The sequence below is a fragment of the Nocardia sp. NPDC005978 genome (assembly GCF_040614455.1).
Taxonomy (GTDB): Bacteria; Actinomycetota; Actinomycetes; order Mycobacteriales; family Mycobacteriaceae; genus Nocardia.
Window position 1 is genome coordinate 57,672 of record NZ_JBEXUS010000015.1, and the last position, 54,801, is coordinate 112,472.

General features: G+C 71.0%; 35 protein-coding genes (1 of these 35 cut by a window edge). 14 read left to right on the top strand and 21 right to left on the bottom strand.

Annotated features, from left to right (window positions below; all coding sequences use genetic code 11):
• Positions 1 to 16,158: the 3' end of a non-ribosomal peptide synthase/polyketide synthase gene (locus ABZ319_RS09685; protein WP_354985927.1), read on the top strand. It extends 28,104 nt beyond the left edge of the window; 16,158 of the gene's 44,262 nt are visible here — the last part of the coding sequence; its start codon lies off the left edge, out of view; its stop codon occupies positions 16,156 to 16,158.
• Between the two features lie 41 nt (positions 16,159 to 16,199).
• On the opposite strand, the gene ABZ319_RS09690 is transcribed toward ABZ319_RS09685, so the two are convergent.
• Positions 16,200 to 17,342: a GDSL-type esterase/lipase family protein gene (locus tag ABZ319_RS09690; RefSeq protein ID WP_354985928.1), complete on the bottom strand. Its 1,143-nt coding sequence runs from the start codon at positions 17,340 to 17,342 to the stop codon at positions 16,200 to 16,202.
• Positions 17,343 to 17,451: 109 nt separating this feature from the next.
• On the opposite strand from ABZ319_RS09690, the gene ABZ319_RS09695 reads away from it, so the two are divergent.
• Positions 17,452 to 17,925, top strand: a complete 474-nt coding sequence (locus ABZ319_RS09695) for a MarR family transcriptional regulator (protein WP_354985929.1) — start codon at positions 17,452 to 17,454, stop codon at positions 17,923 to 17,925.
• On the opposite strand, the gene ABZ319_RS09700 is transcribed toward ABZ319_RS09695, so the two are convergent.
• The 4 genes from ABZ319_RS09700 to ABZ319_RS09715 form a co-directional block, all read right to left on the bottom strand.
• Positions 17,915 to 19,975 carry a 5-oxoprolinase/urea amidolyase family protein gene (locus tag ABZ319_RS09700; RefSeq protein WP_354985930.1) on the bottom strand — a complete coding sequence of 687 codons (2,061 nt, stop codon included), beginning with the start codon at positions 19,973 to 19,975 and terminating at the stop codon, positions 17,915 to 17,917. The genes ABZ319_RS09695 and ABZ319_RS09700 overlap by 11 nt on opposite strands.
• Positions 19,972 to 20,589, bottom strand: a complete 618-nt coding sequence (locus tag ABZ319_RS09705) for an urea amidolyase associated protein UAAP2 (protein WP_354985931.1) — start codon at positions 20,587 to 20,589, stop codon at positions 19,972 to 19,974. Before ABZ319_RS09705 ends, ABZ319_RS09700 begins: the two co-directional genes overlap by 4 nt.
• Positions 20,586 to 21,338 carry a DUF1989 domain-containing protein gene (locus ABZ319_RS09710; RefSeq protein ID WP_354985932.1) on the bottom strand — a complete coding sequence of 251 codons (753 nt, stop codon included), beginning with the start codon at positions 21,336 to 21,338 and terminating at the stop codon, positions 20,586 to 20,588. The genes ABZ319_RS09705 and ABZ319_RS09710 overlap by 4 nt, the downstream gene beginning before the upstream one ends.
• A gap of 82 nt (positions 21,339 to 21,420) precedes the next feature.
• Positions 21,421 to 22,989, bottom strand: a complete 1,569-nt coding sequence (locus ABZ319_RS09715; protein WP_354985933.1) for an amino acid permease — start codon at positions 22,987 to 22,989, stop codon at positions 21,421 to 21,423.
• 218 nt (positions 22,990 to 23,207) lie between these two features.
• Here ABZ319_RS09715 and ABZ319_RS09720 point away from each other — a divergent pair, with 218 nt between their 5' ends.
• Positions 23,208 to 23,861: a TetR/AcrR family transcriptional regulator gene (locus tag ABZ319_RS09720; protein WP_354985934.1), complete on the top strand. Its 654-nt coding sequence runs from the start codon at positions 23,208 to 23,210 to the stop codon at positions 23,859 to 23,861.
• Between the two features lie 13 nt (positions 23,862 to 23,874).
• On the opposite strand, the gene ABZ319_RS09725 is transcribed toward ABZ319_RS09720, so the two are convergent.
• Complete coding sequence (locus ABZ319_RS09725; RefSeq protein WP_354985960.1) at positions 23,875 to 25,134, bottom strand: TerD family protein; 1,260 nt, start codon at positions 25,132 to 25,134, stop codon at positions 23,875 to 23,877.
• Positions 25,135 to 25,483: 349 nt separating this feature from the next.
• Here ABZ319_RS09725 and ABZ319_RS09730 point away from each other — a divergent pair, with 349 nt between their 5' ends.
• Positions 25,484 to 27,160, top strand: a complete 1,677-nt coding sequence (locus ABZ319_RS09730; RefSeq protein ID WP_354985935.1) for an MFS transporter — start codon at positions 25,484 to 25,486, stop codon at positions 27,158 to 27,160.
• A 20-nt stretch (positions 27,161 to 27,180) separates the two neighbouring features.
• Here ABZ319_RS09730 and ABZ319_RS09735 read toward each other — a convergent pair whose 3' ends face one another.
• The 8 genes from ABZ319_RS09735 to ABZ319_RS09770 all read right to left on the bottom strand — a co-directional run bounded on the left by ABZ319_RS09735 (position 27,181) and on the right by ABZ319_RS09770 (position 32,973).
• Complete coding sequence (locus tag ABZ319_RS09735; RefSeq protein ID WP_354985936.1) at positions 27,181 to 27,597, bottom strand: NUDIX domain-containing protein; 417 nt, start codon at positions 27,595 to 27,597, stop codon at positions 27,181 to 27,183.
• 13 nt (positions 27,598 to 27,610) lie between these two features.
• Positions 27,611 to 28,141, bottom strand: coding sequence for a hypothetical protein (locus tag ABZ319_RS09740; RefSeq protein WP_354985937.1), 531 nt, complete (start codon positions 28,139 to 28,141; stop codon positions 27,611 to 27,613).
• Between the two features lie 98 nt (positions 28,142 to 28,239).
• The gene (locus tag ABZ319_RS09745; protein WP_354985938.1) at positions 28,240 to 29,115 is read right to left on the bottom strand and encodes an N-acetylmuramoyl-L-alanine amidase; all 876 of its coding nucleotides are present in this window, start codon (positions 29,113 to 29,115) and stop codon (positions 28,240 to 28,242) included.
• Positions 29,116 to 29,306: 191 nt separating this feature from the next.
• Positions 29,307 to 30,104: a family 1 encapsulin nanocompartment shell protein gene (locus ABZ319_RS09750; RefSeq protein ID WP_354985939.1), complete on the bottom strand. Its 798-nt coding sequence runs from the start codon at positions 30,102 to 30,104 to the stop codon at positions 29,307 to 29,309.
• Between the two features lie 3 nt (positions 30,105 to 30,107).
• Complete coding sequence (locus ABZ319_RS09755; protein WP_354985940.1) at positions 30,108 to 31,148, bottom strand: Dyp-type peroxidase; 1,041 nt, start codon at positions 31,146 to 31,148, stop codon at positions 30,108 to 30,110.
• Between the two features lie 57 nt (positions 31,149 to 31,205).
• On the bottom strand, positions 31,206 to 31,532 hold the full coding sequence (locus ABZ319_RS09760; RefSeq protein ID WP_354985941.1) for a cupin domain-containing protein: 327 nt from the start codon (positions 31,530 to 31,532) through the stop codon (positions 31,206 to 31,208).
• Positions 31,533 to 31,636: 104 nt separating this feature from the next.
• Entirely contained in the window at positions 31,637 to 32,134 is a 498-nt protein-coding gene (locus ABZ319_RS09765; protein ID WP_354985961.1) for a dihydrofolate reductase, read from the bottom strand.
• A 5-nt stretch (positions 32,135 to 32,139) separates the two neighbouring features.
• Entirely contained in the window at positions 32,140 to 32,973 is an 834-nt protein-coding gene (locus ABZ319_RS09770) for a thymidylate synthase (RefSeq protein WP_354985942.1), read from the bottom strand.
• A gap of 20 nt (positions 32,974 to 32,993) precedes the next feature.
• On the opposite strand from ABZ319_RS09770, the gene cobF reads away from it, so the two are divergent.
• From cobF to ABZ319_RS09790, 4 genes are all read left to right on the top strand, one after another.
• Positions 32,994 to 33,755, top strand: a complete 762-nt coding sequence (gene cobF, locus ABZ319_RS09775; RefSeq protein WP_354985943.1) for a precorrin-6A synthase (deacetylating) — start codon at positions 32,994 to 32,996, stop codon at positions 33,753 to 33,755.
• Between the two features lie 226 nt (positions 33,756 to 33,981).
• Positions 33,982 to 35,421, top strand: coding sequence for a PLP-dependent aminotransferase family protein (locus ABZ319_RS09780; RefSeq protein WP_354985944.1), 1,440 nt, complete (start codon positions 33,982 to 33,984; stop codon positions 35,419 to 35,421).
• Between the two features lie 43 nt (positions 35,422 to 35,464).
• Positions 35,465 to 35,710, top strand: coding sequence for a DUF2630 family protein (locus ABZ319_RS09785; RefSeq protein WP_354985945.1), 246 nt, complete (start codon positions 35,465 to 35,467; stop codon positions 35,708 to 35,710).
• Positions 35,711 to 35,846: 136 nt separating this feature from the next.
• Positions 35,847 to 37,358, top strand: coding sequence for a carboxylesterase/lipase family protein (locus tag ABZ319_RS09790; protein ID WP_354985946.1), 1,512 nt, complete (start codon positions 35,847 to 35,849; stop codon positions 37,356 to 37,358).
• A 90-nt stretch (positions 37,359 to 37,448) separates the two neighbouring features.
• Here the strand turns inward: ABZ319_RS09790 and ABZ319_RS09795 are convergent, their stop codons facing one another.
• Positions 37,449 to 38,315: a DNA-formamidopyrimidine glycosylase family protein gene (locus ABZ319_RS09795; RefSeq protein WP_354985947.1), complete on the bottom strand. Its 867-nt coding sequence runs from the start codon at positions 38,313 to 38,315 to the stop codon at positions 37,449 to 37,451.
• A 921-nt stretch (positions 38,316 to 39,236) separates the two neighbouring features.
• On the opposite strand from ABZ319_RS09795, the gene ABZ319_RS09800 reads away from it, so the two are divergent.
• Positions 39,237 to 40,484 carry a helix-turn-helix domain-containing protein gene (locus tag ABZ319_RS09800; RefSeq protein ID WP_354985948.1) on the top strand — a complete coding sequence of 416 codons (1,248 nt, stop codon included), beginning with the start codon at positions 39,237 to 39,239 and terminating at the stop codon, positions 40,482 to 40,484.
• 304 nt (positions 40,485 to 40,788) lie between these two features.
• Here the strand turns inward: ABZ319_RS09800 and ABZ319_RS09805 are convergent, their stop codons facing one another.
• Positions 40,789 to 41,502, bottom strand: coding sequence for a DUF4184 family protein (locus ABZ319_RS09805; protein WP_354985949.1), 714 nt, complete (start codon positions 41,500 to 41,502; stop codon positions 40,789 to 40,791).
• An 81-nt stretch (positions 41,503 to 41,583) separates the two neighbouring features.
• On the opposite strand from ABZ319_RS09805, the gene ABZ319_RS09810 reads away from it, so the two are divergent.
• Positions 41,584 to 42,270, top strand: a complete 687-nt coding sequence (locus ABZ319_RS09810) for a pyridoxamine 5'-phosphate oxidase family protein (RefSeq protein WP_354985950.1) — start codon at positions 41,584 to 41,586, stop codon at positions 42,268 to 42,270.
• A gap of 12 nt (positions 42,271 to 42,282) precedes the next feature.
• Here ABZ319_RS09810 and ABZ319_RS09815 read toward each other — a convergent pair whose 3' ends face one another.
• Positions 42,283 to 43,521 (bottom strand): hypothetical protein, encoded by a 1,239-nt coding sequence (locus ABZ319_RS09815; protein ID WP_354985951.1) that lies wholly within the window; start codon positions 43,519 to 43,521, stop codon positions 42,283 to 42,285.
• Between the two features lie 66 nt (positions 43,522 to 43,587).
• Entirely contained in the window at positions 43,588 to 44,361 is a 774-nt protein-coding gene (locus ABZ319_RS09820) for a crotonase/enoyl-CoA hydratase family protein (protein WP_354985952.1), read from the bottom strand.
• 53 nt (positions 44,362 to 44,414) lie between these two features.
• Here ABZ319_RS09820 and ABZ319_RS09825 point away from each other — a divergent pair, with 53 nt between their 5' ends.
• Positions 44,415 to 45,041 carry a TetR/AcrR family transcriptional regulator gene (locus ABZ319_RS09825; RefSeq protein ID WP_354985962.1) on the top strand — a complete coding sequence of 209 codons (627 nt, stop codon included), beginning with the start codon at positions 44,415 to 44,417 and terminating at the stop codon, positions 45,039 to 45,041.
• 29 nt (positions 45,042 to 45,070) lie between these two features.
• Entirely contained in the window at positions 45,071 to 46,693 is a 1,623-nt protein-coding gene (locus tag ABZ319_RS09830; RefSeq protein ID WP_354985953.1) for an acyl-CoA dehydrogenase family protein, read from the top strand.
• Positions 46,694 to 46,713: 20 nt separating this feature from the next.
• On the opposite strand, the gene ABZ319_RS09835 is transcribed toward ABZ319_RS09830, so the two are convergent.
• Complete coding sequence (locus tag ABZ319_RS09835; protein WP_354985954.1) at positions 46,714 to 46,908, bottom strand: hypothetical protein; 195 nt, start codon at positions 46,906 to 46,908, stop codon at positions 46,714 to 46,716.
• An 83-nt stretch (positions 46,909 to 46,991) separates the two neighbouring features.
• On the opposite strand from ABZ319_RS09835, the gene ABZ319_RS09840 reads away from it, so the two are divergent.
• Positions 46,992 to 48,083, top strand: coding sequence for a CaiB/BaiF CoA-transferase family protein (locus tag ABZ319_RS09840; protein WP_354985955.1), 1,092 nt, complete (start codon positions 46,992 to 46,994; stop codon positions 48,081 to 48,083).
• A 110-nt stretch (positions 48,084 to 48,193) separates the two neighbouring features.
• A complete protein-coding gene (locus ABZ319_RS09845; RefSeq protein WP_354985956.1) occupies positions 48,194 to 49,588 on the top strand; it encodes a DUF1731 domain-containing protein in 1,395 nt (464 codons plus the stop codon).
• Between the two features lie 353 nt (positions 49,589 to 49,941).
• On the opposite strand, the gene ABZ319_RS09850 is transcribed toward ABZ319_RS09845, so the two are convergent.
• Together ABZ319_RS09850 and ABZ319_RS09855 are read right to left on the bottom strand one after the other, a co-directional pair.
• Entirely contained in the window at positions 49,942 to 52,758 is a 2,817-nt protein-coding gene (locus ABZ319_RS09850; protein WP_354985957.1) for a LuxR C-terminal-related transcriptional regulator, read from the bottom strand.
• Between the two features lie 347 nt (positions 52,759 to 53,105).
• A partial coding sequence (locus ABZ319_RS09855) for a LuxR C-terminal-related transcriptional regulator (protein ID WP_354985958.1) occupies positions 53,106 to 54,801 on the bottom strand: 1,696 nt, incomplete at its 5' end.

Genomic DNA, 54,801 nt, shown 5'->3' on the forward strand with positions numbered 1-54,801 from the left:
CGCGCCAATGGCGCCGTGCCGCAGTGGGCTCCGCTGCCGGTGCAGTACGCGGACTTCGCGCTGTGGCAGCGCGAGACGCTGGGCTCGGAGGACGACGCGGACTCGCTGATCGCCCAGCAGGTGGGCTACTGGTCCCGCACCCTGGCCGGGCTGCCCGATCAGATCGATCTGCCCGCCGACCGGCAGCGCCCGGCCGTGGCCTCCAATCGCGGTGGCGTGCACGAGTTCACGATCGACGCCGATCTGCTCGACGGCCTGAACACCCTGGCGCGCGAGCACGGCGCGAGCCTGTTCATGGTCGTGCACGCGGCCTTCGCCGCGGTGCTGGCCCGGCTCTCGGGCGGCGACGACATCGCCATCGGCACCGCCGTGGCCGGCCGCGGCGAGCAGGTGCTGGACGACGCCATCGGCATGTTCGTCAACACCCTGGTGCTGCGCACCCCGGTGGACGCCGGCGCCAAGTTCACCGAACTGCTGGCCACCACCAAGGACATCGACCTGGCCGCCTTCGGCCACGCCGACCTGCCGTTCGAGCGCCTGGTCGAGATCCTCAACCCGGCGCGCTCGCAGGCCCGCCACCCGCTGTTCCAGGTCATGCTCTCGTTCCAGAACACCGGCGCGGCCACCTTCACCCTGCCGGGCCTGGAAGTGGCCGGGGTGCCGCTGGACGTGGTCACCGCCAAGTTCGATCTGCACCTCGAGCTGACCGAACGCGTCGGCGCGGACGGTCGCAGCGCGGGCATGACGGCCGAATTCGCCTACGCCACCGACATGTTCGACACCGCCACCATCGCGGGCTTCGCGGGCAACATGCTGCGCGTGCTGCACGCGGTGGTCGCCGATCCGGCCGCGCTCGTCGGCGACATCGACATCCTGGACGACCTGGAACGCCGCCGCGTGCTGCGCTCCTGGAACAACACCGAATACGACGTCACCCGCGTCGCGCTGGCCGGGCGCAAGTCCGACGCCGACGTCACCCTGGCCTCGATGTTCGCGACCCAGGCGATCCAGACCCCGGGCGCGACCGCCCTGGTCTTCGAGGGCGAGACGCTGACCTACGGCGAGTTCGCCGCGCGCGTCAACCGCCTGGCCCGCTACCTCATCGCGGCCGGCGTCGGCCCGGACACGCTGGTGGCCCTGGGCATGCGACGCTCGCTGGACCTGGTGATCGGCATGTACGCCGTCATCGCCGCCGGCGGCGCGTACGTGCCGCTGGATCCGGACCATCCGGAGGAGCGCAACCGCTACGTCCTGGACATCGCCCAGCCGGTGTGCGTGCTCACCACCACCCGCGACGGCGTCGAAGCCGGCGTGCGGACCCTGCGCATCGACACCCTCGAACTGGACGCCTTCTCGCCCGCGCCGATCACCGACGCCGAGCGCGTGGCGCCGCTGCTCGCGGGCAACGTCGCCTACGTCATCTTCACCTCCGGCTCGACCGGCCGCCCCAAGGGCGTCGCGGTCAGCCACGAGGCGATCGTCAACCGCCTGGTGTGGATGCAGACCGAATACGGTCTGTTCGACGACGACGTGGTGCTGCAGAAGACCCCCGCGACGTTCGACGTCTCGGTGTGGGAGTTCTTCTGGCCCTTGCAGATCGGCGCGACGCTCGTCATCGCCAAGCCGGACGGGCATCGCGACCCGGCGTACCTGGCCGGGCTCATCGTCGATCACGAGGTCACCACGGCGCACTTCGTGCCGTCGATGATGTCGGTCTTCGTCGCGGAAGAGCGTGCGGCGGAATGCGTCTCGCTCCGCAACGTCTTCGCCTCGGGCGAAGCGCTGCCCGCGCCCACCGCGCACAAGCTCCTGGAGCTGACCGGCGCGCAGCTGCACAACCTGTACGGCCCCACCGAGGCCGCGGTCGACGTCACCTACCACGAGGTCACCCCGGCCGACACCGCGTCCGTGCCGATCGGCCGCCCGGTCTTCAACACCCGCGTCTACGTGCTGGATGCACGACTGCACCCGGTCGCCCCCGGTGTCGCGGGTGAGCTCTACCTCGCGGGCGTGCAGCTGGCGCGCGGCTACGTCGCGCGCCCGGATCTGACCGCGGACCGCTTCGTGGCCGATCCCTTCCACGGCGGCCGGCGCATGTACCGCACCGGCGACCTCGTGAAGTGGACCGGCGCGGGCGAGCTGGAATACCTGGGCCGCACCGACTTCCAGGTGAAGCTGCGTGGTCTGCGCATCGAACTCGGCGAGATCGAGGCCGCGCTCACCGCGGTCGCGTCCATCGCCCAGTCGGTGGTCGTGGTGCGCTCGGACGATCGCCTCGGCGATCAGCTCGTCGGCTACCTCGTTCCGGCCGCCGGGCACACCGTCGACCTGGACGCCGTGCGCGCCGAGCTGCAGGACGGGCTGCCGGGCTACATGGTGCCGGCCGCCTACGTGATCCTGGAGTCCTTCCCGCTCAACGCCTCCGGCAAGCTGGATCGCAAGCAACTGCCCGCACCGGTCTTCGAGACCAAGGTCTTCCGCGCGCCCACCACCCCGATCGAGGAGATCGTGGCGGGCACCTTCGCCGACGTGCTCGGCGTCGGCCGGGTCGGCGTCGACGACGACTTCTTCGAACTCGGCGGCAACTCGCTCATCGCCACCCAGGTCACCGCCCGCCTCGGCGCGGCGCTGGACATCCACCTGGCCGTGCGCGATCTGTTCGAGGCCTCCACGGTCTCGGCGCTGGCCACCCGGGTCGAGCGGCACGCCGGCTCCGGCCGCGCCCGCCCGCGCCTGGTCGCCGGCGAGCGCCCGGCGCAGGTGCCGCTGTCCCCGGCGCAGCAGCGCTACTGGTTCCTGAACCAGTTCGACACCAGCACCTCCGCGGTCGACAACATCCCGCTGGCCGTACGCCTCACCGGCGCACTCGATCTCAACGCGCTCGAGCAGGCGCTCGGCGACGTGATCGGCCGCCACGAGGTGCTGCGGACCATCTACCCGCGCACCGCGGACGGGCCGCACCAGGTCATCCTGCCCGCCTCGCAGACCGATCTCATGCTGGTCCCGGAGGGCGTGCGCGAGGGCGATCTGCTGGGCAAGGTCATCGAGTTCGCCATGACCACCTTCGACGTCACCGTCGAGGTGCCGCTGGCGGTGAAGCTGTTCCGCATCACCGACAGCGACGTCGAACAGCACGTGCTGGCCTTCACCGTGCACCACGTCTCGGCCGACGGCTCCTCCATGGGACCGATGTCGCGCGACGTGATGGCGGCCTACGTGGCCCGCGCCAACGGCGATGTGCCGCAGTGGGTTCCGCTGCCGGTACAGTACGCGGACTACGCGCTGTGGCAGCGCGCGGTACTGGGCTCGGAAGAGGACCCGGAATCGCTGGCCGCGCAGCAGGTCGCGTACTGGACGCGCGCGCTGGCCGGACTGCCGGACCAGCTCGAGCTGCCGACCGATCGCCCGCACCCGCCCGCCCAGTCCTTCGTGGGCAAGGCGCTGCGCTTCGACATCGACGCCGAGCGCCACGCCGGGCTGCACGAACTCGCGCGCGCCAACAACGCGTCGCTGTTCATGGTCGTGCACGCCGCGCTCGCGGTACTGCTGGCCCGCCTGTCCGGCACCGACGACATCGCGGTCGGCACCCCGATCGCGGGCCGCGGCGAACGCGAACTCGACGACCTCATCGGCATGTTCGTGAACACCCTGGTGTTCCGTACCCGGGTCGACTCGGCCGCCACCTTCGCCGGGATGCTGGCCGAGGTCCGCGAACGCGACCTGGAAGCCTTCGCCAACGCCGACGTGCCGTTCGAGCGCCTGGTCGAGGTGCTCAACCCGGTGCGCTCCACCGCGCGCAATCCGCTGTTCCAGGTCGGCCTGTCCTTCCAGAACCTGGCCGAGAGCGCGTTCGAGCTGCCGGGTCTGCACGTGGCCGCGGTGCAGTTCGAATCCCAGCTGGCCAAGACCGGCCTGCACGTGACGCTCTACGACCGGTACACCGACAGCGGGGCGCCCGCCGAGATCCTCACCGAATTCGGTTACGCCACTGACATCTTCGACGAGAGCACGATTCGCGCGTTCGCCGATCGCTTCATCCGCATCCTGGACGCGGTGCTGGCGAACGCCGACGTCACCATCGGCGAGATCGACCTGCTGGGCGAGAGCGACAGTCAGCGGATCCTGGAGCGCTGGAACGACACCGGGCGCGATCTGAACCCGGTGTTCCCGGGCGCGGAGACTGCCACCCTGGTCTCGCTGCTGGACGCGACCGTGGCCGCCGATCGCAAGGCCGTGGCCCTGGTGGCCGACACCGCCGACGGGGTCGCGGAGAACATCACCTACGCCGAGCTCGACGCCCGGGTCAACCGCCTGGCGCGCGAGCTCATCGCGCGCGGAATCGGCGCTGAAGACCGTGTGGCCCTTGCCATCCGGCGTTCGGCCGATCTGGTCGTCGCCATGTACGCCGTTGCCAAGGCCGGTGCGGCGTACGTGCCGATCGATCCCGATCAGCCCGCCGAGCGCACCAACTACATTCTCGAAACCGCCGCTCCCGCCTGTGTATTGAGCACCGGCCGGGACGCCTACGAGATCACCGGTGACGGTGCCGAGGCGCTGGCGGACGTGGCCGTGCTGCGCATCGACGAACTCGATCTGTCCGCCCGGTCGGACAAGCCGATCACGGCCGGCGAGCGCGTGCGCGAGCTGACCGCGGCGAACACCGCCTACGTCATCTTCACCTCCGGCTCCACCGGGCGGCCCAAGGGCGTCGCCCTGCCCCACGGCGCGGTGGTGAACCAGTTGCTGTGGAAGAGTTCGGAATTCGGGCTCGACGCGGCCGACGCGGTGCTGCTCAAGACCGCCGCCACCTTCGACCTCTCGGTCTGGGAGTTCTGGTCGGCCGTCGCGTGCGGCGGCCGCCTGGTCATCGCCCTGCCCGACGGGCACAAAGATCCGGCGTACCTGAACGAGCTCATGGCGCGCGAATGGGTCACGACCCTGCACGTGGTGCCGTCCATGCTCGACGCGCTGGTCACCGCCGGTCTGCCGGACTCGCTGTGGCGCATCCTGGCCATCGGCGAGGCCCTGCCCGGGCCGCTGGCCCAGCGGGTGCTGCGCGAGAGCCCGCGCACCGAGCTGTTCAACCTGTACGGCCCCACCGAGGCCGCGGTCTCGATCACCAACCACCGGGTGAGCGCCGCGGACGAGATCTCGGTCCCCATCGGCGCACCCGAGGCGAACAGCCGGGTGTACGTGCTGGACGCGCGACTGCGCCCGGTGCCGGTCGGGGTGTCCGGTGAGCTGTACCTGGCCGGTGCGCAGCTGGCGCGCGGCTACTTCGGGCGTCCCGATCTGACCGCGGATCGCTTCGTGGCCAACCCGTTCGGCGACGGTGAGCGCATGTACCGCACCGGCGACCTGGTCGCCTGGAACGCGAACGGCGAACTCGACTACCGGGGCCGCACCGACTTCCAGGTGAAGATCCGCGGCTTCCGCATCGAGCTGGGCGACATCGAGTCCGCGCTGCTGCGCCAGGACTCCGTCGTCTCGGCCGCCGTTGTCGCGCACCAGGATCCGGTGCTCGGTGATCGCCTGGTCGCCTACGTCGTCGGCGCGGCCGGCACGATCGACAAGCAGGCGCTGCAGTCGGCGCTGCTGGCCGAACTGCCGTCCTACATGGTGCCCGCGGTCTACATGCCGCTGGAGTCGTTGCCGCTCAACGCCAACGGCAAGCTCGACCGCAAGGCGCTGCCCGAGCCCACCTTCGAGAAGGCGGTCTTCCGCGCGCCCGTCACCCCGATCGAGCAGATCGTGGCGGGCGTGTTCACCGACGTGCTGCACCTCGAGGGCGGCCGCCTCGGCCTGGACGACGACTTCTTCGCCTGGGGCGGCAACTCGCTGCTGGCGACGCAGGTCGCCGCCCGCCTGGGCGAGGCTCTCAACACCCGGGTGCCGGTGCGCCTGATGTTCGAGGCTTCCACCGTGGCGGCGCTGGCCGCGCGGGTGGAGCACGACGCCGGGGCCGGGGGCCGCAAGGCGCTCGCCGCCGGACCGCGCCCGGAGCACATCCCGCTCTCGCTCGCGCAGCAGCGCATGTGGTTCCTGAACCGCTTCGACAACCAGTCCGCGGCCTACAACGTGCCGGTCGCGGTGCGCCTGACCGGTGACCTGAACGTGGACGCGCTGCGCGCGGCCATCGCCGATGTCGTTGCCCGCCACGAGATCCTGCGCACGGTGTACCCGCAGACCGAGGACGGCGCGGTGCAGGTCATCCTGCCCGCGGCACAGGCCGTGCCCGAACTCGAGGTGCGCACCGTCAGCGGCGCCGACGCGCCCGCCGCGGTGCTGGCGCTGACCTCGACCAGCTTCGACGTCACCACCGAGGTGCCGCTGCGGGTGGCGCTGTTCCGGATCGCGGACACCGAGACCCCGGAATACGTACTCGCGCTGGTGATTCACCACATCTCCGGCGACGGCTCCTCGGTCGGCCCGCTGACCCGCGACCTGATGACCGCCTACGCCACCCGCGCCATGGGTGAGACGCCGGGCTGGGCGCCGCTCGCGGTGCAGTACGCCGACTACTCCATCTGGCAGCGCGAACTGCTCGGCGACGAGAGCGATCCCGAGTCGCTGGCCACCAAGCAGGTCAACTACTGGCGCAACGCGCTGGCCGAGCTGCCCGATCAGCTGGATCTGCCCGCCGATCGCCCGCGCCCGGCCGTGCAGTCCTTCACCGGTGGCCGGGTCGGCTGGAGCATCGACGCCGAAACCCACCGCGCGCTCATCGATCTGGCGCGCGCGGAGGGCGCGACGCTGTTCATGGTCGTGCACACCGCGCTCGCGGTCCTGCTGGCCCGCCTCTCCGGCACCGACGACATCGCCATCGGCACCCCGATGGCCGGTCGCGGTGAGGCCGCGCTGGACGACATGATCGGCATGTTCGTCAACACCCTGGTCTTCCGCACCCGGGTGGACTCCGGCGAGCCGTTCGCCGCCCTGCTGGCCCGCCAGCGCGAGACCGACATCGCGGCCTTCGCCAACGCGGATGTGCCCTTCGAGCGGCTGGTCGAGGTGCTCAACCCGGTGCGCTCGACCGCCCGGCATCCGCTGTTCCAGGTGGGTCTGTCGTTCCAGAACTTGGCCCAGTCCAGCCTGGAACTGCCCGGCCTGACCGTGTCCGGGCTGGATATCGACACCGACATCTCGCAGTTCGACCTGCACCTGATCGCGACCGACAGGTACGCGGACGGGGGAGCGGCCGCCGGCATCACCGGCTTCTTCACCTACGCCACCGACCTGTTCGAGCGTGAGACCGTGCAGGGCTTCGTGGACCGGTTCACCCGGCTCATCGGCGAGATCATCGCCGCGCCGCGCATCCCGGTCGGCGACATCGAGCTGCTCGCCGCCGACGAGCGGGCCGAACTGCTCGGCGATCGCAACGCCACCGCGCATCGCACCGATCGTTCCGCGACGCTGGCCTCGATGCTCGACGCCACCGTGGCCGCCATCCCGACCGCGGTCGCGCTGATCGGCCCGGACGGCGAGGTGCTCACGTACGCCGAGCTCGGCAGGCGAGTGAATCGCCTGGCGCGGCACCTGATCTCGATCGGGGTCGGGCCCGAGGCCCGGGTCGCGCTGGCGCTGCGGCGTTCGGTCGATCTGGTCGTGGCCATGTACGCGGTCTCGGCCGCGGGCGGCGCCTACGTGCCGGTCGATCCCGACCAGCCCGCCGAGCGCACCGACTACATCCTCGAGACCGCGGCGCCGGTGTGCGTGCTCACCAACGCCGAGGCGCGCTTCACCACCGAGGCCGCACCGCTGGTGCGCCTGGATCAGCTGTCGCTGGACGCCCTCGCGGGCGAAGCGATCGGCGATCGGGAGCGGGTCGCGCCGCTGCTGCCCTCGAACACCGCGTACGTGATCTTCACGTCCGGCTCGACCGGCCGCCCGAAGGGCGTGGCGCTGCCGCACGCCGCGATCGTCAACCAGCTGCACTGGAAGACAGCGGAATTCGGCCTCGGCGCCGACGACGCGGTGCTGCTCAAGACCGCCGCCACCTTCGACCTCTCGGTCTGGGAGTTCTGGTCGGCCGCGGTCTCGGGCGGCCGCCTGGTCATCGCCGCGCCGGACGGTCATCGCGATCCGGTGTACCTGGCCGAGCTGATGGACCGCGAGCAGGTCACCACCCTGCACGTGGTGCCGTCCATGCTCGACGCGCTGCTGACCGCCGCCGAGAACGGTGGCGCGCTGACGAGTTCGCTGCGCCGCGTGCTCGCCATCGGTGAAGCCCTGCCCGCCTCGGTGGCGCAGCGCTTCCGCACCGCCAACCCGGCGGCCCGGCTGTTCAACCTCTACGGCCCGACCGAGGCGGCGGTGTCCATCACCAGCCACCTGGTCACCGACGCCGATCGCGGCTCGGTGTCCATCGGCCTGCCGGAGTGGAACAGCGAGGTCTACGTGCTGGACTCGCGCCTGCGCCCGGTTCCGGCCGGGGTCGAGGGCGAGCTGTACCTGGCCGGCGCGCAGCTGGCGCGCGGCTACTTCGGGCGTCCCGACCTGACCGCGGATCGCTTCGTGGCCAACCCGTTCGGCGACGGCGAGCGCATGTACCGCACCGGCGACCTGGTCGCCTGGGCGGGCAACGGCGAGCTGGAGTACCGGGGCCGCACCGACTTCCAGGTGAAGATCCGCGGTTTCCGCATCGAGCTCGGCGAGATCGAGTCCGCGCTACTGGATCTGGCCGAGGTCGCGCAGGTCGCGGTGCTGGCCAAGTCCGATCAGCGCACCGGCGACCGCCTGGTCGCCTACCTGGTCCCGTCCGATCGGGACGCGGGAATCGATGTCGCACAGGTCAAGTCGGTGCTAGCGGCCGCGCTGCCGTCGTACATGGTGCCCTCGGCCTTCGTGGTGCTGGACGCCCTGCCGCTGAACGTGAACGGCAAGCTGGACCGGAAGGCCCTGCCCGAGCCCGAGTTCGAGACCACCGCCTTCCGCGCGCCGGCCACCCCGATCGAGGAGATCGTGGCCGGGGTGTTCGCCGAGGTGCTCGGCGTGGACGACACCGAGCGCGTCGGCGCGGACGACGACTTCTTCGCCCTCGGCGGCAACTCGCTGCTGGCGACGCAGGTCGCGGCCCGCCTCGGCGCGGCCCTGGACACCCGGGTGCCGGTGCGCACCCTGTTCGAGGCGTCCTCGGTGGCCGGGCTGGCCGCCAAGGTCGAGCTGTTCGCGGGTGCGGGGGACCGGCAGGCGCTCACCGCGCAGCCGCGTCCGGCCACGGTGCCGCTCTCGCTCGCGCAGCAGCGCATGTGGTTCCTGAACCAGTTCGACACCGCGTCCGCGGCCTACAACATCCCGGTCGCGGTGCGCCTCACCGGCGAACTCGACGTGTCCGCGCTGCAGCAGGCCGTGGCCGACGTGATCGGCCGCCACGAGACCCTGCGGACGGTGTACCCGCAGGTCGACGGCGCCGCCGCGCAGGTGATCGTGCCCGCCGCACAGGTGATTCCGGACCTGACGCCGGTCGTGGTCGACCCCGCGCAGGTGCGGGACCGCATCGCCGAGATCATCTCGGCCGGCTTCGACGTGACCGCCGTCGCGCCCGTGCGCGCCCGGTTGTTCCGCGTCGAGGCCCCGGCCGCCCCGGTCGAGGAACCGCGCGGCATGGAAGCCGCCATGCTGGACGCGGCCGACGCCTTCGAGATGGCAACCCGGCGCGCGGTCGGCGACCAGGCCGCCGCGGCGGTGCTGGGCGCGGGCCGCGGCCGGGCGCCCGAGCGGCCCCCGGTCGAGCACGTGCTGGTCATCGTGGCGCACCACATCAGCGCGGACGGCTGGTCCATGGGCCCGCTGACCCGCGACGTGATGATCGCCTACGCCGCGCGCGCGGCCGGCGTCGCCCCGGGCTGGGCGCCGCTGCCGGTGCAGTACGCGGACTACTCGCTCTGGCAGCGCCAGGTGCTCGGCTCGGAACAGGACGCTGCCAGCCTCATCTCGGCCCAGGCCGACTACTGGCGGACCGCGCTGGACGGCCTGCCCGACGAGCTGAACCTGCCCTCGGATCGGCCGCGCCCCACCGCGCAGTCCTTCCACGGCGGCAAGGTGCGCTTCCCGATCGGGACCGCACTGCACCGCGGGCTGCAGCGCATCGCCCGCGAGCAGAACGCGACCATGTTCATGGTCGTGCACACCGCGCTCGCGGTGTTCCTGGCCCGGCTGTCCGGGACCGAGGACATCGCCATCGGCACCCCGATCGCGGGCCGCGGCGAAGCCGAGCTCGACGACGTGATCGGCATGTTCGTCAACACCCTGGTGCTGCGCACCGCGGTGGACGCGGACCTGACGTTCGCCCAGTTGGTCGCCCGGGCCAAGGACGCCGACCTGGCGGCCTTCGCCCACGCGGACATTCCGTTCGAGCGGCTGGTCGAGATCATCAACCCGGAGCGCTCCACCGCGCGCCACCCGCTGTTCCAGGTCGTGCTCTCGTTCGAGAATCTGCCCGACAGCACCTTCGAGCTGCCCGGATTGCGGGTCGCCGCGGTCGAATTCGAGAACGACACCGCGAAATTCGATCTGTCGCTGACCATTGCCGAGGCGGGCCCGGACACCGGCATGTACGCCGAATTCGCGTACGCCCGTGACCTGTTCGACGAGCGCACGGTGGTGCAGTTCGCGCAGCGCTTCACCAGGCTGCTGGAACAGATCACCACGCAGGCGCAGACCCCGGTCGGGGATCTGGGACTGCTGGCCGCCGCCGAGCGGACCGCACTGCTCGGCCGCACCGGCGCGCCCGCGCTCGCGCCGATGACGCTGCCGGAGATCATGGCCGCCGCCGTGGCCGCCAATCCGGTCGGCGAGGCCGTGGTCTTCGACGGCATGGTGCTGGGCTACGCCGAGCTGGACGCGGCGTCCTCGCGCCTGGCCCGCATGCTCATCGAGCGCGGCGCCGGACCGGACGTGCGGGTGGCGGTTGCCATTCCGCGCTCGTTCGAATCGGTGCTCGCGGTGTGGGCGGTGGCCAAGTCGGGCGCGGCCTTCGTACCGGTCGACCCGGCCTACCCGGCCGATCGCATCGCGCACATGGTCTCGGACTCCGGCGCGGTGCTCGGCCTGACCGTGAACGCCGAGATCGACGCGCTGCCGCCGGTCGCGAGCCTGGCCGGCTGGATCGCACTCGACGACGCGCTGACGATCGCCGAGATCGAATCGCATTCGCCCGCGGCGGTGTCCGACGACGAACGCTGGTCGGCCATTCGCCCGGCGACCGCCGCGTACGTCATCTACACCTCGGGTTCGACGGGCCTGCCCAAGGGCGTCGTCGTCACCCACGCGGGTCTGGCGAACTTCAGCCGCGAGCAGGTCGAGCGCTACCGTCTCGACAGTTCTTCGCGCGCACTGCATTTCGCTTCGCCGTCGTTCGACGCCTCCATCCTCGAGCTGCTGCTGGCGCTCGGGGCGGGCGGCACGCTGGTCGTGGTGCCCCCGGGCACCTACGGCGGCGACGAACTGGGCGGGCTGATCTCCGACGAGCGCGTCACGGTCGGCCTCATCACCCCGTCCGTGCTGGCCTCCCTCGAACCGGCGCAGCTGGCGAGCATGGAGGTCATCATCGCCGGTGGCGAGGCGGTGTCCGCGGATCTCGTGGCCAAGTGGTCGGTCAACCCGTCCGGGCCGCGCCGCTTCCACAACGCCTACGGCCCGACCGAGGCCACCATCGCCACCAACATCTCCGGTGCGCTCGTGCCCGGCGACACCGTCGTCATCGGCGGGCCGGTGCGCGGCATGCGGGCCCTGGTGCTGGACTCGCGCCTGCACCCGGTGCCCGAGGGCGTGGCCGGTGAGTTGTACGTCGCCGGACCGCAATTGGCGCGCGGCTACCACGCCCGCCCGGGCCTGACCGCCGAGCGTTTCGTCGCCGATCCGTACGGCGAGCCCGGCGAGCGGCTCTACCGCACCGGCGACGTGGTGCGCTGGCAGCGCGACGCCGACGACAACGCCGTCGTGGAATACGTGGGCCGCAACGACTTCCAGGTCAAGGTGCGCGGCTTCCGCATCGAACTCGGCGAGATCGACGCGGCGCTCACCGCGCACGAGAGCGTGGACTTCGCCGTCACGGTCGGGCACAAGACGGAGGTGGGCACCACGATCCTGGCGGCCTACGTGCTGCCGGTCGCGAACGCCGTCATCGACATCGCCGCGCTCACCGAGCACGCCGCCGCGCGACTGCCCGAGTACATGGTGCCGACCGCGATCACCGTGCTGGACCGGATCCCGCTGACCCCGGCGGGCAAGCTGGACCGGCGCGCACTGCCGGCCCCGGTGCTGGCGCCGCGCGAATTCCGCGCTCCCGTCAGCGATGTCGAGGCACTCATCGCCGAGGTCTTCGCCGAGGTGCTCGGGGTGGATCAGGTCGGCGTGGACGACTCGTTCTTCGCCCTGGGCGGCGACTCGATCCTGTCCATCCAGCTGGTGTCGCGGGCCAAGGCGCGCGGCATCCTGTTCAGCCCGCGCGAGGTCTTCGAGAAGCGCAGCGTGGCCGGGCTGGCCGAGATCGCCGTGCTCGGCGGGGACGGTGAGCAGGAACGTCTGGCCGAACTGCCCGGCGGGGGAGTCGGCGACATTCCGCTGACCCCGATCATGACCGCGATTCTGTCGAGTGGCTCTGCCTACCAGCGCTTCTCGCAGTCCATGGCGCTGCGCCTGCCCGACGGCATCGACCGGTCGACGCTGGTCGGCACCCTGGCCGCGGTCTTCGATCACCACGACATGCTGCGTTCGCGCCTGCGTGGAAACGCAACGGACGGCTGGGAATTCGAGGCGCTGGCACGTGGCGGCGTCGACGTGGACGCCCTGGTGCATCGCGTCGAGGTGGCCGCCGACATCTCCGAAGAGGAGCTGTCGCGGGTCGCGAGCGCCGAACTCGACGGCGCGCTGGGCCGGCTCGATCCCGCGAACGCCTCGATGATGCAGTTCGTGTGGTTCGCCTTCGGCGGCGGCCGGGCGGATGTGCTGTTGATCGCCGCGCACCACTTCGTGGTCGACGGCGTCTCCTGGCGCATCCTGATCCCGGACTTCGCGGTGGCGTGGTCGCAGCTGGCCTTCGGGCAGCCGATCGCCCTGCCGGCCAACGGCACCTCCATGCGCCGCTGGGCGCACGCGCTGCTGGACGCGGCCGTGGCTCCCGAACGCGTCGCGGAACTGCCCTTCTGGCAGGGCGTGGTCGACACCGTCGATCCGCTGCTGGGCGCGCGCGCCTTCGATCCGGCGGTGGACACCTTCGCCACGGTCGAGCGCGTGGAGGTCAGCGTGCCCGCGGCGGTCACCGACGCGGTGCTCACCTCGATCCCGGGCCGCTTCCGCGGCGGCGTGAACGACGGTCTGCTCTCGGCGCTGGCCATGGCGGTCGCGCGCTGGCGGGCCGACGGCAACCCCGCCGCGCTCATCAAGCTCGAGGGTCACGGCCGCGAAGAGGACGTCGTTCCCGGTTCGGATCTCTCGCGCACGGTCGGCTGGTTCACCAGCGCCTACCCGGTGCGCCTGGATCTGGCCGGAGCCGATCTCGACGACGCCTTCGCCGGCGGAGAAGCCTTGGGCGACATCGTCAAATCGGTCAAGGAGCAGCTGCTCGCGGTGCCGGACAAGGGTGTCGGCTTCGGTCTGCTGCGCTACCTGAACGGCGAGACCGCCGGGCAGTTGCGCAGCGTCGGGCAGATCAGCTTCAACTACCTGGGGCGCGTCTCCAGCGGTGAAGTCCCCGAACAGCTCGCGCAGCTGGGCTGGGCGCCGTCCGGTGATCTCGGGCAGCTGGACGCGGACATGGACCTGGACATGCCCGCCAACGCCACGCTGGACATCAACGCCATCGTCACCGACGGCGCGGACGGCCCGCAGCTGGGCGCGGCCTTCTCCTTCCCGACCGGGCTGCTCAGCCGCGAGCGGGTACAGGAGTTCGCCGATCTGTTCGTGGCGGCGCTGACCGCGCTGGCCACGCACGCCGAACGGCCGGACGCGGGCGGGTACACCCCGTCGGACATGGCGCTGGTCAAGGTCACCCAGACCGACATCGCGGGCTGGGAGCGGGCGTACCCGGCGCTCACCGATGTGTGGCCGCTCTCGCCGCTGCAGTCGGGTCTGCTGTTCCAGGCCATGCTCGCGCAGAGCCGCGGGGTGCTGGACGTCTACACCATGCAGGCCATGCTGGATCTGAACGGCACGGTGGACACCGAGCGGCTGCACGCGGCCGCGCAGGCCATCGTTGACCGGTACCCGAGCCTGCGGACCGCGTTCGTCACCGACGCGGACGGGCAGGCGCACCAGATCGCGCTGGACGGCGCGGTCGCGCCGTGGTCCGAGGTCGATCTCACCGATCTGCCGGAGACGGAACGGATTCCGCGCCTCAAGGAGCTCATGGCGCAGGACCGGGCGAACCACTTCGACCTGTCCGCCGCCCCGCTCATGCGATTCACGTTGTTCCGCACCGGATCCGAGGCGTGGCACCTGGCCATCACCACCCACCACATCCTGGTGGACGGCTGGTCCATGCCGCTGCTCATGCGCGATCTGCTCATGCTGTACGCGGTGCGCGGGGACGTCTCGGCGCTGCCGCGCGTGGTCTCCTACCGGAACTACCTGGCCTGGCTGGCCGGGCGGGATCGGCAGGAATCGTTGCGGGCGTGGACCCGTGCGCTGGCGGGGGTCTCCGAGCCCACCCAGCTCGCGCCCGCGGGCAAGGCCGACGAGCAGTACGAGATCGGGCGGCACGTGCTCGACATCGACGCCGAGCGCACCCGTCAGCTCGCCAAGCGCGCGGGTGAACTGAGCGTCACGGTGAACACGCTGGTGCAGACCGCGTGGGCCATCCTGGTCGGGCGGCTCACCGGCCGCGGCGACGTGGTGTTCGGCGCGACCGTCTCCGGTCGTCCCGCCGAACTGCCGGGCGTGGAATCCATCGTGGGTCTGTTCATCAACACGGTGCCCGTGCGCATCCGGATCGACGACCGGCTCTCCATCGAGGGACTGCTCGAACGGGTGCAGCGCGAACAGGCCGACCTGCTGGAGCACCACCACATCGGGCTCACCGACATCCAGCGATTGGCCGGGGCCGGAGCGGAATTCGACACCCTGGTGGTGTTCGAGTCCTACCCGGTGGACAAGGACGCCATCGCGGCGGCCAGCTCCATCGACGGCATGACGGTGGCCGGCGTCGGCATGAACGACGACACCCACTACCCGATGACCCTGGCCGTCATGGCGGGCGAGGCCATCGAGATCGTGATGCGCTATCTGGATTCGCGGTTCAGCGCCGACGAGGTCGCCATCCTCGCCGCGCGCCTGAACCGGGTGCTGGACGCGCTGCTCGGCGATCCGACCGCGCTGGTCGGCGGCATCGACATCCTCGATGCCACCGAGCGCGCCCGCATCCTGGCCGACAGCGCGGTCACCGCGAACGATTCCGCCGCCGAACCGGCGCGCGTGGGCGCTCGCACGGTGGCCAACGTGCTGGCCGAAGTGGTGGAAGAGGATCCGCAGGCCCCGGCGCTGCTCGCGGGTGGTCAGGAACTGGCCTACCACGTGCTGGACCGGCGTTCGTCCCAGCTCGCGCGGTTGCTCATCGACCGCGGCGCGGGCCCCGGCGACATCGTCGCCGTCGCCCTGCCGCGCTCGGTGGACGCCGTGGTCGCGGTCTGGGCGATCCAGAAGGCCGGTGCGGCAACGCTGTTCGCCGAGGGTCTGTCCTTCGGCGACATCCTCGCCGCCGGAGCCGCTTTCGGCATCGCCCAGGATCCGGCCGCCAGCTCCATCCGCTGGCTGGTCCCCGCCGATCCCAAGGTGCAGGCGGACCTGGCCGCCCGCCCCGCCCACCCGGTCACCTACACCGACCGGATCCGCCCCCTGACCGAAACCGACGCGGCCTTCGTCTTCCAGTCCGCCGGCAACACCTGGGTCACCCTCACCCAGGCCGAGGCTCTCGACCGCGCGGCGACCCTGCGCACCGAGAACGAGATCGACTACGAGTCGACGACGTACACCACCGCGACCGCCGGCCCCGCCGCGATAGCCGAGTTCCTCACCTCGGCGACCGCCGGCGCCCTCTCGGTCCTGCCCACCGGCGACCTCGCCGCGGATCTCGAGGAAGGCGAGGTGACCCACTGGTTCACCGCCCCGGGCGAGCCGGCCACCGAGGCAGGCGAGGACATCCGCGTCATCCCCACCCCCTGACCCACGGGTGGCGATCACCTCGGTGATCGCCACCGGCGGACCTATACGGTTGCGGGGGTGGGGGTTTCGGTGAAGGCGGGGATGGTTGCCGTTTCGGCCATGGCGCGGGCGCCCGCGTCGTTCAGGTGCATGCCGTCGCCGCTGTCGTAGTCGGGGCGGATGAAGCCGGGGCGGGCCGGATCCTCCACCGCCGCGGCCACGTCGAAGACGGCGTCGAACAGGGGGGAATCGCGGAGCCAGGCGTTGACCTCGGTGCGGACCGGCAGGCCGTCGGCGACGGTCAGGCCGGGGTAGATCGCGCCGGCGAAGGGGCCGATCGTGTTCACGTAGATCGGCAGGCCCGCCGCGTGGGACCGGCGCGCCAATTCGGTGTAGCCGGCGATCAATTCGGCCGCGGTCGCCGCGCCCGCCAGGATCAGGTCGTTGATGCCGAAGTTGACCCAGACCGCGGCCACGCCGGGCACCGCGAGCACGTCGCGGTCGAAACGGGTCAGGCCGCGCTCGCCGATCTGATCGCTCAGCAGCCGGCTGCCGGAGATGCCCTGGTTCACCGCCCAGCCGCGGGTCAGGCGGGCGTTGAGCACATCCACCGAGCGGCGGTTGGCCCCGTGCGTGGAACCCACGCCCTCGAACCAGGAATCGCCGAACGCGACCAGGACCGGCGTCGCCGCCGCGGTGAAAACGTCCACGCCGGTGAGGAAGTAGCGCGAGGTGGTCTCCTCGGCGCCGGGCAGCGCGCCCGCGCCGGTGTGGTCACCGGCGACGACCCAGCCGGACTCACCCGGCAGCTGGGAGAAGGCCGCGGGTCCGGTCGGCTCCGGGAAGTACAGGCTCAGGACGATGTCCGTGCCCGCGGTCACGGCCAGATCGACAGGGTCGCTGACGATTTCGCCGCCCGCCGGAATCCGGGCCGCGGTCGCACCGCCGAACCGGAGCACGTGCTCGTCGGCGCTCACGATCGCGTCCCCATTCTCGCGCGGCGCCACGCGCGCCGCGCCGATCACCAATTCGGTTGCGGCGTACCGATTGCTCAGGCGCACCCGCAGTCGCGAGCCGCCACCGGCCAGGCGCACCACCTGGCGCAGCGTCTCCCCGGCGAATTCGCGCGATTCCGCCAGCCGAATCTCCTCGGCGGGGTTCACCAGCGGGGTGCGGAAGCCGGCGATCCAGTCCTGTGTGCTCATCGAAACCTCATTTAGTTGCAGTGCGGAATATTGCTTGAGCAACAACATACCCGGAATGTTCCTCATGTCAACTATCCGCAGTGAAACTTCTTGGTCTAGGCTGACTCGTGTGGACCCCCAGCAACTCTTCGACGACCCCAGGCTGACCGCGGCCGGCCTGCTCTTCGAGGCGCACGCCGGCCTGGTGGCCCGGCTCGAGCCCAGCTATCGCGACAGCGGACTCTCGAGCCTGGACCTCAATGCCCTGATGCGCCTGACCCGTTCGCCCGGCCGCAGGCTCCGCATGACGGATCTGGCGGGGCAGACGCGCCTGTCCACCAGCGGTGTCACCCGCCTGGTGGACAGGCTGGAACGCAACGGATTCGTCCGCCGGGAAGCGGACCCGACCGACCGGCGCAGCTCCTACGCCGTCCTGACCGAGGCGGGCGCGGCGAGCGTCGCCCAGGCCCTGCCCGCCTACCTGGACGGCGTCGACACCTGGCTCACCGGCCTGCTCGACCCCGCCCAGCTGACGGCCCTGCTCGACGCGCTGCGCGTCATCCGCGACGCCACCAACCCCGACGCCACCCGGATCACCGGCTAGCGGTCAGCTCGCCCGCTTCGCGCCACGAATTGCGTTCCGCTGTGAAGGCTTTCGACTGACCGGCCCGGAAATCGGCGATGGACCCGGCGTTGTCGGCCAGGAACCGGCGATAGTCGGCGAGCCGGAACTCGCCGTCCTGGGCCAGCAGCTCACCGCGCCCGGCCGCCACGTCGGCGCGCAGATCCAGCAGCTCGTCCGCGCTCACCGGATACCAGCTGATCCGGTCGAAATACCGGAGCAGCCAGGGATCTTCGCCGACGCCGGTGGATCGGTGATTCCACACCTGGGTCGTGCGGCCCACGAACTGGTAGCCGCCGGGACCCTCCATCCCGTAGATGCACAGGTACGCGCCGCCGATGCCGACCGCGTTCTCCGGGGTCCAGGTCCGGGCCGGGTTGTACTTGGTGGTGACCAGGCGGTGCCGCGGATCGGTGGGGGTGGCCACCGGCGCGCCCAGGTACACATCACCCAGGCCCAGCACGAGGTACTCGGCCGCGAAGACGGTGTCGAAGACCTCGTCCACGGTGGCCAGACCGTTTGCGCGCCGGATGAATTCGATGTTCCACGGGCACCACGGCGCGTCGGCGCGCACGCCGTGCATGTAGCGCGTGATGGCCTCGCGGGTGGAGGGGTCGTCCCAGGACAGCGGCAGCCGCACGGTCCGGCTGGGCACCACCAGCTCGTCCGCGGCGGGCAGTTCGTCCTCCACCTCGGCCAGCAGGTCGAGCAGCTTGCGGGTCGGCAGCCGATCGGGATCGGTGCGCACCTGGAGCGAACGGATGCCCGGGGTGAGTTCGGTGACGCCCGGCTCCGAGCGCGCCAGCATGGCCTGGTGCAGGGCGTGCACGCGGGCGCGCAGCTCCAGATCCAGTGTCATGTCGCCGTATTCGACCAGCAGGCCGTCGTTTCCTGCCCGCCGGTAGGTGACCGCGGGCGCGTCACCGTCCGAGCCGTCGCGGCGGGCCAGCACCCCGTCGTCGCCGTCTCCGCCGGCGGACAGCACGATCGGCCAGGCAGCCCGCCGTTCGGCGCCCAGCTCACGCAGCGAGGCCGCCCGCTCCGCGCGCACCGGCACGAAGCGCACCTTGTCGCCCGGGGTGAGCTGGCCGAGCTTCCAGCGGTCGGCCGCCACCACCGTGACCGGGCAGACGAACCCGCCCAGGCTCGGGCCGTCCGGGCCGAGCAGAATCGGGGTGTCGCCCGTGAAGTCCAGCGCGCCTATGGAATACGCCGTGTCGTGAATGTTCGAGGGGTGCATGCCCGCCTCGCCCCCGTCGGGCCGCGCCCACTGCGGTTTCGGCCCGATGAGCCGCACGCCGGTCCGATCGGAGTTGAAGTGCACCTCGTAGTCGGTGCCGATGATGGTGTCGAAGTCGTTGCGGGTGAAGAACTCCGGCGCACCGTGCGGTCCCTCGGTGACCGCCAGCTCCCAGCGGCGGGTGAGCACCGGCTGATCGTCGCCGGGCACCCCGGCGGTCACCCTGCCCGGCGCGCCCAGCGCGAACTCGTCCTGCGCCAGCAGCGCCCGGCCGTTGCCGCCGCCGAACTTGCCCAGGGTGAAAGTCGAACGGCTGCCGAGGTATTCGGGCACCTCGATGCCGCCCGCGACGAGTACGTAGCACCGCATGCCCGGCCCGCGCACCGCGCCGATCTCCAGCACGCCGCCCGCGGGCACCGGGACGCTGCGCCACTGCCGCACGGGCCGCCCGTTCACCGTGACGGGTACCGGCGCGCCGGTGACGCAGACGTGGGTGGGCTCGTCGAACCGCAGCGCCGGACCGCTGAGCACGCATTCGAGCCCGGCCGCGCCCTCGGGGTTGCCCAGCGCCCGGTTGCCGAGCCGGAACGACAGATCGTCCATCGGACCCGACGGCGGTACGCCCACGTGCCAGTAGCCCACGCGGCCGGGCCAGTCCTGCACGGTGGTCTGCGCGCCGGGGCGCACCACGTGCAGGGTGGGCGCGGCCGCCGGTGCGGTGTGGTCGCCGTCGGCGGGCTCGGTCGAGTGCGGGGTGGTCGCCGCCGCGCCGCCGCTCAGCGTGGCGGTCATCGGGTCACCACCATGCGCACCGGCGTGGGGTCGAAACCGTTGCAGGGGTTGTTGATCTGCGGGCAGTTCGACACCAGGACCAGGGTGTCGATCTCCGCGCGCAGGGTGATGGTCTTGCCCGGCGCGGACAGTCCGTCCACGATGCCCAGGGTGCCGTCGGCCTCGACCGGGACGTTCATGAACCAGTTGATGTTGGAGACCAGATCCCGTTTGCCCAGGCCCCACTTCATGGCTTCGAACAGGAAGTTCTCCACGCAGGCGTGCTGGTGCCGGGTGTGGTGGCCGTAGCGCAGGGTGTTGGACTCCTGGGAGCACGCGCCGGCCACGGTGTCGTGGTTGCCGACCTCGTCGGCGATCACGGTCATGAGCGCAGCGCCGGAATCGGTGCGCAGCACGCTGCCGGTGCTCAGGAAGATGTTGCGCTGGGCGGTGACGGTGGCCTGGGCGCTGTAGCGCTCGGTGTGGTCGGCGGCCGAGTACAGCAGGCAGTCCACGGCCTGGTTGCCGTGCAGGTCGATGATCTCGAGCTGCTCACCGGCGCGCACGACCGTGGACCACGGCGCGCTGGCGGGGACGATCTCGTCCAGGACGACGGTGCGGGCTGCGGTGATCATGCGTGGGCCTCCAGAGTGCGGGCGTGCCAGTCCTGTTCGGTGTTCTCCACCGCGCGCAGGTATTCCGGATCGGTGTTGGGGGTCGCGGCCGGATCGGCGGGCGCGGCCCAGGCCACCAGATCGAGATCGGTGGTCGGCGCGGGATCGAGCGGATGTTCGGCATTGGCCACGAGCAGGGTGACGGGTAGGTGCACGAGCAGTTCGACCGCCGCCCCCGCGCCCGCGCCGCCGGTGGGGGTGAGCCCGCCGTCCGGTTCGACCCGCACACCGCGGAAGAACGAGACCGAGGGGCCGATGTCGCGGGGTTCGAGGCCCTGCTTGACCCCGGCCATCCGCAGTTGCCGGCGCGCGAGGTCCGAAGGGCCGCACAGGGTGTCGTGGTGTCCGGAGGTATCGGTCAGCAGGGTGGCCAGCACCCGCCCCTGATCCGAGAGCAGGGGATGACCCGCCCCCAGGTACGCCTGCCACGGCACCTTCACGGTGTCGGCGACATTGAGCCGCTCCCAGGGAGATTCGGCGCGCAGGAGCAGCAGGTGCGCGCAGGCCGACCCCGCCGGGTCGGACAGGCGCACCCGGGTGCCCCGGGCGAGCACGACATTCGCGTAGCCACCCGACGGAATCCGCTGGGCGAGAGTGATGCTCGCGGGATCGATCCCCGCGGGCAGTTCCGGCCCGGTGCGGGTCGCGGCCGCTGCCTGCGACCGGGCATGCGCCCGGGCGCTCGTGGTGTCCGCGGTGTTCGTCGTCATGGGTACTCCTTCCCTGCGCCGCTCACCGGTGAGCGGCGGCCGGATGTGATTGCGCGATGTCGTAGTCGGCCCGGGGCCGGGATCAGGCCGGCTCGACGGCGGGTTCCACCGCGGGCGTGCGGGTTTCGGCGACGGCGGGTCGGGTCGTCACGGTGCGGTACACCACCGTGCCGATGGCCACCGAGAGCAGCACGAACAGCGGTGCGGCCCAGAGCATCCACCAGCCGCCGCCCTGCGGGGTGTAGATCTCCGGACGCGGCCAGGCCAGGTTGACCGCCATGGCCAGACCCCAGGCGACCGCGGCGATGTTCACCGGAATTCCCCAGCGCCCCAGGCTGAACAGCGGGGTGCCGTCGGCGTCGGTGCGCTCGAAGCCGTGCGTGCCCTTGATCCGGCGGATCAGCAGCGGCACGGTCACCAGCGCGTACGCCAGGTAGATCATGACGATGCAGACGCTCGCCAGGGTCGCGAAGATGGCCGGGTTCCCGAGATTGACCACCAGCAGCGCGATGCCGAGCACGCCGATGACCACCGCGGGCAGCACCGGGGTGCCGTAGCGCGGATGCACCGCGGCCAGCTGGGTCGCGAAGGGGAGCTTGCCGTCGCGGGCCATGGAGAACAGCAGCCGCGATCCTGCCGTCTGGATCGCCAGGGTGCACACGATGACGGCCACCGCGACACAGCCCAGCACAACCTTGCCCGCCGGGGTTCCGAGCTTGGCGGTGATGACGTAGCCCAGGCCCTCGGCCCCGAGCGCGCCGTCGGTCAGGCTGGGCGCGGCCATGAGCGCGCCGAGCAGGATCAGCCCGCCGCCCAGCGCGGAGGCGGTCAGCGCGCTGAGAATGGTGCGCGGCGCGACCTGGCGCGGATTCTTGGTCTCCTCGGAAAGCTCACCGGCGGAATTGAATCCGACCATGACGTAGGCGGCCATCAGGCCCGAGACCAGGAAGGCGGCCCAGTACGGCCCGGGCGCGGCGGTGTCGGTCTGCAGCACCACGGCGGGCCCGCGTTCGGCGTGGGTGAAGAACAGCGCGATCACCGCGGCGACGCCGACGATCTCGATCGTCACGCCGATGGAATTGATCTTCGACATGAGATCGATGCCGATGACGTTGATGGTCGTGGTGAACGCCAGCAGCACGCTGCCCAGCAGCACCGCGTTCATCGCCCCGTCCGCCGAGGTCAGCGCCGTCTCGGTGCCGATGAGCTGGAAGCCGTCCCAGATCGAGGGCAGCACCACCTGCAGCGCGATGGCGGCCGCGGCGGCGGTGACGATCTGCGCGATCACCATCATCCAGCCGGCGAACCAGCCCACCGCCTCGCCGCCGAGGCGGCGGGCCCACTGGTAGATGGCGCCCGAGATCGGGTAGCGCGCAGCCAGTTCGGCGAAGTTCAGGGCGACCAGCAGCTGGCCCAGGAACACCAGCGGCCAGGTCCAGAAGAAGGCGGCCCCGCCGAAGGAGTAACCGAGGCCGAAGAATTGGAAGATCGTGGTCAGGATGGAGACGAAGGAGAAGCCGGCCGCGAAGGACGCGAAGCGGCCCAGCTTGCGGTGCAGGACGGGTTCGTAGCCGAAGCTGGCGAGGTCGGCGCCGTCGGCGGCGGTGCTCGACGGGTGGTCGGGGGTGCGGGACTCGGCGGAGGCAACCATCGGCGGATCTTTCGCAGCGGTGAATATCTATCGAGTGAAAGTTTTCCTACCGCGATCGCTCATCCGATGACGTGGATGTATCTGTCACGTCTCCCGGCGTAACTTCTGTATTGCGGGTATTTCTATCGAGTGACAGGAAACTCACGACGGGCCCGGACGGGCCGCGAGGCGGGTACGCGCCGCATCGTCCGCCCCGCCCGGTAGGACAGAATGAGGACGTGACCCAAGTCGGACCCGGACGTCCAAGGCTCGAACCCCGCCGCCGGGCGGGACAGACGCCGCGCGCCGAAATCCTGGACGCCGCCGCCGAACTCTTCACCGCCAACGGCTACGGCAGCACCTCCACCCGCGGCATCGCCGACGCGGTGGGCATCCGCCAGGCGTCGCTGTACCACCACTTCGCCTCCAAGGACGACATCCTGGACGCACTGCTGGCCGAAACCATCGCCGGGCCACTGGAATTGGCCGAACGCCTGGCCGCCGCGGCCACGGACCCGGCGGTGCGGCTCTACGCACTGGCCCTGTTCGACGTTCGCCAACTGTGCAGCGCCCGCTGGAATCTGGGCGCGCTGTACCTGCTGCCGGAACTGCGCAGCGAACGCTTCGCCGCCTTCCGGGAACGCCGCGACGAGCTCCGGCGGCACTACGAATCGCTCGCCGCCGCCGTCATCGCCGCGGCCGGGGACACGGCCGTCCCGGGCGCGGAACTGCTGCCCTTCCGGCTGGTCGAATCGGTCATCAATATGCGCTCGGACGAGGGGGAGTCACCCGAGTACGCCGAGCGGCTCATTCCCGACGCCGTGCTCCGGCTACTGGGGTGGAACGGCGACCTGGCCGAAATCCGGGTCGCCGCAACCGAATCGCTCGGCTAGCCGGGCAGGTCCCTCAGGACTTGCCCTTGGACGTGCCCCACTTCAGTTCCCAGCGGTAGGTCTGGTCCACCGCGAGCTTGCCCCAGAAACGGTGACCGTCCGGCGGGCGCACGAACACGCCCTCGCGCCGCACCACCAGTTCGCCGTCGATGTTCTCGATCAGCGCCAGCACCATCTCGCGGGAGTCGTCGACGCAGCCGCTGACCTCCATCTCGATGGGCGGGGAGTTGCGCGGGTACAGCGTGGCGGTGGCGTGCACGCCCCGGAAGTCCTGCGCGCCCTCGTACAGCGAGGCGAAGACCAGGATGCGGCGGAACCGCGCGGTGTGATCGAGATTGATGGACAGGTTCTCGCCGCCCGCGCTCGCGCCGCTGCGGTCGTCCTGGTCCAGCTCGATGAACGGGGCGCGGTGCAGATTGCCCATGGTGTCCAGCGGGCTGATGCAGCCCTTGGTCCCGTCGGTCAGCTCCCAGAAGCAGCACAGGTCCAGATCCAGACCGCCGTTGCCGCCGCGCTTGCGCCCGAACAGTCCGCTGCTCGCCCCGGGCACCGACCAGTTCAGGTTGACCCGCATGATGCCGCCGGTCGCACCGGATTTGGTCAGCGAGATCGCCGGCGCTTCCTTGGTCAGCGAGATCTTGCCCAGGTTCACGGGCGCGGGCTGCGGCCGCGGCGGAACCGGCGGCTGCGGGTAATCCTGTTGCGGCGCTGCGTGATTCGGCTGCACCGACGGCGCGGGCTGGGCCTGCGCCGGCCCCGGATCGTCGACGGTGATGCCGAAATCGGTTGCCAGCCCGGCCAATCCGGCGGAATAGCCCTGCCCGACCGCGCGGAACTTCCACGCGCCCTGGCGGCGGTACAGCTCGCCCAGTACGAAGGCGGTCTCGGACGAGGCGTCGGCGGAGTCGAACCGCGCGATCTCCGCGCCGCCGGCGGCGTCGACCAGGCGCACGTGCAGACCGCGCAACTGCGCGAAGGTGCCGCCGTCGGACGAGGCGGCGATGACGATGGTCTCTATCTGCGGCTCGACTCGCGAGAGATCGACCGAGAGCGCGTCGACTGTCTGCGGTCCCTGGCGCTTGCCCTCGTAACGCACCGCGCCCGAGGCGTGCGCCGGCTGGTTGTAGAACACGAAATCGGCATCGGAGCGCACCCGGCCCCCGGCCAGCAGGAGTGCCGACGCATCGGCGTCCGGAACGCCGGGACCCCCCTCCCAACCCAGTTCGACACGCACCGCGTTCGCGGCCACCGGAACGTTGGAACCCTTCATCATCGACACGGGCTCCAACGTATCCGATTCGGACACCGGCTGTCCCCCTCCCGGAACCGTCCGCGGTCGGCGTTCGCGCCCGGGTCGGGGCGGCGTTTCGCGATCGTGCGGGTCTATGGCAAACCGGCGGCGGGCGGCGGCCGAGCAGCCTCCTCGCGCCGCGGCGAACGACTCGTTCGATTCGAAAAATGGTCCGGAACAGCCGAATCGCCTGCAACTCGTTGCCCGGCCGTGACCTTGGACTACCGACCGGCCGCCGCCAACTACACTGAGCGACAGTCATACGGCATATCGATAGCTACCTACTGGGATCAGTCCTTGGGCAAGGGCCCCACTGCGGCGGGAGCGAGAGATGACGGAAGCACGACGCGCGGACCTCGACGAGCCGGAATGGAATTCCGGCAGGAAATGGATCACGCTCGCGGTATTGGCGCTCGGCCTGTCCATGGTGGTGCTCGACGGCACCATCGTCACGGTCTCGCTGCCGGTCATCATCGCGGACCTCAATCTGAGTTTCACTCAGGCGCAATGGATCACGAGCATCTACGCGGTGGTGCTGGCCGCCCTGCTCATCACCGCGGGCAGGCTCGGCGACCGGCTCGGGCGGCGCGCGGTCTTCGCCGTCGGCGTGCTGATCTTCCTCGCGGGCAGCGTGCTGGCCGCCTCGGCCACCGCCGCCTGGCCGCTCATCCTGGGCCGCATCGTGCAGGGCATCGGCGCCGCGGCGGTCATGCCGGGCACCCTCGCCACCATGAACGCGCTCTTCCGCGGGCGCGACCGCGTCATCGCCTTCGCCATCTGGGGTTCGGTCATCGCGGGGGTCGCGGCCATCGGCCCGCTGGTCGGCGGCTGGCTGACCACGAACTACACCTGGCCCTGGATCTTCCTGGTCAACATCCCGCTCGGCGCGCTCGTGCTCATCGGCCTCGTGCTCTTCGTGCCCGAAACCAAGATGAAGCACAGTGCGCCCGGCCTCGACATCGACGGCTTCCTCCTGAGCGCGGCCGGGTTCGCCCTCATCGTGTTCGCCCTCATCGAGGGGCAGACCTACGGCTGGTGGAAGCCGCTGCGCGACTTCCCGCTCGCCGGATTCACCTGGTCGGCCACCGCGCCCATCTCCCCGGTCCCGATCCTGCTCGCGCTCGGCGCGCTGGCGCTGTTCCTGTTCATCAAATGGGAGCTGCACCGCAATCTCATCGGCCGCTCGGCGCTGCTGGACCCGCATCTGTTCCGTATTCCGAGCTTCCGCTGGGGCAACATCACCGCCTTCGCGGTCGCGCTCGGCGAATTCGGCCTGCTGTTCGTGCTGCCGCTGTTCATGGTGAACGTGCTCGGATTGTCCACGCTCGGTGCGGGTTACGTGCTCGCCGCGATGGCGGCCGGCGCGTTCCTGTCGGCCGGCGTCGCCGAGGGCCTGGTGCGCAAGGTCGGCGCGGTGCGGGTGGTGCAGATCGGCCTGGCCCTGGAGGCGGTGTCCATCGCGGTGGCCGCGATCTGCGTGACGCCGCACATCTCCCCGGTGTGGCTGGCGGTCATCCTGGTCGGCTACGGGCTCGGGCTCGGTATGGCCTCGGCGCAGCTCACCGGGACCGTGCTCGGCGATGTGCCCGCCGAGTATTCGGGGCAGGGCTCGGCGACCCAGAGCACCGTGCGCCAGCTCGGCTCGGCCTTCGGCGTCGCGGTCGTCGGCGCGCTGTTGTCGGTGGCGCTGGGCCACGATCTGCCGCGCCGCCTCGACGACGTGACCGAGCTGCCCGCCGCGGCCGCCGACACCGTCGCGACCGCCACCCGCGAGTCCGCGGGCGGGGCCATCGAGGGCGTGCGCGAACACGGCGGCGCACCCGCGGTGCTGGACGCGCTGGAACAGGGCTTCACCGACGCCACCCGCACCACGCTGCTGGCCGCGGCCATCTTCCTGGCCCTCGGCCTGGCCGCGGCCACCAAGATTCCGCACCGGGCGACCGCCGCCGAGACGGTCGGCACCCCGTCCGGCCTCGAAAAGACCACGACGGCGGGCGAATCCGACTGATCCCGCGAGCCCGGTGAGACTCAGGGATCGATGAGATCCAGCCCGCGCAGCCGCTCGAAGACCAGCAGCGACCCCGGAGCCACGTGCGGCATGGCGGCGTACTCGCCGAGCGTGAAGTAGCGCAGCTCGGCGATCTCGCCCGAAGCCCGCGGGTCCGCGCTCAACTCGCCGAGGTAGCACGTCATGTGCAGCCGGGTGCCCGGCGCGTGGCCGTACGCCTCGGCCTCGAAGACCCCGAGTTCGCGGACCGCCAGGGTCCGCACCCCGAGTTCCTCGCGGACCTCGCGGTGCAGGGCCGACTCCGGCGTCTCGCCCGGATCGATCTTGCCGCCCGCCATGTAGAAGACTTCTTTGCCCGTGGACCTGGCCTGCAACAGCCGACGGTCCCGGATGTACGCCAGTGCCGCTGTGCGAATCACGGCGTCCACCCTAGCCATCGGACCGCGGGGGTCAGCGGGTCGGCGGGGCGATCCGCCAGTGCTGCTGCAGCGCCTGCGCGATCTCGGGCAGCAGGGTCACCGGAATCCGCTTGTTCCGCAGCAGTTCCCGGATCTCGTTGACCTGCTCGCGCTTGCGCATGTCGTAGGCGTTGGCGACCGGGCGCACCACCGGCGGGATCGAGAGCAGCACCAGTTCGCCGTGCTCCTCGGAGCCGCCGTTGAGATCCAGGGCCAGGGACCAGCGGCCCTTCTCGTCGAGTGCGAACCGCCCCGCCACCACGCGGTCCCAGTCGATGCCCAGCGCGCCCCACGGGGTGCGCTGCACGATCGCCTGATCACTGAGCACCAGCCCGTCCCGGCCGAAGAGTAGGAACAGCACCGTGAGCCCCGCGGCGACGCCGAGCAGCAGACCGGTGAACACCCGGTTCCAGCCGAAGACCCCCGTCACGATCAGCGTGACGGCGACGGTCACCGCCACCGCCGCGACCCCGTAGGCCGCGGCCCGCCGCCCGGGCACCACGCCCGCCCGCACCATCGTCATAGCGCCCCAACCCTAGACATGCTCGCACTCCGCGATCGACCGGTCGTCACCGTACCGGCAGCGGCCGCGGCGTTCCAGCGGTCCCGGCGCCCGATCCGCTATTTCTGCTGTCGCAGCAACTCCAGAATCGTCTCGGTGTTGCGGCGCGCCAGGGTCGCCTCCCGATAGGTGGCCAGGACATAGGAGATCAGCGCACCGCGCCGAGCGCGATTGGGCGAGTCGGGCTTCTGATCCGGGTCGTCCTTGCCGTCGAGCAGGTCGACGGGATTGACATACCCGTCCCAGACCGTCTCGTTCCAGATGTCGGCCAGCCCCGCGCGAGTCCAGAACTGACCGTCCTTGATGTTGTAGAACACCTTCTGGAACACCGTGCGCACGGCGTGCGGCACGCCGACCTGGTTGTGGATCTCGCTGAGCTGCCGGTCGGACATATCCCCGCCACCTTCGTCGATGATGTTCCGTACATCCCGGCGGAACGCATCCATGTCGATGCCCGCGGGATCGATCTTGCCTTCGCTGCTGTACTCCTTGTGCCCGACCACATCGCCCCCGCCGAGCCGGCGCACGATCGCCGCGCAGCCCCGCCGGTAGGCGTCCAATTGCACCGGCGTCCAATCCGATCCGTCGCCCCGGGAGACGGCCTCGATGCCGATCGTGTGCCAATTGGCGTTGTCGGTGGGCCAGCCCGGCCAGCGGCCGCGCCCGGCATGCCAGCAGACGCCGGCCGCGATCACCCGATACAGACCGTCACGCTCCAGCACCAGTTGGGCGAGCGGGCCGGGTAGATCGGGACGGCCGTCCTGCACGATGCGCCAATCATTGGCGCCGCCGCCGGCCGTGTGATGGCACAGGACACCGCGGATGTCACGGAAGTCGCCGTGCCCGCGTTCTTTCCACCCGTCGTGTTCGAGGACTCGTAAGCCCGCGGCCCGCAATACATCGGCCAGCCAGACGGGATCGCCGCTCCACCCCATGATTTTCCCCCGCTCGTCCGGACTCAGCGCGGTATCAGCGGCAGGACAGCCGGTGCGGTCTCGGATGAGGCCGCGAATCGCGGTGAGTATCGATCGACAGGAGTTCGTTCACGCGGCCGGTCGCGGATCGGTCCGCACCCAGAGTGGGTGCGGACCGGCGTGTCGGCGGCTTGGTGCGGGACGGTCCGGTGTCAGGACTCCAGCGCCACGGCGGCTTCCGCGGTGTAGACCAGGAACGTCAGGCTCTCCTGGAAGTACAGCTGGACCGTGTCGGCGTCGTGCGAGAGATAGCCGATGGACAGGTCCTGCCCGATCTGCAGATCGAAGTCGCCGCCGCGGGTGGACAGCACGAACGCGCCGTCGATGGCCGGGGCCCAGATGATGTCGCCGTCGATGAGGCGTTCGATATGGGTGCGGATCGGATGCCCGTGGTCCGAGGTCTCACTGACCGCGGTGTACAGATCGGCGGACAGCAGCACCGAGTACGGGCCGTCCACACCGGCCAGCCGCAGCTTGGACAGGGCCTGGGCGACGGCCTCGGGGGTCAGCCGCTCATCGACCGGCAGCTTGACCGGTTCGCACACGCTCGAGGACCGCACCCCGGTGATGCCCGCTGCCGGGAAGCCCTCGAAGATGGCGCGATCCTCGGCGAAGGCGATCTTCTTCGCCGCCTCCTTGACCGCGTCCAGGTCGGTGTCCTTCGCGCCGCGTTCGACGTTGTCGAGCTCGGAGCGGTTCAGCACGAACGGCACCCGCAGTTCGACCAGCGGGAGCACCACGCGCTGCCTGGCCTGGATGCCCTCCCCGGGGGACGTGATCGGCGCGGTGCGCCCGACCGTGACCGCGGAGTAGTCGTCGCCGTGCGGTCCCGACAGATCGACCACGCGCCGACCGGCGATGTGCCGCTTGAAGGTTCGGCTCGCCTCCTCTTCGATCGCCGCCCAGGCGGCGGAGGTGATCGGAGCGAGTTCGCGGTGGAGGTTGTTCATGCCTTAGCTCCTTTTCAACGTGCCGATGCCCAGGGATCCGTTACCCGAAGGAACAACACCATCGGTTGCCGAGGATTCCCGGATCTCCTCAACGGTTGTACTACCCATTTGTCCCGCTTCCATGGACCCGGGAGCGTCCGGCAGGGCGTCGAAGAACCCCGCGGGCGGGGTGAAGAAGTTAGTGCCGGTCACGGCCTCGGAGAAATCGAGAATGCGGTCGTACGCCGCGTCCTCGGTCCCGAGGAACATGCGGGTCAACATGTCCTCGGTCACGCTCGGGGAGGCCGCGTAGGCGATGTAGTAGGTGCCGAACTCGCCGTCCTTGACGCTGCCGAACGGCATGTTGGCGCGCACAATGGTGCCGACGTCGTCCTGATCGTTCACCGCCACATGGGAATCGGCGGGCTTCTCATCGTCGGAGAGCTCGAAGTCCGACATCTTGTGGCGGCCGATGACCTTCTCCTGCTCATCGGTGCTCAGCGCGTTCCACTCGCCCATGGTGTGCAGGTACTTCTGCACGATCACATAACTGCCACCGGCGAATTCGGGATCCTCGTCGCCGATGAGCGCGGCCGAGACCGCCAGCTGCCCCTCGGGATTCTCGGTGCCGTCCACGAAGCCGAGCAGATCGCGCTGCTCGAAATAGCGGAAGCCCACGGTCTGATCGACGATGGTCCCCGCGCCGGCCAGGCGGTCACCCAGCGCCATCGCCAATTCGAAACAGGCGTACTGGGTTTCGGCCTTGATGTGGAACAGCAGGTCGCCGGGCGTGGCCGGGGCCCGGTGCTTCGCGCCGACGTAGCCCGGAAACTCGTGTAGTTCAGCGGGTTTGGGCCCGGAGAAGAGCCGATCCCAGGCCGTCGGGCCGATACTGGTGATACACGCCAGGTCGGCCCCGGGGATGCGGAATCCCACGGATCGGCGCAGACCGGGCAGATCTGCGAGCAGGTCCCGCACGACCGCCTCGCCGCCCTCGTCGATGGTGACGACGAGAAATATGGCGGCGGGCGACAGCGGGTTGAGGATCGGCTGCGGCTCACCCATGCACTCCAGCCTAGAGGCCCGGCGGAGTGCGTCTACCAACCGGTAGCGGCGTGGCCGCTATTTCGCGACGGTCAGCAGGAAGGCCACGTCCTCCACGGCCTTCACACTGTGCCGCGCATCGGGGATGACCAGCAGGTCCCCGGCCGATCCCTTCCATTCGTTGGTGCCGCTGATCAGCGCCAGCACGCCGCTGATCACAACCATCGTGGCCTCGCCCGGGTTCTCGTGCTCGGCCAGGGTCTGACCCGCCGCCATGGCGATCACGGTCTGGCGCAGGCTGTGCGCGTGCCCGCCGTAGATGGTCTGCGAGCTGCGCCCGCTGGATGCCGTCGCCGCCAGCTTGAGCTGCTGACGGGCGACCGCGGTCAGCGATTTCTTGTCCATGGACTGCCTTTCGCCGGAGTATCCGTGAGTATGCCGGACACGTGTCGGCCGATCGGCGGTTTCGGGCGTTCGTTGCGGGAATTGGTGCACGCGGGATGCGCGCGTTATACGAGGGCCCGCCCATAACGGCGGATGCGATAGCGCAGACCCGCCGCGGACTCGCGCCACGCGTCCTGTTCGGCGTGCCAGTGCGGGTCGATGGCGGGGGCCCAGCAGTCGCCGTCGATGTCGGCGTCGACCTCGGTGATCACCAGTTCTGTCGCGAAAGGCATTGCCGCGCGGTAGATCTCGCCGCCGCCCATGACCCACACCGGGTCGTCTCCGGCCAGCTCGAGCGCCTGCTCCACCGAGCCCGCCCGCTCCGCGCCCGCGGCCGACCAGTCGGCCTGCCGCGTCACGACGATGTTGCGGCGGCCCGCCAGGGGGCGGAACCGCTCGGGCAGCGAATCCCAGGTGCGCCGGCCCATCACGACCGGGTGCCCCCAGGTGACCTCCTTGAAGTGCGCCATGTCCTCGGGCAGCCGCCACGGAATGGCGTTGTCCAGGCCGATGACCCCGTCCGGGGTCTGCGCCCAGATCAGCCCGACGGTCCGCGTGCGCACCGTGCTCACACCGCCACCGGCGCCTTGATCGCCGGATGATGCTGATAATCCAGGATTTCGACGTCCTCGTACGCGTAGTCGAACAGCGACGGCGCGGGCCGCAGCGCCAGAGTCGGGAACGGATACGGCGTGCGGGTCAGCTGTTCGCGCACCTGATCCACGTGATTGTCGTAGATGTGCACGTCGCCGCCGGTCCACACGAAGTCGCCGACCTCGAGCTCGCACTGCTGCGCCACCATGTGGGTCAGCAGCGCGTAGCTCGCGATATTGAACGGCACGCCCAGGAACAGGTCCGCGCTGCGCTGGTACAGCTGGCAGGAGAGCTTGCCGTCGGCCACATAGAACTGGAAGAAGGCGTGGCACGGGGCCAGCGCCATGCGATCGAGCTCGGACACGTTCCAGGCCGAGACGATGATGCGCCGCGAATCCGGATCCGTGCGCAGGGTCTGCAACACCTGGGCGATCTGATCGATATGGGTTCCGTCCGGGCGCGGCCAGGACCGCCACTGCACGCCGTAGACCGGGCCCAGATCGCCGTTGGCGTCGGCCCACTCGTCCCAGATGGTGACCCCGTGCTCGTGCAGCCAGGCCACGTTCGAATCACCGCGCAGGAACCAGAGCAGTTCGTAGACAATCGATTTCAGATGCACCTTTTTGGTGGTGATCAGCGGGAAGCCCTGCGACAGGTCATAGCGCAGTTGGTGCCCGAAGATACTGCGGGTGCCGGTACCGGTCCGGTCGGCCTTGGGCGTACCGGACTCGAGTACGAGCCGCAGCAGATCCTCGTATTGGGTGTCGCCTGCGGCCGTGCTCCGGGGGTCTCGAGAGGCGCTGTTCACGCCTGGCAAGCTTACGCACCGTGCGGAAGCTCTATGTGATCGGAATCGGCGCCGGTAATCCAGACCAGGTGACGGTGCAGGCCGTCAAGGCCATACGCCGGGCCACCACGTTCTTCGTCATCGGCAAGGGCGCGGAGAAACAGGAATTGGTCGACGTGCGCGCCGGCATCCTGGCCGAGTACGCCGAGCAGCCGCACCGGGTGGTGGAGATCCCGGATCCCCCGCGCGATCGCAGCGTGCCCGGGGCGCACGCCGACGACGCCTACCGGGGCGCGGTCACCGACTGGCACGAGGCCCGCGCCGAGCGCCTGGAGGCCGCGTTCGCCGAGGCGGACGACATCGGGGCCATCCTGGTCTGGGGTGATCCCTCGCTCTACGACAGCACCCTGCGGATCGTCGAACGCGTCCTCGAGCGCGAGGTCGTGCACTTCGACTTCGAGGTCATCCCCGGCATCACCAGCGTGCAGGCCCTGGCCGCCGCGCATCGCATGGTGCTGCACGAGATAGGCGAGCCCATGCACGTGACCACCGGCCGCCGCCTGCGCGAAGAGGGGCTGCCCGCCGGGCAGTCCACGCTGGTCATGCTGGACGCGGACTGCTCGTTCACCCAGATTCCGGGCGAGGACATCTACATCTGGTGGGGCGCGTACCTCGGCATGCCCGACGAGGTGATCATCGAGGGCCCGCTGCGCATCGTGGAACAGCGGATCGTGCGCCGCCGGGCCGCGCTGCGCGAGGCCAAGGGCTGGATCATGGACACCTATCTGCTGCGCTACCAGTAGTGGACCAAGCCCGGCTCGGGCGTGGCGGCTCCCACGAGCGGTGCGCCCGACCGGACCGCCCGAACAGTCGGGTCGACGGGGACCGCCCGAACGGCCGGACCGCTTGGAGGAACCGGACCAGCGGGGCGGGTCGGCGGGCTGGAAGATGGTCGGTCCGGCGCGGCTCCGCACGCGCGGAGTGGCAGGCTGTAGCGGTCCGAATTCCTGACTGCGCGGAGGCCACTTCATGAGCGAGCGGGCACAACCGCCGGCGCGCATCGCGCGGGGCCGGCGCGGGCGGGCGGTGGTGGACGATCTGCCGTTCACCCTCGATCGCGCGGACGCCGCACCGCTGGCGGTGCAGGTGGCCGACGGGCTGCGCGGGGCGGCCGCGGCCGGCGCGCTGCGCAGTGGGGACCGGCTGCCCTCGTCCCGCGAGCTGGCGGCGCGCCTGGGCGTGAGCCGGACCGTGGTCACCGCCGCCTACGACCAGTTGCACGCCGAGGGCTGGATCGGCGGACAGCACGGGTCCGGGACCTACCTGACCGCCGCGCCCGAACCGGTGGGGGAGCGCTCCGCGGCGGGCGAACGGGCGAATCCGCTGGCGGGACTGCTGGATCTGGGCGCGGGCGCGCCCAGCATCGAGACCCTGGACCGGGCGGCGTGGCGGCGGGCCTGGCGCGCGGCCTCGGACCGCACGCCGCTGATCCGGCGCGATCGAGCGGGCGAGCCCGAGTACCGGGCGGCCGTCGCCGAACATCTGCTCCGTCATCGCGGACTCGGCGCGGGCAGCGGTTCGGTGGTGCTGTCCACCGCCGGAACCAGTTCCGCCGTACAGGAAATCGCCGCCGCGTGCCTGCGCCCGGGCGATGTGGTCGCGATCGAGGATCCCGGCTACGTCCGGGCGGTGGGAGCCCTGCGGGCCGCGGGCATGCGGCTGGTTCCGGTGCCGGTGGACGAGCGGGGGCTGCGGGTCGATCTGCTGCCGGACGACACCAGAGCGGTGTATTGCACACCCGCGCACCAGTTTCCGCTCGGCGCGCGGATGCCCGCCGTGCGCCGCGTCGAACTCGTCGAATTCGCCCGCAGGCGGGGCGCATTGGTCCTCGAGGACGACTACGACGGCGAACTCCGGTACGACACAACGCCGTTGCCGCTGCTGGCCACGCTCGCCCCCGACGTGGTCGTGCACCTGGGCACCACCAGCAAGATACTGACACCGACCCTGGGTATCGGCTGGCTGGTCGCCGCGCCCGCCGTGGCCGAGGCCGTGCTGGCGCACCGCGAGGCCACCGGGACCAGCCCCGCGCCCGCCGGGCAGCAGGTCGTGGCCGAACTGGCGCGCAACGGCGATCTGGCCCGGCACCTGCGCCGCCTGCGCCGGGAGATGCCGGTGCGCCGGTCCCTGGTCATCGAGGAACTGCGGGCCTTCGGGCTGGCGGCGCGCGGCGACGACGCCGGGTCCCATCTCGTGGTGCTGCTCGACTCCCAGGACCAGGAGGACCGGGCGCTGGACGCGGCCCGGGCGCGGGGGGTCTACCTCGACGGACTGGGCCGCCATCACCTCGGGCCGCGACACACCTTCGGCATCGCGCTCGGTTATGCGGCGCTGTCCGGGGCGGAACTGCCGGTGGCGGTCCGCCTGGCCGGGGCCGCGCTGGCCGAAGTCGTACAGTGGTCCGGGTAAGCCAGGCGGACCACCCTACGACTACCGAAGTGGGTACGAGAGCATGAGCGAACAGGACATCCTCGCGCGGATCAAGGGCCTCGTCGACAAGGAACACGAGCTGCGCGCCGCCAGCGGGCAGGGCGAGATCGACCCGGAGACCGAACGCCGTCAGCTCGCCGAACTCGAGGTCATGCTGGACCAGTGCTGGGATCTGCTGCGCCAGCGCCGCGCCCGCATCGACCAGGGCCGCAACCCCGACGAGGCGCAGGCGAGCTCGGTGCGGCAGGTCGAGGGCTACCTGCAGTAGATGGCCGTTCCGCTCTGCCGGCCCGGCGGAGCTCGTGGCTACCATCGATGGACGGCGGCGGCCGTGCGCGCACGCGCGGCCGAGCCGCCGCCACGACCGGCACGACGCGGTGCCGGCGGAGCGAGTGGGTAGGCACATGGTGGCAACGACAGACATCACGACCGCCGACGGCGCCGTCCGGGGCCTGCGGGGCCGGCGGGTTTCGCGCTGGCGGTCCATTCCCTTCGCCGCGCCGCCCGTCGGCGAGCTGCGGTTCCGCGCGCCCCAGCCGGTGCAGCCCTGGACCGGGGTGCGCGACGCGACCCACTTCGGGTTCGCGGCCATGCAGCATCGGCGCGGTGCGCAGATCGGGCCGCGGCAGCAGCAGCCGACCGGCGAGGACTGCCTGACGCTGAACGTCACCGCCCCGAACAAGCCCGCCGCCACCGCGCGCCCGGTGATGGTGTTCATCCACGGCGGCGGTTACCTGCTGGGCACCTCTGCGCTGCGGCTCTACTCCGGCAGCCGGCTGGCGCTGCTCGGCGACGTGATCGTGGTGTCGGTCAACTACCGGCTCGGTGCGTTCGGCTACGTGGACTTCAGCGAATACTCCACGCCCGCACACCGATTCGACAACAACCTGGGCCTGCGCGACCAGGTGGCGGCGCTGGAGTGGGTGCGCGACAACATCGCGGCCTTCGGGGGCGATCCGGGCAACGTCACGATCTTCGGTGAATCGGCCGGTGCGCACGCGGTGCTCGCGCTCATGGCCACCCCGGCGGCGGCCGGACTGTTCCACCGCGCCATCTCCCAGAGTCCGCCCGCGGACTGGGGGCCGTCGCAGGCCGACGCCGCGCTCTTCGCCCGCCGCTGCGTCGAGCAGCTCGGCGCGGGGGCGGGCGACGGCGCGCAGGCGCTGCTCACCGCGACCCCGAACCGGATTCGCAGCGCGGTGGATCACGCCGTCAGCGCGGTCATGCGCGATCAGCCCGGGCTGTTCCCGGTCGCGCCGCAGGTGGACGGCGACTACCTGCCGCTGCCGATCATCGATGCCTTCGCCGGCGGGAGCGCGCACGGTGTGCCGCTCATCATCGGCACGAACCGGGACGAGGGCACGCTGTTCTCCCGCTTCGACGACACCCTGCCCACCACGCCCGAGCGCATGCGCCGCCTGCTGCGGCAGGTGGGCGGCGACGCCGAGACCCGGGTGCTCGGGGCCTACCCCGGCTTTCCCAAGCCGAGGGTGGCCGTGCGCGCCGGCGGCGACTTCACGTTCTGGCGACCGTCGGTGGAGGTCATGTCCGGGCACAGCCGATACGCGCCCACCTACGCCTATCGCTACGACTTCGCCCCGCGCGCACTGCAACTCGCGGGCTTCGGGGCGACGCACGCGCTGGACCTGATCCCCGTCTTCGGTGCGACGGCCACGCCGTTCGGGCGGGCGCTGTCCGCGGCGGGCGGGCAGCGGGCGTTCAACTCGGTGTCCGAGCAGTTCCAGCGGAACTGGCTGTCCTTCGCGCGCACCGGAGCCCCGCTGGCGGCCTGGCCCGCCTACACCGAGGACGAGCGGGCAACCATGATCATCGACTCGCCGCAGCGGGTGGAGTTCGATCCGGAGCGGGCAAAACGCCTGGCCTGGCAGGGCATTCGGGTTCCCGCGCTGGCGTGAGCGCAGGTTCCGGCGGTCACTCGCCCGGGCTGACGACCGGCCCGCGGCGGACTGTTCCGGGGGCCGGTCCCGTATGCCGCTCCGGGCAGATCACTTGAGCAGCCGGGACATTCGCCGGTCGGCCAGGATCTTGCCGCCGGTCTGGCAGGTCGCGCAGTACTGAAAGGACTTGTCCGCGAACGCGACTTCGCGCACGATGTCGCCGCACACCGGGCACGGCAGCCCGGTCCGCCCGTGCACCTGCATGCCGGACCGCTTCTCGCCCTTGAGCCGGGCCGCGTCCTGCCCGACCGACCGGGCGATGGCGTCGGTCAGGATCGCCCGCATGGCCGCGAACAGCCGGGCCACCTGTTCGGCGTCGAGGCCGGAGGCGGTGGCGAAGGGCGAGAGCTTGGCGGTGTGCAGTATCTCGTCGGAGTAGGCGTTGCCGATCCCGGCCAGCACGGTCTGATCGGTCAGCGCGTTCTTGATCCGCTGCGAGGTGCCCCGCAGCAGTTCGGCGAACTCGGGCTCGGTCACCGCCATGGCGTCGGGCCCGAGCCGGGCGATGCCGGCCACCTCCTGCGGATCGCGCACCACCCACACGGCCAGCCGCTTCTTGGTCCCGGCCTCGGTCAGGTCGAACGCGGGCGTCGCGCCCTCGGGGGTGAACAGGTGCACGCGCAGGGCCAGCGGCCCCTTGCCGGGCTTGGGCGGGGTCTGGCTGGGTTCGTCGATCCACCGCAGCCATCCGCCCCGCGACAGATGCGTGATCAGCCATATCCCGTCGCAGTCCAGCCCGACGTGCTTGCCCCAATGCCCCGCCCCGGTGACGTCGCGCCCCGACAGCGCGGTGATCGGCGGATCGAATGTCTTGAGCACGCTCAGCGCGGCGACATCCACCCGCCCGACCACCGCTCCCGTCGCATGGGCGCTCAAGAACTGCTCGAGCGCCACAATCTCCGGCAATTCAGGCACCCCCGCAGCCTACCGATCGGTACCGACAGCCGCCGAGTACACGCCCGGGGCAGGTCGCCGATTACCCGTGGGCACGGTCACGTGACGGCGGTGGCGGGGTGCGCTCGGTTCGTGGATTATCTGCGGTGGAAAATTCGTGGCGGACCGGTAGGGGGAGCGGCGTGGAAGTAGCCGGGGGAAGGCTTCGGACGTGCGATGCCGGCCCGCCATCGCGGTCGTGAATTCTGCACCGGCATTTGCCCATACGGTTCGGCTGACGCGTAATTGGGTCGCGTGCACCGAGTTTCGTCGGGTCGGTTTGCCCGATGGAAGCGGCCGGATTGTTCCGTCCGGCAACCGGGAGCGAGCAGCGTCGATGGGCCCGGGGGTGCCCAGTTTTCGGCCTCCGGAAATGGGGTCGAAAGGGTCTGAATGACGATATCTGAAATATGAGAATTCGAGATCTACTTCGCATGTTAAGATTCTGCGTAATGATGCTATGTCAAGGCTCGATGGCGAAAAAGTACGAGCACTCGGTTCATGCTTGTAGGAGAAGCTGTGCGACCCGGATTATTCTGAGATCGTGGGGACTCTGAAAGCGCCATCAATCCTCGTTAGCCGCAGTTATTTTCGGAGCCGTATTCGATTCGTCGTATTTGCCGGAATCCTTGATTGGGTTCGGCAGCGAACCGAGTCTGTGTGTCGTGGCCATGATGAATCGTCGGGCCACGGAGCGGCAATCACGGAATCGAATTGCAGAGCAATTCACAGAATGCCGTCATTTGAACGCAGAATTTGGCTGATCCGCTCCGATTGCCGTCTCGACGCCGCAAACCACCCCCGGCGCGTGCTCGCGACCGCTGCGACCCGGGCTGCCCGCCCGTAACGGGTGCCGGGGCCGAAACCGATTCGGGGCCGGATCGGCGCGGCGATACTCGTTGTATGCCTTTGCCTTTGACGCCGCTCCGGATGGATTCACCGCTGCTGCGGCGGGTGGTCGGGCAGTTGGCCGGGCTGGCGCAGGACGCGGTGTCGGGGGCGGTGGCCGAGGTGGGGGTGTATCGGCAGCTGTCGGCGGAGTTGGCGGGGCCGGAGCTGAATGCCACTGCGCTGTCCCATCTTCTGACGTTTCTGGCGGTGGCCGAGCAGGGGCGTGAAGCGGGGCCGGGGGATCTGGCGGCCATCATGGTGTCGGCGGGGCGGCGCGCCGAGGAGCGGATACCGCTGTCGGATGTGCTCGACGCGTATCTGACCGGAGCCCGGGTGGTGTGGCAGGCCGTCATCGCGGCGGCCGGGCCGCAGGACCGGGCGGACGTGGAATCCTTTGTGGCGCATCTGCTGGCGTTCCTGCACCGGACCACGGTGGCCATCACCGCCACCTACGTCCGCGTGCACGCCACCGTCTCCAGTGTGGAGCGGGACGCGCGCCACGCGCTGTGCGCCGCGTTGCTGGCCGGCCAGGATGCCGGAAACCTCGCGGCCCAGGCCGAATTCGCGCTGGTGCGCTCCTACTCGGTGGTGACGCTGACGGTCGCCGGGGTGCCGAGCCGGCCCGGCAACACCGGGGAATTGGCGTCCGCGCGGCGCCGGGTGCGGCAGGCGCACGATCTGGTCGAGCGGCGGCACGGCGGTGAGCACCGGCTGGTCGCCTTCGACGGGCACAGCGGCGTGCTGCTGCTGCCCGCGGCGGATTCGGTGTCGCCGGAGGCGCTGGTGCGGGATCTGGCCGCGGCGTTCGCGCTGCCGGTGACCGCGGCGCTCGCGCCCGCCGCGGAGGTCGAGGCCATTCCGGCCGCCTTCGAATTGGCCCGGGAAATCTACGAATTGGCACGGGCGCTGGACCGGCCCGCCGGGCTCTACCGACTATCGGATCTCATGGTGGAGTACCAGATCACCCGCCCCGGGCCCGCGCGGGACGCCCTGGAAGCGGTGCTCGGGCCGCTGCGTGAACACCCCCACCTGCTCGAGACCCTGCGCGTCAACATGCGCTACGGACTGGATCGGCAGGCGGCGGCGAAAGCGCTCGGCCTGCACGCGAATACGTACTCCTACCGACTGCGCCGGATAGCGGAGGTCACCGGTCTCGACGCCACCGACGCCGCGGACGCACGGGTGCTGGCCTCGGCGATGCTGGCGTCCTCGACGCGCCGGAATCCACAGGGGCGCAACACCGCTGAGCCCCGCCGCTGACCGAACCGGCCAACCGGGTTGGCCCGGCCCCTTCGTTGCAGGTGAAAGGGGCCGGGCCGGGCCGCTTGGGCGAAACGGCCCGGAGCGGAAGTGATTCCGCCCGGCATTCGAGACGATCGTGCCGGGTGATAACCGGGACACGAGCGCGGCGGTAGCGATCCGACTCCGCCGCCGAACGCCTGTCCGGAACTGTAATCGGGCCATGCTGGTCAGATCCCTCGGTTCGTCTCACCTGAGACTCAACGTCAGCGGGAATGACACCGGATGTCCGTGGTTTCCCAGGGTTTGCCGGCGACCTCGCAAGTTAGCTGGCCGCTACGGCCCGGCGAGCCGCCAATTCCGCACGGCCGCTCACGATCACCGCGTAGCCGAGAAAGGCCGCACCCCCGGCGCGCACCGCGCCGATGAGTACGCAGCGCACCAGGTCGTAATGGCTCGCGGCGGACGCCGGATCCGTCGCGCCCGCGATGCCGCCGGCGACCGCGGCCAGGGCCAGCCCGGACAGCACCCAACCGCGATGCCGCGCAACCGGCGCCGGTCGGGCACGGCGGATCCGGCGCGCGGCGAACCAGACCAGGATGATCAATCCCGCGAGCGAGGACAGGTAGCCGATCACGTTGTAGACGCGATGCGGTCCGATCACCGATTCGCGCAGCGGTTCCCAGTGGCGTACCGCCGCGCCGTCGGTGTGCGTGAAGGTGTCCCACGCCAGATGCGTTGCGGCGCCGACGATCAGGGCCGCGACCACGCGCCACCAACCGGGCCCGGCCGGGAAGGCCACGGCCCGGCCGAGCAGCGCGGGCACGGGCAGGCACAGGATCCGGCCCAGGACCAGCAGGACCGCGCCGAGCGCCAGGGTCAGCGGCAGTCCGCGCGCCTCGTGGGTGAGAGCGCCGTCTATTCCGATGGGCGCGTAGTACCCGGCGTCGGGCGCGAGGCTCCCCGCGATCAGCGCGGGCAGCCACAGGCGGCCGCGCAGCGGTAGGACCGCCGCCGGATGGGCCAGGGTGAACGGCACGGACTTCCTCCCCGAGTGGTCTGCGAATCGGGCGGGGAATTGGCTATTTGGTGAGGCCATTCTTCGCGCGATGCTGGTCCCATGACCGAGCAAGTGACACGGGTGCCATTGTCGCCCACCCCGCGCAGCAGCCTGACCCGCTCCAGGGAGCGGGGGCGGACCGACCGCGCGGAGCTGGACGCCGTGCTGGACGCGGGCCTGCTGTGCCACCTGGGAGTGGTGCTCGGCGGCAGTCCGGTCGTGATCCCGACCATCTACGGCCGGTCCGGGGACACGCTGTACCTGCACGGCTCGACGGGGGCCGGGAACATGCGAGCCGCGCTGACCGGGCCGGTGTCGGTCTCGGTCACGCTGGTGGACGGGCTCGTCTACGCGCGCTCGGCCATGCACTTCTCCATGAACTACCGCTCGGCCGTCATTCACGCGCGGCCGGTCGAGGTCACCGATTATCAGGAACGGATGGCGGCGTTGCGGGTGATCGTGGAGCACGCCGCGCCCGGCGCCTGGGACGGGGTGCGCCCGCCGAGCAAGAAGGAGATGGCCGCGACCATGGTGCTGGCCCTGGACCTCACCGAGGCGTCGGTGAAGGTCCGCACCGGCGGTCCCCGGGACGACGCGGCCGACATCGAGAACGGCGGGGTATGGGCGGGCGTGCTGCCGCTGCGTCAGGTCTGGGAGCCGCCCAGCTCGGCGGATGATCTGGAGCCGGGAATCGAGGTGCCCGGCCACGTGCTGGCCCGGGTGACGCGGAGTGCGGCCGCCGTGTGAACGGCGCGCCGGCTACCAGCCGGTCGCGTCCAGGCCGAGGCCGGACAGCACCCCGGTCGCGAGCGCGGACAGCGCCGAATTGTCCGGCACCGCATCGGGATCCAGACTCACCAGCGACAGCGTGTAGCCGTCCGCGATCCGGGTCAAGTAGCCCGAGAGCCGGGTGCGCGGCAACCGATCGGCCCGCAGTCCGGGGTGGATGGCGCGAGCCGCCACCCCGGTGCACGGGTGCGCGCCGAGGAACAGCAGCGAGTCCGGCAGGGTTCCGATGTTGGAGCACAGGATGTCTCGTTCGCCCGCGCCCGCGGCGAGCCGGTGCGCCCAGCGATCGGGCAGGACCTGGAGCAGTTCCTCGGGAATGCCGCCCGGACTGCTCATCCGGTGTTCGTACGCGGCCCTGGCCCGATGGCGGATCGAGGCCGGGGTGTCGGCGGGCGTGATCGCGATCTCGGTCATGGCCATGTCGTTGTCGACCCGGGGTTCGTCCCGGGTGTCCACCGGCAGGCTGGCGGCGATGGTATCCGGCTCGAAACCGCTGTCCCACAGCATTGTCGCGACCACGTACACGAACAGGCTGTTCGCGGTGCCGTCGTGGGCGACCGCCACCCGATTCCACTCGCGAGCCGGAATCTGCAGTGCCGCGGACGCTGTCACGCCGCCGGCGCGTATCCGGGGCGCCGGGCGCGGCGCCGGAGCGGGCGGGCGTGCGGGGATCCCGCGCCGCAGCGCGCGGGCGGTCCCGCCGATGACGGTGCGCCACTGCCGCCGGGCGTCGGCCCAATCCGAATGGCCCGCCGCCGGATCCGCCAGGGGAGTGCCGGTCAGCGCGTGATCGATGGCCAGGGTCAGCGCCCGGCCGTCGGCCAGGCTGTGCGAGCAGGTCAGCGCGGCGACGCTGCCGCCGTCCAGCAGATTCACGCTCGACAGCCGCCACCCGGGACCGAATTCCGGATCCAGGTCCGTGCCCTGGCCATCGGCCCAATCCAGCAGGGCGGCAGCGGGAATCGCGGCCTCGGTCAGGGTGAGCGGATGCGCCTGCGCGTTCGGCTGCCAGCGCGGGCGCGCGCCGGGGACGCGGCCGCGCACCACGCGCCGCCCGAGCGGGCCGGTGCGCAGCGCCTCGTGCACCCGGATCAGCAGTGCGGCGTCGATCGGATCGGCGGTACGCCACAGGCCCTGCAGGGCGATCGGGGTGCCCATGCCCCGGTGCGCCCGCAGGAAGATCTCGTCCACCACGCTCAGCCGATTCATCGCTGCGCAGCGTACCGGGGCGCGCCGACGCGTTCGAGCCGCCGGATCAGCGCGGGAGTGCGTGCTTCAGCTCGGTTGCCCGTGCCGCCCCGAACCGGCGGCGAAGCGGGCCGCGCCGTCGAGCGCGCCGTCCAGCAGGGCGCGCACGCCGTGCTGGAATTCGTTCGCGACCGCGGCGGGTTCGTCCAGCCCCTCCTGCTCCAGGGCGGACATCCGATCCGAGCGCAGGCAGGTCTGCGGCAGTGCGGCCAGTTGTGCCGCGAGTTCCTCTGCGGCGGAGCGGGATTCGCCGACCGGGACGACCCGGTTGACCAAGCCCATCTGCAGCGCCTCGTTCGCGTCGACCGCGCGGCCGGTGAGAATCAGGTCCATGGCGCGCCCGGCGCCGATGATCCGGGGCAGGCGCACCGTGCCGCCGTCGATGAGCGGGACGCCCCAGCGGCGGCAGAAGACGCCGAAAGTGCTGTCCTGCTCCGCGATTCGCATATCGGCCCAGATCGCGAGTTCGAGGCCGCCCGCCACCGCGTAGCCCGAGACCGCGGCGATGACGGGTTTGGACAGGCGCATGCGGGTCGGGCCCATCGGCCCGTCGCCCTCCGGGGTGGCTTGGTTGGAGCGCTCGGTGCCCAGGCCCTTGAGGTCGGCGCCCGCGCAGAACGTGCCGCCGTCGCCCCAGAGCACGGCGACCGCGGCGTCCGGGTCGGCGTCGAACTCGCGGAAGGCCGCGGCCAAGGCGGCGGCGGTGGGGCCGTCCACCGCGTTGCGGGCCTCGGGGCGATGCAGGATCACGGTGGTCACGGGGCCATTGCGTTCGACTCGTACGCTCACCGGGCCGACCATACGCCGTAAATCAGGCCTTGCGTCAAGAAATGAATCAATGGTTCACTTCTTGTGTGGCCTACCGCAGAACTCCCGCTGTCCAGGCCCGCCTCGACGCCCAGGCCGCGTCGATCGTGCGGGCCGCCATGACCGTGCTGTCCCGCGACGGCTACGCCGGACTGTCGGTCGCCGCGGTGGCCGCCGAGGCCGGGGTCGCCACCGGCACGGTCTACAAGAGCTTCAGCGGCAAGGCCGAACTGGTGACGGCGGTCTTCCGCGAGGTGGTCACCCGCGAGGTCGCGGCGGTCGCCGTGGCGGGCGGCGCCGAACCCGCCGAACCCACCGCCGCGGGCGTCTTCGCCCGCGACCGGGTCACCGCGGCCGTCGAGACCTTCGCCGGACGCGCCCTCAAGAACCCCCGGCTGGCCTACGTGCTGCTGGCCGAACCGGTGGACGCCGCCGTCGACGCCGAACGCCTGCGCTTCCGGCGGGCTTTCGCCGAGACCTTCGAATCCGCCATCGCCGCAGGTGTCGCCACCGGGCAACTTCCGCCGCAGGACGCGCGCACCAGCGCCACCGCCCTGGTCGGCGCGATCGGCGAGGTGCTGGTCGGACCGCTGGCCGAAGAACTCGAGAGCGAGTCGGTGGTGCCCGAACTCGTCGCCTTCGCTTTGCGCGCACTCGGCGTCCCCGGCCGGTGACCGCATGGAATTGGAACAAGGAGTCCCGCATGCCGACGCATGAAGTGTTCAATCAGGTCCCGAACCTGGTGCCGTTCGACAACTCTCGCAATCCCGCGCTGCTGGAGGGCCTGCACCGCGAGGGCGCGGGCTGGGCCGAGAGCGAAGTGCGCACCCTGGGCGCGCTCGCCGGTGGTGCGCGGGCGCAGGAGTGGGGCAGGCTGGCCAACGACCATCCGCCGGTGCTGCGGACCCACGATCGCTACGGCCACCGCATCGACGAGGTCGAATTCCACCCGCACTGGCACGATTTGATGCGGGTCGCGGTCGAGCACGGGCTGCACGGCTCCCCGTGGCAGGACCCGCGTCCCGGCGCGCACGTGGCGCGCGCGGCCAAGTTCTACACCTGGGGCATCGCCGACGCGGGCCACATGTGCCCGATCTCCATGACCTACGCGGTGATTCCCGCACTGCGGCACAATCCCGAACTGGCCGCGACGTTCGAACCGCTGCTGGCCTCGCGCGTGTACGACTACGGGCTGCGCGATCCCGCGTCCAAAGCCGGTCTGATCGCGGGCATGTCGATGACCGAGAAGCAGGGCGGCTCCGACGTGCGGGCCAACACCACCGTGGCCACGCCGCAGGCCGACGGCACCTACCGGGTCGTGGGCCACAAGTGGTTCACCTCCGCGCCCATGTCGGACATGTTCCTGACCCTGGCCCAGGCGCCCGGCGGTCTGTCCTGTTTCCTGCTGCCGCGTGTGCTGCCGGACGGGTCGCTCAATGCCCTTCGCCTGCAACGTCTCAAGGACAAGCTCGGCAACAAGTCCAACGCCTCCTCGGAGATCGAGTACGAGAACGCGGTGGGCTGGCTGGTCGGCGCGGAGGGTGCGGGCGTGAAGACCATCATCGAGATGGTCAATATGACGCGCCTGGACTGCGTCATCGGCTCGGCCACCGGCATGCGCGCCGGCCTGGTGCACGCGGTGCATCACGCCCGGCATCGAAAAGCGTTCGGGGCCAACCTGATCGACCAGCCCGCCATGCGCAACGTGCTGGCCGACCTGGTGATCGAATCCGATGCCGCGACCACCGTCATGATGCGCCTGGCCGGTGCGACCGACCGGGCCGCGACCGATCCGGCGGAGGCGAATCTGCGCCGTATCGCCCTGGCGGTCACCAAGTACTGGGTGTGCAAGCGTGCGCCCGTGCACGCCGCCGAGGCGCTGGAATGCCTGGGCGGCAACGGATATGTCGAGGAATCGGGCATGCCGCGGCTGTACCGCGAGGCTCCGCTCATGTCGATCTGGGAGGGGTCGGGGAACGTGGCGGCCCTGGACGCCCTGCGCGCCATGGGGCGCCAGCCCGAGACCGTCGAGGCCTACTTCAACGAGGTGTCGCTGGCGCGCGGCGCGAACGCGCACCTGGACAACGCCATCGACCGCATCGGCAAGGAACTCACCGATCTGGCCGACATCGAGTTCCGCGCCCGGCGCGTGGTCGAGCTGATGGCGCTGGTGCTGCAGGGCGCGCAGCTGGTGCGGCACGGGCACCCGGCTGTCGCGGATGCCTTCTGCGCCACGCGGTTCGGCGGCGACTGGGGTATCGCGTTCGGCACCCTGCCCGCGGGGGTCGACACCGGCGCGATTCTCGAACGCGCCTTCGTCGACTGAGATCGGGCCCACGCCGTGGATCAGGCCATGGGCGGCAGGCCCTCGGCCGCGAGGGTTTCCCGCAGCACGCGAATGGCCTTGGGCCCCACACCGTGCAGTGCCAGCAGCTCCTTCTCCGATACTCCGGAGAACTGTTCGAGGCGGGTGTAGCCGACCAGTGCGAAGGCGCTGGTCGCCGGGTTGCCGATCCCGCGCGGCAGATTCGAGTCGGTCATCAGCGCAGCTTAGCCCGATCGACTGGCAGGCCAATCTGTAACGTGTTCTACTTCTGGGGTATTCGCACGCGAACCGCAGGGGGTTGACGTTGAGCGCCGTACAGGGCCCGTTGGCGGGCATTCGGGTCGTCGAGATCGCGAGCATCGGACCCGGCCCGCACGCCGGCATGCTGCTCGCCGACCTCGGTGCGGACGTGGTGCGGGTCCAACGCCGCGGCGACCGTTCCGGGCTGGGGCCCATGCGGGCACAACTGCGCGGGCGCACGCTGGTCGAGGCCGACTTCAAGAATCCGCAGGACGTGGCCGACGTGCTCGATCTGCTCGATCGCGCCGACGTCCTGATCGAGGGCTTCCGCCCGGGCGTGGCCGAACGGCTCGGTCTGGGACCCGAGCTGGTGACCGACCGCAATCCGCGCCTGGTGTACGGCCGGATGACCGGCTGGGGTCAGCAGGGGCCGCGCGCGCAGCAGGCCGGGCACGACATCAACTACATCGGGCTCACCGGCGTGCTCAACGGCATCGGGCGCAAGGGTGAGCGGCCCGTCCCGCCCATCAATCTGCTGGGCGACTACGGCGGCGGCTCGGTCTTCCTGGTGGTCGGCATCCTGTCGGCGTTGCTCGAGCGTCAGCGCTCGGGCCGGGGGCAGGTGGTCGACGCGGCCATGGTCGACGGCGTACTGGCCCTGGCGCATTCGATCTGGAGTCTGCACCAGGGCGGCCACTGGTCCGAGGAGCGCGGGGCGAACCTGCTGGACACCGGAATGGCCTGGTACGACACCTACCGGACCGCCGACGACCGGCACCTCGCCGTGGGCGCCTTCGAGCCGCAGTTCTACGCCGAGCTGCTGCGGGTGCTCGAACTGGACCCGGAATCGCTTCCGCCGCAGATGGATCCGGACGGGCAGGAGGAGTTGCGCAAGGTCTTCACCGAGAAGTTCGCGAGCCGGACCCAGGCGCAGTGGTGCGAACTGTTCGACGGCGTCGACGCCTGCGTCACCCCCGTGCGCACCTTCACCGAGGCCGCCGCGGACCCGCATCTCGCCGCCCGCGGCACCCTGGTCGATCTGGACGGCATGCGCCAGCCCGCCCCCGCCCCGCGCTTCTCCCGGACCCCGCCCCCGGTCCCAGCGCCCGCGCCCACGGCGATGACCGCGCTCGGCGAGGTGTGGCGGTAGGACGGGTGGGATGCCGACCCCGGTGGCGCGCTTCATATTCCGGGGTGGGCCGCCCCGGTGCGATCCAGGACACGCTTCCCAGCCGGACACTGCGGTAATAGCGTTGACGCATGCCTCGTACAACGACGTACAGCCAGTGGATCGCACTCCCGCCGCAGCGGCTCTGGGCGGTGCTCGGCGACCCGGCCCGCTGGCCCGAATGGAATCCGGCCGTCACCTCGGTGCGGATGCACGCCGCCCCGGGCGTCGGGGCGACCGGTGACTACCTGCCGCGGGGGCGCGCGACCGAGGCGATACACGGGCGGTTCGCGAAGCCCTTCACGCTCGCGACCTTCGTGCCGGATCGCGAAATCACCATCGAGCAGCCCGAACCCGCCGGCGTCATGCGGCTGCGCTGGACGCTGACCCCGCGGGACGGCGGCACCGAGCTGCGCCAGCGGCTCACCTTCACCGGACTCACCGCGCCGATCGCCCGCAAAGTGGTCGGCGAACTGCTCCAGGCCGACGCGCACACCGGCTTCGCGCGGCTGGCGCGGCCGGCCGGGCTCGAACCGGCCGCCGACGCGCTCACCGTCGTGATCGCCGGTGGCACCGGCGCATTGGGCCGAAGCCTGGCCGCCGATCTCACCTGCCGGGGGCAGCGGGTTCGCATCCTGACCCGCCGTCGGAACCCGGAACTGCCGTACGAGCAGTACGAATGGGACGGCCGCACGTTCGGTGAATGGGTTGCCGCGCTGCGGAATTCGGGACCGACCGCCGTGGTCAACCTGGCGGGCAAGCTCGTCGACGTGCGGCCCACCCCGCGCAATATCGCCGAACTGCGCGACAGCCGTGTCGATTCCACCCGGGCGCTGGTGACCGCGGCCAAGGGTCTCGATCGGCCGATCGACCACTGGGTACAGGCGAGCACGACGGCGATCTGGTCCGACGCGGGCGAAATCCGCTGCACCGAAACGACCCCGCTGCCGCAGCCGGGCCTGCCGCAGATGACCGGCGTCGCCGAACCGTGGGAGCGGGCCTTCGAGGGGGCCAACGCCGCGCACTCGACCATCCTGCGCACCTCCATCGTGCTGGATCCGGACGCGCCCGCGCTGCGCATGCTGGTCCGGCTGGCCACGCTCGGCCTGGGCGGCAGCGTCGGCTCGGGACGGCAGTGGTTCAGCTGGATCCATCGCGACGACTGGCTCGCCATCGTGCGCGCCGCCCTCGGCCTGGACCCCAGGGTGAGCCTCCCCGGCGGAATCGTCGTGGCCGCCACCGACTTCCCGGTCCGCAACCGGGAACTCATGACCACGCTGCGCCGCCAGGTCCGCCGCCCCTGGTCCCCGCCCACCCCCGCCCCGGCGCTGACCCTCGGCGCGGTGTTCCTGCGCAGCGATCCCGCCCTCGGCCTCACCGGCCGCCACGCCACCTCGGAGGTCCTGCGACAAACGGGGTTCCGCTTCCGCTTCCCAACCCTCGACGAGGCACTCACCGACCTGCTGCCGACCCGCTCGACACGGTGACCCGGCGCGCCGATTCCGCCACGCCGCCGGTCGGCCCCGATCCGCAACGTCGCCGGTCCGCCACCCCTCTCACGTCCCCACCCGGCAACGGACTCACCTCCGGCCATAGCCTCGGCGCACCCCCCTTAGACGGCGTCACGGAATGCTGTGACGACCGTCGTCAGCAATAGTGGCTCGCAGCGGTCGGTGCAAAACGGATCTGTGCCTTAGTGATACACATGATGTGGGCATGGTCTCGACGTGGTGCATGGTCGCCGAGTGGTTCTCGGTCGCCGCGCCGCGAGCGTCGTCAGCGATTGTGCCCGCTTCGGGCGGTGCGCAAATCGTCCGCTCCCGGCGGAACAGATTATGTGTCAGTGCAATTCGAGGCGGGCCAGGTCCTTGCGGCCGGCCACGCCCAGTTTGCGGAACGAGCGGGACAGGTGGTGGCCGACCGTTTTCGGGCTCACGTACAGGAGTGCGGCGATCTCCCGGTTGGTCGCGCCGGCGGCCGCCAGGCGGGCCACCTGGAGCTCCTGGGGGGTGAGCTGCGCGGTTGGGTCGGGTTGCGGGGCGGGGAGCGTGCCGACCCCGGCGGCGCGCAGTTCGTTGCGGGTTCGCGTGGTCCAGGGGTCCGCGCCCAGGCGCTCGAAAGTCCGTAGGGCGTCCTGTAATTCGGCTCGGGCCTCGGTTGTGCGGCGCTCGCGGCGCAGCCACTCCCCGTAGAGCAGGCCGGTGCGAGCACGGTCGAAGGGGCGGCACTGGGCGGTGTGCGACTCCAGCGCGCGGGCGAACGCGGCGGGGTCGTCGTCCAGGAGCGCGGTGGCGCGCAGGAGCAGTGCTTCGGCCCAGGGCGTTTCGAGGGCCTCGGCCCACAGTCGCAGTTCCGCGAGCGGTTGGACGGCGCGCTCCCGCTGATCCAGGCGCACCGCCGCTTCCACTCGGTCCGCGAGCACGGGCAGCCACTGCGCGTGGCGGGCGGTCGGAATCGCGCCCAGCGCCTCCATGCGGTCCAGCGCCCGGGCGTAGTGGCCCGCACCCATATCCGCCAAGGCGCGCGCCCAGTCGACATGCGCGCGGTGGAACGGACTGAATTCGCCGCTCGCGGTGCCGAGCCCGCCGCCGGCGGTGCCGAGCCGGCTTCCCGTAGCGCCGCTCCCGTTGCCCGCGACGCCGAGGCCGCCGTCCGCGGCTCCCCGCGCAGCCCCCGCCGGGCCGTCGACGGCCATGCCGCGCACCGCGGCCAGCAGCGCCAAGTTGGAATCGGCGTGCACGATGCGGACCGGCTGACCGATGTGCTGGGCGATCCGCCTGCCCTCGGTGGTGAGCAGCTCCGCCTCCCGGAAGTGTCCGAGCATGAATTCGACAGTGCCCTGCCACAATTCGGTTAGAGCCAGCCAGCCGAGCAGGCCCCGCACCCGGCAGCCCTCGGCGAGGTCGGCCAGAATCTCCCGGGTGGTGTCGAGATCGCCGACGATCAGGGTCTGCGTCGCGAGCACGAACCGGACCTGTGGCGAATGATGCCGAACATCCTGCGGCGCGGCCGCATTGCCGCGGATCAGGCGGATACCCGCCGCCAGATCCGCGCCGTAGAGCGCGAGGATGCCGTCGTAGTACCGCAGGAATCGATCGCGATCCGGGCTCGGCGCGAGACCGGCCAGCACCGTGCGCGAATCCCGGAACGCGTCGAGATCACCCAGAAACCAAGCCATTCGGCCCGCGTCGAACAGCATCGCCGCCGCCAGCGCCGGATCCATGGCCGCCGCCTCCGTCGCGCCGGCGTGCAGCAGCCGGTGCGCGATCACCGGGGAGCCGTGCTCGAACTCGATGTGCGCCAGTACCCCCGCCAGCCGGGCCCGATGGGCCGGGCTGCGCGTCGACTCCCGGGCCTGCCGGGCCAGCAGGCACGCGCGGGTGAATTGTCCAGCGTCGGCGGCATTCTCGACCGCGTGCACCAGGCGGCGCGTCCGCTGCGCCGGATCCGGGGTGAGCCGGGCCGCCCGCTCCCACGCGGTCGCCGCCGCGCCGTGGCCGGTCCGCCCGCGAGCACTCTCGGCGGTGACCTCCAGAGCCGCCGCGACGGTTTCGTCCGGTCCGGTCGCGGCGGCGGCGCGATGCCAGACCGCCCGCTCGGGTTCCGCCGCCAACGCGACCGCCAGCGCGCCGTGCACGGTGACCCGCTCGGCGGCCGTGGCCGAGCGGTAGGCCGCCGCACGGATCAGCGGATGCCGGAAGCGCACCGAACGAGCGGTGACCGCCAGCATTCCCGTTCCTTCGGCCGCCGCCAGAGCATGTGCGCCCGAACCGAGTTCACGCAGCGTCGCGAGAATCACCCCGAGATCGCCACCGTGCTCGGCGGCCGCCACCACCAGCGCGAAGCGGGTGCTCTCCGGCAATCGCGCGATCTGACCGCCGAAGCCGGACTGCAGTCTTTCGGACAGCGCCATCGGACCCACCGGCGGTGACTCGGTGTTCATGCCGGGCAATTCCAGCAGGGCCAGCGGATTGCCGGCCGATTCGGCGATCACACGCTCGCGAATTTCCAGGGCCAGATCGGGATTTCGCGCCGCGAGCAGGGCTCGGGCCGCGTCGGCGTCCAGCGGAGGCAGCGTCAGCACCGGGACACCCGGGGCCTCGAATTCCGGCCGTCCCGCGAATAGCATGACGACACCGTCGCTTCCGAGCCGCCGCGCGGCGAACAGCAGCGCGTCCACGGACGGCCGGTCCACCCACTGGGCATCATCGACCGAGCACAGTACGGGCCCCCGGCCCGCCGCCTCGGCCAGCAACGACAGCACCGCGAGCCCGACCAGGAATCGCTCCGGCGGATCCGCCGGATCCGAACTCAGCGCCGCACTCAGCGCCGTCCGCTGCGGGGCGGGCAACACCGAGATGTGCTCCCGCACCGGCTCCAGCAGCCGCCGCAATCCGGAGAACGCGATCTCACCCCCGCTCTGCACGCCGGTGACCCGCAGTACCCGCCACCGCGCGGCACGCACCGGCGCGGATTCCGATCCCGGTGCAGCCGAGGAGGATTCGCCCGTGCGGACCCAGATCGCGGTCTGTGCCAACAGCGCGGACTTGCCCTCACCCGCGCCCGCGATCACCGCCAGCGCCCCGCTGCGCCCCTCCGCGCCCGCCACCAGCAGGCCCCGGATCACACGCTCCGCATCACTCCGTCCGTACAGCATCGAGTCCACCTCCGGGTAGGAACCGGGCACGCGGGCCCGGACGGCATTCGTCCAACGAATGGAAGTCCGAAGCGCCCGCGTCCCATACCCGCAAGTCGCGACGGAACCGAACACAAATCCAGGACCGGGCGGGTATGGGCGTGATTCCGTACCGCACCGGGAATCCACCGCTGGACACCGGGGCGCAGATTCGATCCGGGGCGCGCTGCCGAAGACCACGCCCGCGAGCAGCGGTACGAAGACCAGCGGGAGTGCGGCGGTCACGGAGCGGTGACCACCACACGCGCCGGGTCGAGGATCCGGTCCGCCCGCGGACGGCGCGCAGGCTCCGGTACATGATTCGGCCCTCAGGCCAGCGACAGCCGGGCGAGTTCGACGCGGTTGCTCACACCCAGCTTGGGGAAGGCTCGGTACAGGTGGTGACCGACCGTCTTGGGGCTGAGGAACAGCTGGGCCGCGATCTCCTTGTTCGTCGCTCCGGCGGCGGCCAGCCGGGTCACCTGCAACTCCTGGGGAGTGAGCAGCGCGGCGAGATCGTCACCGCGTTCCGGGGCCGCGCCCGCGCCGGCGGCGCGCAATTCGACGCGGGCGTGCTCGGCCCACGGGGCCGCGCCCAGCTGCTCGAACGTGTGCAACGCGGCGCGCAGGTGGGTGCGGGCCTCCTGCATGCGGCGCTCGCGGCGCAGCCATTCGCCGTAGAGCAGCGCGGTGCGCGCGTGGTCGTACCGGCGATCGGCCTCGGCGTGCAGTTTCAGGGCGCGGTCGAAGCTCGCACCGTTGCCCGCCACCAGCGATTGGCAGCGCAGCAGCAGCCCTTCGGCCCAGGGGGTGTCCAAAGCGGCTGCCCAGTCCTCGATTTCGGCCAGCGCACGGTCCGCTCGTTCGGGGCGGCGCGCCCGGACGGCGGCCTCGATCAGATCGGCGAGCAGGTCGATCCAGTGCCCGCGGGCCCGGGCGGGCCCGTGGTACAGCGCCTCGAAGCGCGCCAGCGACCGGTCGTGCCTGCCCAGGCCGAGATCCAGCAGTGCCAGCGCCCATTCGCAGTGCGTGACGTCGAGGACGTTGACATCCCCGGGGGCACTGCGCAGATTCCGCTCCGCGAGCTCCCGGCAGCGGTCCTGCTCACCACGCCGGGCCGCGAGCATCGCCAGGATCGACTCGGCCCCGGCGACCCGTGCGGGTTGCCCGATATCGGTGGCGATGCGCAGGGCGGCCGTGGCGGTCGATTCGGCATCGCGCAGCCTGCCCATGATGAGCTCGGCGTTGGCGAGAGTGCAGGCCACGAACGGAAACCAGCCGATCATCCCGCGCTCGCGCACCAGTGCGATCAGCTCGCGGAGGTTCTCGTGGGCACGGTCCATGTCGCCGATGAGCGCGGACTGCAGCGCGAAAGGCAAACGCAGAGAGATCATGTCGATCGGCACCGTGCCGCCGAAGGCGACATTCTCGCGGATCAGCCCGATGCCGAGCCGCAGCTCACCGGTGAGCAGCGCGACCCCGCCGCGCAGGGCCGATCGCGGGGTGCGGACGGTGTCGGCAGGGAGAGCCGACAGCCGATCGTGCGCATCGTGAACGCCCGCGATATCACCCGCGTTCCAAGCGATTCGGCCCGCCTCCACCAGATGCCAGGCCGCGCGCTCCGGGTCGATCGTCGCCACCTGGTCCGCGGCCTCGAGGGTGAGCTGATGCGCACGGCGCAGCGAGCCGAACTCGAACTCGATCAGCGCCCGGACCGCGAGCACCCGGGCTCGCTGCACGGCGTCGAGCGGCGCGTGCGCGGCGGCCTCGGCCACGCGTAGCGCGCGGTCGGTGTGCCCCGCCTCCATCGCGGTCTCCACCGCCAGCGTCAACCGGCGGGCCCGGTCCACCGGATCCGGGGTCAGCTGTGCCGCCCGTTCCAGCGCCGCCGCCGCCGACGCGTGCCCGATGCGCTCGCGGGCTCGTTCGGCCGCCGATTCCAGTGCGGCGGCTACGGTTTCGTCCGGTCCGGTGCCGGCCGCGGCCAGATGCCAGGCGCTGCGCGCGAGGTCCGGCGCCAGCGCC

Coding starts and splice junctions, on each gene's coding strand:
- ABZ319_RS09810 (WP_354985950.1), top strand. CDS start 41,584: ATGACCGAGCAAGTGACACGGGTGCCATTGTCGCCCACCCCGCGCAGC.
- ABZ319_RS09745 (WP_354985938.1), bottom strand. CDS start 29,115: ATGGGGTGGAGCGGCGATCCCGTCTGGCTGGCCGATGTATTGCGGGCC.
- ABZ319_RS09780 (WP_354985944.1), top strand. CDS start 33,982: ATGAGCGAGCGGGCACAACCGCCGGCGCGCATCGCGCGGGGCCGGCGC.
- ABZ319_RS09760 (WP_354985941.1), bottom strand. CDS start 31,532: ATGGACAAGAAATCGCTGACCGCGGTCGCCCGTCAGCAGCTCAAGCTG.
- ABZ319_RS09730 (WP_354985935.1), top strand. CDS start 25,484: ATGACGGAAGCACGACGCGCGGACCTCGACGAGCCGGAATGGAATTCC.
- ABZ319_RS09835 (WP_354985954.1), bottom strand. CDS start 46,908: ATGACCGACTCGAATCTGCCGCGCGGGATCGGCAACCCGGCGACCAGC.
- ABZ319_RS09815 (WP_354985951.1), bottom strand. CDS start 43,521: ATGAATCGGCTGAGCGTGGTGGACGAGATCTTCCTGCGGGCGCACCGG.
- ABZ319_RS09710 (WP_354985932.1), bottom strand. CDS start 21,338: ATGACGACGAACACCGCGGACACCACGAGCGCCCGGGCGCATGCCCGG.
- ABZ319_RS09705 (WP_354985931.1), bottom strand. CDS start 20,589: ATGATCACCGCAGCCCGCACCGTCGTCCTGGACGAGATCGTCCCCGCC.
- ABZ319_RS09800 (WP_354985948.1), top strand. CDS start 39,237: ATGCCTTTGCCTTTGACGCCGCTCCGGATGGATTCACCGCTGCTGCGG.
- ABZ319_RS09690 (WP_354985928.1), bottom strand. CDS start 17,342: ATGAGCACACAGGACTGGATCGCCGGCTTCCGCACCCCGCTGGTGAAC.
- ABZ319_RS09850 (WP_354985957.1), bottom strand. CDS start 52,758: ATGCTGTACGGACGGAGTGATGCGGAGCGTGTGATCCGGGGCCTGCTG.
- ABZ319_RS09785 (WP_354985945.1), top strand. CDS start 35,465: ATGAGCGAACAGGACATCCTCGCGCGGATCAAGGGCCTCGTCGACAAG.
- ABZ319_RS09740 (WP_354985937.1), bottom strand. CDS start 28,141: ATGACGATGGTGCGGGCGGGCGTGGTGCCCGGGCGGCGGGCCGCGGCC.
- ABZ319_RS09845 (WP_354985956.1), top strand. CDS start 48,194: ATGCCTCGTACAACGACGTACAGCCAGTGGATCGCACTCCCGCCGCAG.
- ABZ319_RS09750 (WP_354985939.1), bottom strand. CDS start 30,104: ATGAACAACCTCCACCGCGAACTCGCTCCGATCACCTCCGCCGCCTGG.
- ABZ319_RS09755 (WP_354985940.1), bottom strand. CDS start 31,148: ATGGGTGAGCCGCAGCCGATCCTCAACCCGCTGTCGCCCGCCGCCATA.
- ABZ319_RS09830 (WP_354985953.1), top strand. CDS start 45,071: ATGCCGACGCATGAAGTGTTCAATCAGGTCCCGAACCTGGTGCCGTTC.
- ABZ319_RS09790 (WP_354985946.1), top strand. CDS start 35,847: ATGGTGGCAACGACAGACATCACGACCGCCGACGGCGCCGTCCGGGGC.
- ABZ319_RS09735 (WP_354985936.1), bottom strand. CDS start 27,597: ATGGCTAGGGTGGACGCCGTGATTCGCACAGCGGCACTGGCGTACATC.
- ABZ319_RS09715 (WP_354985933.1), bottom strand. CDS start 22,989: ATGGTTGCCTCCGCCGAGTCCCGCACCCCCGACCACCCGTCGAGCACC.
- ABZ319_RS09700 (WP_354985930.1), bottom strand. CDS start 19,975: ATGACCGCCACGCTGAGCGGCGGCGCGGCGGCGACCACCCCGCACTCG.
- ABZ319_RS09820 (WP_354985952.1), bottom strand. CDS start 44,361: ATGGTCGGCCCGGTGAGCGTACGAGTCGAACGCAATGGCCCCGTGACC.
- ABZ319_RS09725 (WP_354985960.1), bottom strand. CDS start 25,134: ATGATGAAGGGTTCCAACGTTCCGGTGGCCGCGAACGCGGTGCGTGTC.